This window comes from Zavarzinia marina, from assembly GCF_021568905.1.
GTDB lineage: Bacteria > Pseudomonadota > Alphaproteobacteria > Zavarziniales > Zavarziniaceae > Zavarzinia > Zavarzinia marina.
Map to the genome: position 1 here is coordinate 1 of NZ_JAKGSB010000006.1, position 56,812 is coordinate 56,812.

At 68.7% G+C, this 56,812-nt stretch carries 51 protein-coding genes (1 of these 51 cut by a window edge); 13 read left to right on the top strand and 38 right to left on the bottom strand.

Going from position 1 to position 56,812, the window contains the following annotated elements; all coding sequences use genetic code 11:
- The first annotated feature begins 398 nt into the window (after positions 1-398).
- The 4 genes from L2U69_RS19295 to L2U69_RS15340 all read left to right on the top strand — a co-directional run bounded on the left by L2U69_RS19295 (position 399) and on the right by L2U69_RS15340 (position 4,746).
- Positions 399-1,928: a M23 family metallopeptidase gene (locus L2U69_RS19295; RefSeq protein WP_236108006.1), complete on the top strand. Its 1,530-nt coding sequence runs from the start codon at positions 399-401 to the stop codon at positions 1,926-1,928.
- Positions 1,929-2,021: 93 nt separating this feature from the next.
- The gene (locus L2U69_RS15330) at positions 2,022-2,711 is read left to right on the top strand and encodes an FkbM family methyltransferase (protein ID WP_236108007.1); all 690 of its coding nucleotides are present in this window, start codon (positions 2,022-2,024) and stop codon (positions 2,709-2,711) included.
- Positions 2,712-2,785: 74 nt separating this feature from the next.
- Entirely contained in the window at positions 2,786-3,349 is a 564-nt protein-coding gene (locus tag L2U69_RS15335; RefSeq protein WP_236108008.1) for a TetR/AcrR family transcriptional regulator, read from the top strand.
- 71 nt (positions 3,350-3,420) lie between these two features.
- Positions 3,421-4,746, top strand: coding sequence for an SCP2 sterol-binding domain-containing protein (locus tag L2U69_RS15340; RefSeq protein WP_236108009.1), 1,326 nt, complete (start codon positions 3,421-3,423; stop codon positions 4,744-4,746).
- A gap of 67 nt (positions 4,747-4,813) precedes the next feature.
- Here L2U69_RS15340 and clpB read toward each other — a convergent pair whose 3' ends face one another.
- A complete protein-coding gene (gene clpB / locus L2U69_RS15345) occupies positions 4,814-7,459 on the bottom strand; it encodes an ATP-dependent chaperone ClpB (RefSeq protein WP_236108010.1) in 2,646 nt (881 codons plus the stop codon).
- A 108-nt stretch (positions 7,460-7,567) separates the two neighbouring features.
- A complete protein-coding gene (locus tag L2U69_RS15350) occupies positions 7,568-8,806 on the bottom strand; it encodes a DUF2254 domain-containing protein (RefSeq protein WP_236108011.1) in 1,239 nt (412 codons plus the stop codon).
- A 142-nt stretch (positions 8,807-8,948) separates the two neighbouring features.
- Here L2U69_RS15350 and L2U69_RS15355 point away from each other — a divergent pair, with 142 nt between their 5' ends.
- Positions 8,949-9,830, top strand: coding sequence for a sulfotransferase family protein (locus L2U69_RS15355; protein WP_236108012.1), 882 nt, complete (start codon positions 8,949-8,951; stop codon positions 9,828-9,830).
- A 71-nt stretch (positions 9,831-9,901) separates the two neighbouring features.
- Here L2U69_RS15355 and L2U69_RS15360 read toward each other — a convergent pair whose 3' ends face one another.
- The 9 genes from L2U69_RS15360 to L2U69_RS15400 form a co-directional block, all read right to left on the bottom strand.
- Positions 9,902-10,330 carry a DUF4167 domain-containing protein gene (locus L2U69_RS15360; protein ID WP_236108013.1) on the bottom strand — a complete coding sequence of 143 codons (429 nt, stop codon included), beginning with the start codon at positions 10,328-10,330 and terminating at the stop codon, positions 9,902-9,904.
- 258 nt (positions 10,331-10,588) lie between these two features.
- Positions 10,589-11,443 (bottom strand): peptide chain release factor N(5)-glutamine methyltransferase, encoded by an 855-nt coding sequence (gene prmC, locus L2U69_RS15365; RefSeq protein WP_236108014.1) that lies wholly within the window; start codon positions 11,441-11,443, stop codon positions 10,589-10,591.
- A gap of 124 nt (positions 11,444-11,567) precedes the next feature.
- Complete coding sequence (prfA, locus tag L2U69_RS15370; RefSeq protein ID WP_236108015.1) at positions 11,568-12,650, bottom strand: peptide chain release factor 1; 1,083 nt, start codon at positions 12,648-12,650, stop codon at positions 11,568-11,570.
- 1 nt (position 12,651) lies between these two features.
- A complete protein-coding gene (gene hisS / locus L2U69_RS15375; RefSeq protein WP_236108016.1) occupies positions 12,652-13,896 on the bottom strand; it encodes a histidine--tRNA ligase in 1,245 nt (414 codons plus the stop codon).
- 79 nt (positions 13,897-13,975) lie between these two features.
- Entirely contained in the window at positions 13,976-15,100 is a 1,125-nt protein-coding gene (ispG, locus tag L2U69_RS15380; RefSeq protein ID WP_236108017.1) for a flavodoxin-dependent (E)-4-hydroxy-3-methylbut-2-enyl-diphosphate synthase, read from the bottom strand.
- A gap of 43 nt (positions 15,101-15,143) precedes the next feature.
- Entirely contained in the window at positions 15,144-16,169 is a 1,026-nt protein-coding gene (locus L2U69_RS15385) for a helix-turn-helix domain-containing protein (RefSeq protein WP_236108018.1), read from the bottom strand.
- Positions 16,170-16,418: 249 nt separating this feature from the next.
- A complete protein-coding gene (gene ptsP, locus L2U69_RS15390) occupies positions 16,419-18,683 on the bottom strand; it encodes a phosphoenolpyruvate--protein phosphotransferase (RefSeq protein WP_236108019.1) in 2,265 nt (754 codons plus the stop codon).
- Positions 18,683-19,750, bottom strand: coding sequence for an NAD(P)H-dependent flavin oxidoreductase (locus tag L2U69_RS15395; RefSeq protein WP_236108020.1), 1,068 nt, complete (start codon positions 19,748-19,750; stop codon positions 18,683-18,685). Before L2U69_RS15395 ends, ptsP begins: the two co-directional genes overlap by 1 nt.
- A gap of 36 nt (positions 19,751-19,786) precedes the next feature.
- Positions 19,787-21,010, bottom strand: a complete 1,224-nt coding sequence (locus L2U69_RS15400) for an aspartate kinase (protein WP_236108021.1) — start codon at positions 21,008-21,010, stop codon at positions 19,787-19,789.
- A gap of 147 nt (positions 21,011-21,157) precedes the next feature.
- Between L2U69_RS15400 and ubiG the strand changes: the two genes are divergently transcribed.
- Positions 21,158-21,910, top strand: a complete 753-nt coding sequence (gene ubiG / locus L2U69_RS15405; protein WP_236108022.1) for a bifunctional 2-polyprenyl-6-hydroxyphenol methylase/3-demethylubiquinol 3-O-methyltransferase UbiG — start codon at positions 21,158-21,160, stop codon at positions 21,908-21,910.
- Between the two features lie 10 nt (positions 21,911-21,920).
- Here ubiG and L2U69_RS15410 read toward each other — a convergent pair whose 3' ends face one another.
- From L2U69_RS15410 to L2U69_RS15430, 5 genes are all read right to left on the bottom strand, one after another.
- Positions 21,921-22,844 carry a glutathione S-transferase family protein gene (locus L2U69_RS15410; protein ID WP_236108023.1) on the bottom strand — a complete coding sequence of 308 codons (924 nt, stop codon included), beginning with the start codon at positions 22,842-22,844 and terminating at the stop codon, positions 21,921-21,923.
- 147 nt (positions 22,845-22,991) lie between these two features.
- Complete coding sequence (locus L2U69_RS15415) at positions 22,992-23,414, bottom strand: DUF1178 family protein (protein WP_236108024.1); 423 nt, start codon at positions 23,412-23,414, stop codon at positions 22,992-22,994.
- 56 nt (positions 23,415-23,470) lie between these two features.
- Entirely contained in the window at positions 23,471-24,292 is an 822-nt protein-coding gene (locus L2U69_RS15420; protein WP_236108025.1) for a carbon-nitrogen hydrolase family protein, read from the bottom strand.
- A gap of 20 nt (positions 24,293-24,312) precedes the next feature.
- Positions 24,313-24,573, bottom strand: a complete 261-nt coding sequence (gene grxC, locus L2U69_RS15425; RefSeq protein ID WP_236108026.1) for a glutaredoxin 3 — start codon at positions 24,571-24,573, stop codon at positions 24,313-24,315.
- Between the two features lie 74 nt (positions 24,574-24,647).
- On the bottom strand, positions 24,648-25,409 hold the full coding sequence (locus tag L2U69_RS15430; protein ID WP_236108027.1) for a ComF family protein: 762 nt from the start codon (positions 25,407-25,409) through the stop codon (positions 24,648-24,650).
- A gap of 48 nt (positions 25,410-25,457) precedes the next feature.
- Here L2U69_RS15430 and L2U69_RS15435 point away from each other — a divergent pair, with 48 nt between their 5' ends.
- The gene (locus tag L2U69_RS15435) at positions 25,458-26,387 is read left to right on the top strand and encodes a methyltransferase domain-containing protein (protein WP_236108028.1); all 930 of its coding nucleotides are present in this window, start codon (positions 25,458-25,460) and stop codon (positions 26,385-26,387) included.
- Here L2U69_RS15435 and L2U69_RS15440 read toward each other — a convergent pair.
- Complete coding sequence (locus tag L2U69_RS15440) at positions 26,384-27,076, bottom strand: hemerythrin domain-containing protein (RefSeq protein WP_236108029.1); 693 nt, start codon at positions 27,074-27,076, stop codon at positions 26,384-26,386. The two genes, L2U69_RS15435 and L2U69_RS15440, sit on opposite strands and share 4 nt — an antisense overlap.
- Positions 27,077-27,223: 147 nt before the next feature.
- Here L2U69_RS15440 and L2U69_RS15445 point away from each other — a divergent pair, with 147 nt between their 5' ends.
- Positions 27,224-27,688 carry a hypothetical protein gene (locus L2U69_RS15445; protein ID WP_236108030.1) on the top strand — a complete coding sequence of 155 codons (465 nt, stop codon included), beginning with the start codon at positions 27,224-27,226 and terminating at the stop codon, positions 27,686-27,688.
- Positions 27,688-29,025, top strand: coding sequence for a GAF domain-containing protein (locus tag L2U69_RS15450; protein WP_236108031.1), 1,338 nt, complete (start codon positions 27,688-27,690; stop codon positions 29,023-29,025). Before L2U69_RS15445 ends, L2U69_RS15450 begins: the two co-directional genes overlap by 1 nt.
- 36 nt (positions 29,026-29,061) lie before the next feature.
- Here L2U69_RS15450 and L2U69_RS15455 read toward each other — a convergent pair whose 3' ends face one another.
- The 4 genes from L2U69_RS15455 to L2U69_RS15470 all read right to left on the bottom strand — a co-directional run bounded on the left by L2U69_RS15455 (position 29,062) and on the right by L2U69_RS15470 (position 32,833).
- Positions 29,062-30,150 (bottom strand): GGDEF domain-containing protein, encoded by a 1,089-nt coding sequence (locus L2U69_RS15455; protein ID WP_236108032.1) that lies wholly within the window; start codon positions 30,148-30,150, stop codon positions 29,062-29,064.
- 106 nt (positions 30,151-30,256) lie between these two features.
- Entirely contained in the window at positions 30,257-30,658 is a 402-nt protein-coding gene (locus tag L2U69_RS15460; RefSeq protein WP_236108033.1) for a (deoxy)nucleoside triphosphate pyrophosphohydrolase, read from the bottom strand.
- 6 nt (positions 30,659-30,664) lie between these two features.
- Positions 30,665-31,912 carry a bifunctional glutamate N-acetyltransferase/amino-acid acetyltransferase ArgJ gene (gene argJ, locus L2U69_RS15465; RefSeq protein WP_236108034.1) on the bottom strand — a complete coding sequence of 416 codons (1,248 nt, stop codon included), beginning with the start codon at positions 31,910-31,912 and terminating at the stop codon, positions 30,665-30,667.
- A gap of 57 nt (positions 31,913-31,969) precedes the next feature.
- Complete coding sequence (locus L2U69_RS15470) at positions 31,970-32,833, bottom strand: peptidylprolyl isomerase (protein WP_236108035.1); 864 nt, start codon at positions 32,831-32,833, stop codon at positions 31,970-31,972.
- A 386-nt stretch (positions 32,834-33,219) separates the two neighbouring features.
- On the opposite strand from L2U69_RS15470, the gene secA reads away from it, so the two are divergent.
- Together secA and L2U69_RS15480 are read left to right on the top strand one after the other, a co-directional pair.
- On the top strand, positions 33,220-35,928 hold the full coding sequence (secA, locus tag L2U69_RS15475) for a preprotein translocase subunit SecA (RefSeq protein WP_236108036.1): 2,709 nt from the start codon (positions 33,220-33,222) through the stop codon (positions 35,926-35,928).
- Between the two features lie 99 nt (positions 35,929-36,027).
- Positions 36,028-36,507, top strand: coding sequence for a hypothetical protein (locus tag L2U69_RS15480; RefSeq protein ID WP_236108037.1), 480 nt, complete (start codon positions 36,028-36,030; stop codon positions 36,505-36,507).
- Between the two features lie 45 nt (positions 36,508-36,552).
- Here the strand turns inward: L2U69_RS15480 and L2U69_RS15485 are convergent, their stop codons facing one another.
- Together L2U69_RS15485 and L2U69_RS15490 are read right to left on the bottom strand one after the other, a co-directional pair.
- Positions 36,553-36,900 carry a DMT family transporter gene (locus L2U69_RS15485; protein ID WP_329605415.1) on the bottom strand — a complete coding sequence of 116 codons (348 nt, stop codon included), beginning with the start codon at positions 36,898-36,900 and terminating at the stop codon, positions 36,553-36,555.
- Complete coding sequence (locus L2U69_RS15490; RefSeq protein WP_236108038.1) at positions 36,897-37,130, bottom strand: hypothetical protein; 234 nt, start codon at positions 37,128-37,130, stop codon at positions 36,897-36,899. Before L2U69_RS15490 ends, L2U69_RS15485 begins: the two co-directional genes overlap by 4 nt.
- On the opposite strand from L2U69_RS15490, the gene L2U69_RS15495 reads away from it, so the two are divergent.
- Both L2U69_RS15495 and L2U69_RS15500 read left to right on the top strand, forming a co-directional pair.
- Positions 37,129-38,331, top strand: coding sequence for an FAD-dependent monooxygenase (locus L2U69_RS15495; protein WP_236108039.1), 1,203 nt, complete (start codon positions 37,129-37,131; stop codon positions 38,329-38,331). The genes L2U69_RS15490 and L2U69_RS15495 overlap by 2 nt on opposite strands.
- Before the next feature lie 105 nt (positions 38,332-38,436).
- Positions 38,437-38,817, top strand: a complete 381-nt coding sequence (locus tag L2U69_RS15500; protein WP_236108040.1) for an avidin/streptavidin family protein — start codon at positions 38,437-38,439, stop codon at positions 38,815-38,817.
- A gap of 2 nt (positions 38,818-38,819) precedes the next feature.
- On the opposite strand, the gene L2U69_RS15505 is transcribed toward L2U69_RS15500, so the two are convergent.
- From L2U69_RS15505 to mraY, 15 genes are all read right to left on the bottom strand, one after another.
- Positions 38,820-39,212, bottom strand: a complete 393-nt coding sequence (locus tag L2U69_RS15505) for a GFA family protein (protein WP_236108041.1) — start codon at positions 39,210-39,212, stop codon at positions 38,820-38,822.
- Positions 39,213-39,229: 17 nt separating this feature from the next.
- Entirely contained in the window at positions 39,230-41,308 is a 2,079-nt protein-coding gene (ligA, locus tag L2U69_RS15510) for an NAD-dependent DNA ligase LigA (protein WP_236108042.1), read from the bottom strand.
- Complete coding sequence (gene recN, locus L2U69_RS15515; RefSeq protein WP_236108043.1) at positions 41,305-42,972, bottom strand: DNA repair protein RecN; 1,668 nt, start codon at positions 42,970-42,972, stop codon at positions 41,305-41,307. Before recN ends, ligA begins: the two co-directional genes overlap by 4 nt.
- A gap of 40 nt (positions 42,973-43,012) precedes the next feature.
- Positions 43,013-43,804 carry an outer membrane protein assembly factor BamD gene (locus L2U69_RS15520; RefSeq protein ID WP_236108044.1) on the bottom strand — a complete coding sequence of 264 codons (792 nt, stop codon included), beginning with the start codon at positions 43,802-43,804 and terminating at the stop codon, positions 43,013-43,015.
- Between the two features lie 346 nt (positions 43,805-44,150).
- Positions 44,151-45,086, bottom strand: a complete 936-nt coding sequence (gene lpxC / locus L2U69_RS15525) for a UDP-3-O-acyl-N-acetylglucosamine deacetylase (RefSeq protein WP_236108045.1) — start codon at positions 45,084-45,086, stop codon at positions 44,151-44,153.
- A 186-nt stretch (positions 45,087-45,272) separates the two neighbouring features.
- Entirely contained in the window at positions 45,273-47,042 is a 1,770-nt protein-coding gene (gene ftsZ / locus L2U69_RS15530) for a cell division protein FtsZ (protein ID WP_236108046.1), read from the bottom strand.
- A 57-nt stretch (positions 47,043-47,099) separates the two neighbouring features.
- Positions 47,100-48,341: a cell division protein FtsA gene (gene ftsA, locus L2U69_RS15535; protein WP_236108047.1), complete on the bottom strand. Its 1,242-nt coding sequence runs from the start codon at positions 48,339-48,341 to the stop codon at positions 47,100-47,102.
- Between the two features lie 25 nt (positions 48,342-48,366).
- Complete coding sequence (locus tag L2U69_RS15540) at positions 48,367-49,278, bottom strand: cell division protein FtsQ/DivIB (protein WP_236108048.1); 912 nt, start codon at positions 49,276-49,278, stop codon at positions 48,367-48,369.
- Complete coding sequence (locus L2U69_RS15545; RefSeq protein WP_236108049.1) at positions 49,266-50,186, bottom strand: D-alanine--D-alanine ligase; 921 nt, start codon at positions 50,184-50,186, stop codon at positions 49,266-49,268. Before L2U69_RS15545 ends, L2U69_RS15540 begins: the two co-directional genes overlap by 13 nt.
- Complete coding sequence (murB, locus tag L2U69_RS15550) at positions 50,183-51,127, bottom strand: UDP-N-acetylmuramate dehydrogenase (RefSeq protein ID WP_236108050.1); 945 nt, start codon at positions 51,125-51,127, stop codon at positions 50,183-50,185. The genes L2U69_RS15545 and murB overlap by 4 nt, the downstream gene beginning before the upstream one ends.
- 2 nt (positions 51,128-51,129) lie before the next feature.
- A complete protein-coding gene (murC, locus tag L2U69_RS15555; RefSeq protein WP_236108051.1) occupies positions 51,130-52,569 on the bottom strand; it encodes a UDP-N-acetylmuramate--L-alanine ligase in 1,440 nt (479 codons plus the stop codon).
- Positions 52,566-53,726, bottom strand: a complete 1,161-nt coding sequence (gene murG, locus L2U69_RS15560; protein ID WP_236108052.1) for an undecaprenyldiphospho-muramoylpentapeptide beta-N-acetylglucosaminyltransferase — start codon at positions 53,724-53,726, stop codon at positions 52,566-52,568. The genes murC and murG overlap by 4 nt, the downstream gene beginning before the upstream one ends.
- Positions 53,723-54,862, bottom strand: coding sequence for a putative lipid II flippase FtsW (ftsW, locus tag L2U69_RS15565; protein ID WP_236108053.1), 1,140 nt, complete (start codon positions 54,860-54,862; stop codon positions 53,723-53,725). Before ftsW ends, murG begins: the two co-directional genes overlap by 4 nt.
- Positions 54,859-56,223 (bottom strand): UDP-N-acetylmuramoyl-L-alanine--D-glutamate ligase, encoded by a 1,365-nt coding sequence (gene murD / locus L2U69_RS15570; protein WP_236108054.1) that lies wholly within the window; start codon positions 56,221-56,223, stop codon positions 54,859-54,861. Before murD ends, ftsW begins: the two co-directional genes overlap by 4 nt.
- 4 nt (positions 56,224-56,227) lie before the next feature.
- Positions 56,228-56,812: the 3' portion of a phospho-N-acetylmuramoyl-pentapeptide-transferase gene (mraY, locus tag L2U69_RS15575; protein WP_236108055.1), read on the bottom strand. It continues 501 nt past the right edge of the window; only the last 585 of its 1,086 coding nucleotides appear in the window; the start codon falls outside the window, past its right edge; its stop codon occupies positions 56,228-56,230.

A 56,812-nucleotide genomic window follows, 5' to 3' on the forward strand; every position in this document is an offset into this window, starting at 1 on the left:
GTCAAGACGTTTTTTCCAGAAATCTTCCAGAACCAACACCCGGACTGTGACCCAGGACGTTACCGCCCCAAACCACAGGGCCGCAGCTTCTACAAGCCACAAACCCTACCGTCAACCCCAGTCCCTCTTCGCGCCTCAACAGCGGATCAAAACCAAGACCAACAGCCCGCCAGACAAATCCAACTCAAGGCCACCGCCCGGCGAGGCGCGGTTTGTAGGACGACTCATATGGGGTGCGCAAGAGCTTTTTTGAAGATCCGGTGACGATTTCCCGCGCGGCGCATTTACCATAGCGGCGCCCTTCGGGTTGACGCCGCGCGCCTTCGATATGAAGGTGCCTCGGGGCAGGTATTTTCGCCCTTATTCAAGTGATTCCCTTCCCTTAGAGGCCGCGCTCCGTGTCTGCCAAAAAGCCCCCGTTCGTAGGCGACAAGTTCAACCGGCGGACGGAAGCCGTACCCAATCCCCTGCTGCGCACCATCGTCAGCCATTCGCTGCCGCCGCGGGCGCGGACACCGGTCGGGCGCCTGGTGGCATCCGTGGCACTGGCCGCCGCGATCGGCCTCGGCGCCGGTTTCGCCGTCGGCGGCTTCTTCGGCAACGACGGTGACGACGATCTGGTCGCGGTGACGGAAGACCAATTGCCCGAGCGCCCCGCCCTCGCCCTGGTCGGTCCCGCGGACGAGGACGCGGTCGACAATGTCGTGCTGCCCGCCCCCATGGCCGACCCTGAGGTCGAGCCGCCGGAGCCCGAGGACATCGCCGGCAGCGAGATGGAGCAGGAACTGGTCTCCGTCACCCAGGGCGATACCTTGACCTCCATCCTGACCGGTGCCGGCCTGTCGCGCCGCGAAGCCTATGACACGGTCGAGGCGCTGCGGCCGCTGTTCAATCCGCGCGACCTGCGCGTCGGCCAGGAATTGAGCCTGTCGCTGATGCCGCCCGCAGAAGGTGAGGACTCGGAAGCGCCGCGCCTCGCCGAACTCGCCTTCGATACGGACGTCGACCGCCGCATCCGCCTGACCCGGGGCACCGACGGCGCCCTGAGCGCGGCCGAGGAGCGGACGGAACTGACCGCCGTGCCGACGCGGATCGCCGCCACCATCGACGACAGTCTCTTCGCCTCCGCCAGCCGGGCGGGCGTGCCGGCCTCGGTGACGACCGAACTGATCCGCATGTTCTCCTATGACATCGACTTCCAGCGCGACATCCACGCTGGCGACAGATTCGAACTGCTGGTGGAGCGCCTGCAGGATCCGGACGGCCGCACCCTGAAATGGGGCGAGATCCTCTATGCGAGGATGACGCTGCGCGACGACAACACGCCGATCTACCGCTATACGCCGAGCGACGACGGCATTCCCGATTATTTCAACGCCAAGGGCGAAAGCGTGCGCAAGGCGCTGCTGCGCACGCCGATCGACGGGGCGCGCATATCGTCGGGCTTCGGCATGCGCCGCCATCCCGTGCTCGGCTATTCGAAGATGCACAAGGGCATCGATTTCGCCGCCCCGCGCGGCACGCCGATCTATGCGGCGGGCGACGGCACCATCGCCAAGATCGGCCGTGCCGGCTCCTACGGCAATTACATCAGGGTGAAGCACAGCGGCAAATATGCGACCGCCTATGCCCATCTTTCGCGCTTCGCCAAGGGCCTGAAGCCGGGCAGCCGGGTGCGCCAGGGCCAGACCATCGGCTATGTCGGCACCACCGGACGCTCGACCGGGCCGCATCTGCATTACGAGATCCTGGCGGACGGCAAGCAGGTCAATCCGAAAGGTGTCCGCTTCCAGTCCGGCCGCACCCTCGGCGGCAAGGAACTGGCCGCCTTCAAGAGGCGCCGGACCGAGATCGACCGCCTGCTGGACAGCCTGCCGGTGCTGACCGCCTGGGTCGACCCCGTGGTCCAGGCGGACAACGAGCCCTGAACGACGGCGCCGCCGATCCGGCAAGAGGCTTCTGTCGGACGCCGGGCTGCGCTATAGGCTTCGCCACAGCCACGAAACGGAATTCAGACCCTCATGTTCACGCGGATCTATCTCTGGGGCCGGTCGCTCCGCATTCGCCATACCCGCCGCCGCCGGGGCGACCGCGAATATGATCTGCTGCCCATGCTGGTGAAGCCGGGGATGGTCGCCATCGACGTTGGCGCCAACCGGGGCGTCTACACGATCCCCCTCGCCGCCCGCGCCAGCCGCGTCATCGCCTATGAGCCGAGCCCCTGGATCGCCGACTATCTGGCGCGCGGCATGCCCGCCAATGTCGAGGTGCGCCAGGCCGCCGTCTCGGATGCGCCGGGCGAGGTGACCCTGCGGGTGCCCGTCCGCGCCGACGGCTCGCTGGCCCACAATCAGGGCTCGATCGAACGCTACGACGATGCCGGCACGAGGGCCGCGCAGGTGAAATGCGTGCGCCTGGACGACGAAGGCATCGGCCCCTGCGGCTTCATCAAGATCGATGCCGAGGATCACGAGATTCCGGTGGTGCGGGGCGCCCGCGAGATCATCCTGCGGGACCGGCCCAACATGCTGATCGAGGTTCTGGGCTTCGCCGACAACCCGCGCTGGGCACCGCTCCACGCCGAACTGAAGGCGCTCGGCTATGAAGCCTATGTGCTGCACAATGGCGCGCTCGAACTGGCCACCAAGGCCGCCGTGGCCAAGAGCGGCAACGTCGGCCTGAACCTGGTCTGCCTGCCCGTTTCGTCCTGATCCGGCTTCCCGTCTCATCGCTTGATCGCGGCCTCATTTTTATATTATAATCTTAATATAAAGATGAGGCCATCATGCGCTATGCCGCCGACCACAAGGACCGCTCGCGGGAGAAGATTCTGGATGCCGCCGCCCATCTGCTGCGGCAGAAGGGGATCGACGGTGTCGGCCTGTCAGCGATCATGGCGCGCGCCGGCCTGACCAACGGCGCCTTCTATGCCCATTTCCCGTCCCGCGACGCCCTGGTGGCCGACGCCCTCGATGCCGCCCTCGACTTCACCATCGGGCGCCTGCGCCGCCATGCCGAGGGCTTTCCGCCCGAGGCGCGGCTGCGTGCCGTGGTCGCAGCCTATCTGAGCCCGCAGCACTGCCGCGCGCCGGAAGACGGCTGTACCTTCGCCGCGCTCGGCAGCGACCTCGCCCGCCTGCCGCCCGAGACCCGGGCGCGGCTGCACCTGCAATACGACCGCATGCGCGCCCTGCTGGCGGAGGGATTGGCGGCCCTGGGCCGCCCGCCGGCCGATGCCGGCACCATGCTCGCCACCATGATCGGCACCCTCACCCTGGCCCGTCTGGCGCCGGACGAGACCGCCGCCCGCGCCCAGCTCGACAACGCCATCGAATACCTCCTGGCCTGACTCGCAGCGGCCGGACGGACGGCCTTTCGCCACGCCTTATTAAATTAAGATCATAATACAAAGGAGCCGCCATGAACCGCGACCATCCGACGATCCTGCGCATGGCCGGGCGCACGCCCCCCGCCCCCTCGCCGCCCCGGGACCAGGACTGGTTCCATGCCCTCGCCCTCGAGGCGGGCGCCGACGACGCGGCCGCCCTCTCGATCGACAATCCGGCCCTGGACGGGCAGCGCGCGGATATCCTGCGCTGCTTTCCAGGGACGCGCGTGGTGCTGTCGCTGGTCTGCCGCATGAACGAGGCGCCGGTGCGCTCCGCCGTCCGCTCCATCGCCAATGCCGAATTCCACGAAGGCTATGACGCGGTGAACGCGGCGGCGCGGCGGATCGTGCGCCGCCTCGGCGAGATCGGCATCGATGCCCTGAACACGGTCGCGGCCTTTCCGATGGAGGTGCAGGATTTCCCGGGCAAGACCTGGGCCGTCTCCCACAAGCCGATCGCCGAGGCGGCGGGTCTCGGCCGCATGGGCCTGCACCGCAACCTGATCCATCCGCGTTTCGGCAATTTCGTCCTGCTCGGCACCGTGCTGATCGACGCCGCCCTGACGGAGGAAGCCCGCCCCCTCGACTATAATCCCTGCCTGTCGTGCAATCTCTGCGTCGCGGCCTGCCCGGTCGGGGCGATCGGGCCCGACGGCGATTTCAATTTCACCGCCTGCTACACCCACAACTACCGGGACTTTCTCGGCGGCTTCAAGAGCTGGGTCGACGACATCGCCGACGCCCGCGACGCCGCCGATTACGAGCGGCGCGTCGCCCCGGCCGAGACCGTCTCCATGTGGCAGAGCCTCGCCTACAAGCCCGGCTACAAGGCGGCCTATTGCCTGTCGGTCTGCCCGGCAGGGGAAGAGGTCATCGGCCCCTATCTCGACGACCGGCGCGGCTTCATCGAGCGCGTCGCCCATCCGCTTCGCGATCGGGCGGAAACCGTCTATGTCACCGACCGGTCGGATGCCCAGGAATGGGTCGCCCGGCGGTTCCCGGCCAAGACCGCCAAGGTGGTGCGCGCCGGCGTGAAGCCCGGCTCCATCCGCGCATTCCTGTTCGGGCTGACCCTGGGGTTCCAGTGGCGAAAGGCCAAGGGCATCGACGCCTGCTGGCATTTCCGCTTCACGGGCCGCGAGGCGGCGGAAGCGACGGTGCGTATCGAAGGGGCGAAGCTGAAGGTCACCCCCGGCCTGCGCGGCACGCCCGGCCTGAGGATCGAGGCGGACAGCGACGCCTGGCTCGCCATCGTCGCGGGCAGGCTGAAGCCCTGGCGCGCGGTCGTCGGCGGCAAGCTGCGCCTGAAGGGCGACCGACGCCTGATGGCGACGTTCCGGCGCTGCTTCCCGCGCTGAAAAAAAGCGGGGCGCCCGCTGGGGGCGCCCCTTCTCGTCGGGTCCCTTCTCGTCGGGCCCAGTCTATTCAGGCATTGCCTTCGAGGCTGGACATGAAGGCTGCGGGCTTCGGCTTCAGGATGTCCGCGTCGATGTCGACCTCGCGGCCGTTGATCACCAGCTTGCCGGCTTCGGCCGAGACCTTCACCGTATCGCCCTCGGCGATCTCGCCTTCGAGGATCAGTTCGGCCAGCGGGTTCTGCAGATTGCGCTGGATCACCCGCTTCAGCGGACGGGCACCATAGACCGGGTCGTAACCCGCCTCGCCCAGCCATTCCTTGGCGGCCTGGTCCAGTTCCATGGCGATCTTGCGTTCCGCCAGCAGCTTCCGCAGGCGGCCGAGCTGGATCTCGACGATGCCCGTCATCTCGCCCCGGCCCAGCCGGTTGAAGAGGACGATTTCGTCCAGCCGGTTCAGGAATTCCGGCCGGAACGCGGCCCGGACCGCGCCCATCACCATGTCCCGCGTGCGGCCCGGATTGGCTTCCGCATCCTCGGACGCCAGGAATTCGCCGCCCAGGTTCGATGTCAGGATGATCACCGTGTTGCGGAAGTCGACCGTGCGGCCCTGACCGTCGGTGAGACGCCCGTCGTCCAGCACCTGAAGGAGCACGTTGAAGACATCCGGGTGCGCCTTCTCGACCTCGTCGAACAGGATCACCTGATAGGGCCGGCGGCGAACCGCCTCGGTCAGGACGCCGCCTTCCTCGTAGCCGACATAGCCCGGAGGCGCGCCGATCAGGCGGGAGACCGCATGCTTCTCCATGAATTCCGACATGTCGATGCGCACCATGGCGCTGTCGTCGTCGAACAGGAATTCCGCCAGCGCCTTGGTCAGCTCGGTCTTGCCGACACCGGTCGGGCCGAGGAACAGGAAGGAGCCGATGGGACGCGAGGCATCCTGCAGGCCGGCGCGCGCCCGGCGCACCGCGTTGGAGACGGCCGAGACCGCTTCCGGCTGGCCGACCACGCGGCTGGCCAGGAGCTGTTCCATGCGCAGCAGCTTCTCGCGCTCGCCCGACAGCATCTTGTCGACGGGAATGCCGGTCCAGCGCGAGACGACGGCGGCGATATCCTCTTCCGTCACCGCTTCGCGGGCATTGTCGGCCTCCGCCGCGCCTTGCGCTTCCTCGAGCTTCCGGGTCAGGTCCGGGATCACGCCATAGGCGAGTTCGCCGGCACGGGCCAGGTTACCCTTGCGCTGCGCCTGCTCCAGTTCCGAGCGCGCCGCGTCGAGCTGTTCGGTCAACTTCTGCTGTGACGACAGCTTGTCCTTCTCGGCCCGCCATTTCGCGGTCATCTCGGCCGATTCCTGCTCCAGTTCGGCCAGATCCTTCTCGAGCTTGACCAGGCGTTCCTTGGACGCCTTGTCGTCTTCCTTCTTCAGGGCTTCGCGCTCGATCTGCATCTGCATGATCTTGCGATCCAGCTCGTCCAGGGCCTCTGGCTTGGAATCGACTTCCATGCGCAGCCGGCTCGCCGCCTCGTCGACCAGATCGATCGCCTTGTCGGGCAGGAAGCGGTCGGTGATGTAGCGGTTCGACAGGCTGGCGGCCGCCACCAGGGCGACGTCGGAAATGCGCACACCGTGGTGGAGTTCGTATTTCTCCTTCAGGCCGCGCAGGATGGAGATCGTGTCCTCCACCGTCGGCTCGTCGACGAAGACGGGCTGGAAGCGCCGCGCCAGCGCCGCGTCCTTCTCGACGTGCTTACGATACTCATCGAGGGTGGTCGCGCCCACGCAATGCAGCTCGCCGCGCGCCAGCGCCGGCTTCAGCAGGTTGGAGGCATCCATCGCGCCGTCGGTCTTGCCGGCGCCGACCAGGGTGTGCATCTCGTCGATGAACATGATGACGTCGCCGGCCGCCGTGATCTCGTTCAGGACCGCCTTCAGGCGTTCCTCGAATTCACCGCGATATTTGGCACCCGCCACCATGGCCCCGAGGTCGAGGGACATGAGCTGCTTGTGCTTCAGGGATTCGGGCACGTCGCCGTTGACGATGCGAAGCGCCAGGCCCTCCGCGATCGCGGTCTTGCCGACGCCGGGCTCGCCGATCAGCACGGGATTGTTCTTGGTCCGGCGCGAGAGTACCTGGATGGTGCGGCGGATCTCCTCGTCGCGGCCGATCACCGGGTCGAGCTTGCCGTCGCGCGCCGCCGCCGTCAGGTCGCGGGCGTATTTCTTCAGGGCGTCATAGCTGTCCTCGGCGGACGCGCTGTCGGCCGTGCGGCCCTTGCGCAGGTCGTCGATCGCCTTGGAGAGCGCCTGGGGCGTGACGCCGGCCTTCTTGAACACCTCGGCCGCCGGCGTGCCCGCCGCCATGACGAGGGCAAGGAGGAGCCGTTCGGCGGTGACGAAACTGTCGCCCGCCTTCTTCGCCACCTGTTCGGCGGCATCGAAGAGGCGCGCCGTCTCCGGCGCCAGATAGAGCTGGCCGGCGCCCTGGCCTTCCACCTTGGGCATCTTGGCGAGTTCGGCCTCGATCCCGGCCAGCGCCGCCTCGGGCTTGCCGCCCGCCGCCTTGATCAGCGACGCGGCGAGACCCTGCTCGTCGTCGAGCAATACCTTGGCCAGATGTTCGGGCGTGAAGCGCTGATGCCCGCTGCGCAGCGCCAGACCCTGGGCCGACTGCACGAAGCCCCGCGCCCGTTCGGTGTATTTCTCGAAATCCATCCCGGATCCCCTTGCACATTCCAGGCGGATGTCGGGTCCGCCCTCCTTGGACACCCATATGGTGTTGCCATCGTGCAACACAAGAGGGTGGCGCGTCCTTGAGAAAGCTCAAGGTTCGGCGTAGATGCGTTCGGCCCGGAGACGGCGGCGGTCGCCCTGGAACGGCAGGGCCGCCAGCGCCCGCTCCATCGATTCCTCGGCCAGCCGGTTGGCGGCGGCGGCGAAATCCTCGTCCCCGATCGAGGCCAGCGCGCGGAGCGCCTTCTGCAGCTTGATCGCGACCTCGACCATGGCCGCGCCGTCGCGGGCGATGGGGCCGAAGGCATCGTCGAACATGTCCTCGGGCGTGATCAGGGGGACATGCAGGCGCGGCCTGGTGACTTCGGCGGGCTCTATCTTCGCGACGGTCCTCAGGACCCGGACCAGGGTACCGACGACGTCGATCGCCGTGCCCGGATCATTGACCGCCGGCGACAGCGCCCGGGACGCGATCTCGGTCAGCACGACGAGGCCGAAGCGCGGATCCTGGTCGAAGGAGCGCGAATCGCCGACGGTGAAGCAGCGCGCCACGCGCTGAGCCAGGGCATCCTCCACCTCGGGCGAGACGATATGGGCGACGGGCCGGCCCGGCACGCAGAAGGCGCCGGTGCGCGCGGCGACATGGATATGAACGCGGTGCTCCTCCGCGATGGCGGCGAGGGCGGCGAGGTCGATGTGCTGGACATGGCCGACGGCAAGGGCCGGTACGGCGCGGGCCGGCGCCTGCAGCCCCCGGTCGACATTGCAGCCGTAGAGGGGATCGGCGGCGTAATTGGCCATGGTGCGCGCCGCCACGGCCTCCACCCGGTCGATCACCTCGCCGAGACGGCCGAGGCGGGTGAGCTGATTGATCCACCGCAGCAGGGTGATGACGACGAGGCCGATCATCGACAGCGTGGCGATGAAGAGCACCAACTGCCCGCCGTCGCCATAGATGTCGGCATTGAGGCCGATCAGGCCGACGAGGCTGAACAGGAAGGCGCCCAGAAAGGTGGAGAGCGCCGACTGCGCCGCCGCGTCCTCCATCAGCAGGTTCGCCGCCCGGGGCGTCGCGCTGCCCGCCGCCGCCGATGTCGCCGAAACCATGATACCGAGGGAGAAGGTGGTCACCGCCAGCATGCTGGAGGCCATGATCGAGAGAATCGCCCCCACGGCCTCGGTGCCGACGTTGCGCGTCACCTCCTCCGGGATGAAGGGATCGGCCAGCAGCGCCATCAGCGCCGTCAGGATGCCGGCCAGGCCATAGAGAGAGGCCCTGAACCAGAGCCGCCGCGCGATTCGCGCCAGCAGCCACGACCATCGTTCCACGCCCAATGCCTCCCCGCCGCCTCTCGAAGCGACATTGTTCGCATTCCCGGGCGGCATCGACAATGGCCGCCGGGTTTTGCCGGTGGACGCGGCGGCCGTTGCTTGGCAGGTTGCAGGGCAGCAAATGGCAAGCGAGCAGGGAATGACGGCCGACCTCATCTGCATCGGCGCGCAGAAGGCGGGGACCACCTGGCTGCATCGGATGCTGCTCGGGCATCCGGCGGTATTCGCGCCGGTGTTCAAGGAAATCCATTATTTCGACAGTCTCCACGTGCCGAGCGAGGCGAGCTTCCACGCCCGCCGGGCGGCCAATGCCGCTCGGCGCCTCGAACAGGAGATCCGGCCCAGCCGGCTGCACGAATTCGGCCTGACCGTGGTGACGCGGGTCCTGCGCCACCGGACGGCGCGGCGCACGGTCGAGGAACTGGAATTCGCCGCCGCCATGAAGGGCGTCACGGTCGACGACGACTGGTATCGCGGCCTTTTCGCGGGGGCGCGGGCCGGCCAGCGGCGGATGGACTTCACCACCTCCTACGCCCCCCTGCCCGAGGCCGGCATCGAACATATACTGAGACTATGCCCCGACGCCCAGGTGCTCTATCTGCTGCGCCACCCGGTGGCGCGGGCGATCAGCCACGCCCGCATGCAGGTGATCCGCAACGGCCTGCCGCGGACGGCGGAGTCGGTCGGCCATTTCGTCGATCACGAGCGGGTGCGCCGCCACGAGGATTACCCGGGCATCATTCGGCGCTGGCAGGCGATATGGCCGGCCGGGCGTTTCCACCTGCTGTCCTACGAGGATATCGCGTCGCGCCCTCTCGGCCTGCTTGCCGACGTCTGCGGCATCGCCGGCATCGGTTTCGAGCCGCGCTGTTTCAAGGATTACCGCGACACGGTGTACCAGGGTCCCGGTATCCCGGTGGACGATGCCACGCGCCGGAAACTGGCGGCCCGCTATCGCCCCCTGATCCTCGAAATGAAACGGGATTTTCCGCAGGTCGCGTCCCACTGGGCGCCGGACTGAACCACGACGCCGGCCGAAAGGGGCGCCGGCCACAAGGGGCAGGCGGCGAGAGCCGCCCGCCGCCCCCGGGATCAGGACGACAGGCGTTCGGCCTCGGCCGAGAAGTCGTCGTTGTTCTCGTCCGCATCGTCGCCGGCGCTGGCCAGGCTCAGATCGAAGGGCGGCATGTCGGGCTGGGCGCCCTGGCCGGGAATGCCGCTGCCATTCTGCTGATTCTGCTGGCCGTTGCCGCGCGACGGCGTGACCAGATTGTTCGCCAGCATCAGGCGGTAGTAATGCTCGGCGTGCTGCAGGTAATTCTCGGCGGCGACGCGATCACCGGCCGACTGCGCATCGCGCGCCAACTGCTGATACTTCTCGTAGATATGATTGGCCGTACCCCGAACCTTCACGTCGGGACCGTTCGAATCGTAGGTCCGATTGGGGCCGTGGGACGTTTTGCGCCCGCCGTTGCTCTGGCGGCCGCCGCGCGGGCGCTTGCTGTGCTGTCCTGATCTCATGGACGATGGCTACTTTCGCTCAATTCCATCTGGAATGCGGGGCGAGCGTCTAGAGCGGCGCCATCTCGACAGAGTCGAAACGCGCGGCAGGCACGACGCCGGGATGATCGGAGAGATTGCCAGCCCATCCTCTCGCGGCATTTCCGCCGCACAATCTCTAGCCATGAAACTAGCGGCGCAGGCGCGGATTTCCAAGGTTTTTTTGGCGCTTGCGGCATTTGCGACCAAGGTCTTACGGGGGTATAGCGCCACCGCGGCCTAGGCGCGTCCGACGACGGCGCGCGCGATGCCGGCCAGATCAGCGCGCTGGGCGACGGGGCCGAAGCCCGCATCGGTCATCAGACGGGCGACAGCATCGGCCTGGCCGATGCCGACCTCGAAGGCGATCACGGCGCCGGGGGCCGCCACCGCCCCGACCGAAGCGACGATGGCGCGATAGGCGTCGAGCCCGTCACCCCCCGGGGTCAGGGCCATGCGCGGCTCGAACAGCCGGACCTCGGGCGCCAGGCGGGCGACGTCGGCCTCGGGAATATAGGGCGGGTTCGAGACGATGACGTCGAACGGCCCCGACAGCCCCGCCGTCCAGTCGCCCTCGACGATGCGCGCCCGGGGCGCGAGCCCCAGCGCCGCCATGTTCTCGCGGGCGACGGCGACGGCCGCCGCGGAACGGTCGACGCCGACACCGCTGGCCGCCGGGCACTCGCTGAGCAGGGCGGCCAGGATACAGCCCGTGCCGGTGCCGAGGTCGAGAATGCGGAGCGGCTTCCAGCGCCGCAGCCCGATGACGGCGAGAACCGCCTCCACCAGGGTTTCGGTGTCCGGGCGGGGGTCGAGCGTATCGGCCGTGACCTTGAATTCGAGGCTCCAGAATTCCCGCCGGCCGAGGATCTGGGCCATGGGCCGGCGCCCCGCCCGCTCCGCCGCCAGGGCCAGGATCGCCTCGGCCTTGCCCGGTTCGACCGGATCGTCGCCATGGGCGATCAGCCCCGCCCGATCGAGACCGAGACCATGGGCGACGATCAGTTCGGCATCGCGGCGCGGGCCTTCGACCCCCGCCATGCGCAACCGCGATGCCGCCTCGTTCACCAGGTCCTTGATCGTCGGGGCGGTCATGGTGTTTTCAGCCCGTCGTCCCGGCGCAGGCCGGGACCTTTGGCAGAAAAGGGCGCTCCTGCGGAGGAAGATCCCGGCCTTCGCCGGGATGACGAGAGGAGAAGGGAGCGCAGCGCCCCATGGCCTAGCCCTGCCCGTCCAGTTCCGCGAGGCGGGCCGCCTCGTCGGCGGCGATCAGAGGATCGATCACCTCGTCCAGCGCATCGCCGGCGATCACCTTGTCGATCTTGTAGAGGGTCAGGTTGATGCGGTGATCGGTCACGCGCCCCTGCGGAAAATTATAGGTGCGGATCCGCTCGGACCGGTCGCCGGAGCCGACCTGGCCCTTGCGATTGGCCGCGCGTTCCGCATCCGCCTTCTCGCGCTCCATTTCGAAGAGGCGGGCGCGCAGCACCTTCATGGCCTTGGCCTTGTTCTTGTGCTGGCTCTTCTCGTCCTGCTGCTGCACCACGATGCCGGTCGGCAGATGGGTGATGCGCACGGCCGAATCCGTCGTGTTCACCGACTGGCCGCCGGGCCCTGACGAACGGAAGACGTCGATGCGCAGGTCCTTCTCGTCGATGGCGACGTCCACCTCCTCCGCTTCGGGCAGCACGGCGACGGTCGCGGCGGAAGTATGGATGCGCCCCCCCGCCTCGGTCTCGGGCACGCGCTGGACCCGGTGCACGCCGGATTCGAACTTGAGGCGCGCGAAGACGCCGGCCCCGGCGATGGAGGCGATCACCTCCTTGTAGCCGCCGTGTTCGGCTTCCGATTCCGACATCAGCTCGACCCGCCAGCCGCGAAGGGCGGCATAGCGCGTGTACATGCCGAAGAGGTCGCGGGCGAAGAGCGCCGCCTCCTCGCCCCCGGTGCCGGCGCGGATCTCGAGAATGGCGGAGCGTTCGTCGGCGGCGTCCTTGGGCAGCAGCGCGATGGCGACGGCGCGTTCGAGTGCCGGCAGTTCTTCCGCCAGGTCGTCGCGCTCCGCCCGTGCCATCTCGCGCATCTCGGCATCGGCCGAGGCATCCCCGGCCAGGGCCTCGAGATCGGCGAATTCGGCGCGCTTCGCCCGGAAATCGCGGATCGCCGCGACCACGCCGTCCAGTTCCGCCAATTCGCGCGAAGCCTTGGTGAAGGCGCCAGCGGCAAGCTGGCCGGAGGCGAGTTCGGCCCCCAGCGCCTCATGGCGCAGCAGGATGCGGTCGAGTTGGTCGTCGCGGATCATGTCAGCGGTAGGCCGCCAGCGCCGTCTCCAGCGCATCCAACGCCACGGCGCTTTCCTCCCGCGTGTCGAGGTCGCGGCATTTCACCGTGCCCGCCGCCAGTTCGTCATCGCCCAGCATCAGGGCGACGCGGGCACCGGCCTTGGCGGCCCGTTCCAGGCGCTTGCCGACATTGCCGCGATAGCCCTGCTCGACCGTGAAGCCGGCCTTGCGCAGGCGATGCGCGATCGCCAGCGCCGGCACTTCCGCGGCCGGCCCGATCGGCACCACGGCGATGGCGCGGGCCGGCAGGGGCGGCGTGTCGATCATCATGGCCAGACGCTCGATACCGGCGGCGAAGCCGATGCCGGCGGTCTGCGGCCCGCCCATCAGGGCGATCAGCCCGTCATAGCGCCCGCCGCCCAGCACCGTGCCCTGGGCGCCGAGATCCGTCGTCACGAATTCCCAGGCGGTGTGGCTGTAGTAGTCGAGGCCGCGCACCAGCCGCTCGTCGATCGTATAGGCGATGCCGAGCGCGTCGAGGCCGGCACGGACCCTGGCGAAGAAATCGCGCGAGATCTCGTTCATATAGTCGTGCATGCGCGGCGCGCCGGCCACGATCTCGCGGTCGCCCGCATCCTTCGAATCCAGGATGCGCATCGGGTTGCGGTCGAGGCGCTTCACGCTGTCTTCCGAGAGGCGATCCTTGAAACCGGAGAAATAGTCGATCAGGGCCTGGCGATAGGCGCTTCGGCTCTCGGCGTCGCCCAGGGTGTTGAGATGCAGCTCGACCCGCTCGGCCAGGCCCAGTTCGGCCAGGAAATCGGCACCCAGCGCCAGCACCTCGATGTCGGCCTGGGGCTCGGGCACGCCCAGCACCTCGACGTCGACCTGGTGGAACTGGCGCATGCGGCCCTTCTGCGGGCGCTCGTAGCGGAACATCGGGCCGTGACCGCAGAGCTTCAGCGGCAGATCCTTGGCAAGCCCGCCCGAGATGAAGGCGCGCGCGATGCCGGCGGTCATTTCGGGACGCAGCGTCAGCGACTCGCCACCCCGGTCGGTGAAGGTATAGGTCTCCTTCGAGACGACGTCCGAGGTCTCGCCCAGGGTGCGGTGGAAGACTTCGGAGAATTCGAAGATCGGCGTCGAGATATCCTGAAAGCCATAGCGATAGGCCACCGACTTGAAGGTGGCGACGATATGGGCATGGCGCCGCGCGTCCTCGCCGAGAAGGTCGTGCGTTCCGCGAACGGGCTGCAGGGCTGCCATTTTCGTACCTCGATGATGCCACGTGAGAGGGCCACGGCAGGCTATGCCCCGCCATGGCGCATGAATCCAGAATGAATTGCTATTCGGCCGCTTCGGCGCCGGTCGTCTTCGCGGCCTCGATCTCGGCCGCGCGTTTCTCGACCAGTTCGACCACATGGTCGATCATGCGGCCGTCGTCGATCTTGTGGTCGGTCAGGCCGTTCACATAGACCATGTGGTTGCCGTTGCCGCCGCCGGTGACGCCGATCATGGTCTCCCGCGCCTCGCCTGGGCCGTTGACGACGCAGCCGATGATCGAGAGCGTGATCGGGGTCGAGATATGGGCGAGGCGCTGCTCCAGGATCTCCACGGTCTTGATGACCTGGAAGGCCTGGCGCGCGCAGGACGGGCAGGAGACGATGGAGACGCCCCGGTGCCGCAGCCCGAGGCCCTTCAGGATCTCGAAGCCGACCTTCACCTCCTCGACCGGCTCGGCCGAGAGGGAGACGCGGATCGTGTCGCCGATGCCGGCCCAGAGCAACGAGCCGATGCCGATCGAGGATTTGACGGTGCCGGTGATCATGCCGCCCGCCTCGGTCACGCCGAGGTGCAGGGGATAATCACAGGCTTCCGACAGGCCCTGATAGGCGGCGACCGCCAGGAAGACGTCGGATGCCTTCACGCTGATCTTGAATTCGGTGAAGTCATTGTCTTCGAGGATGCGGGCGTGATTGAGCGCGGATTCGACCATCGCCTCGGGACAGGGCTCGCCGTAGCGCTCCAGCAGTTCGCGCTCCAGGCTGCCGGCATTGACGCCGATCCGCATGGAGCAGCCGTGATCCTTGGCCGCCTTCACGACTTCCTTCACCCGCGCGGCCGAGCCGATGTTGCCCGGATTGATGCGCAGGCACGCCGCGCCCGCCTCCGCCGCCTCGATGGCGCGCTTGTAGTGGAAGTGGATGTCGGCGACGACCGGCACCTGCACGGCCTGGACGATGTGCTTCAGCGCCGCCGTCGCATCCTCGTCGGGGCAGGACACGCGGACGATGTCGACGCCCGCCGCCTCGGCGGCGCGGATCTGGGCGATGGTGCCCTCGATATCGGCCGTGACCGTATTGGTCATGGTCTGCACCGAGATCGGAGCATCGCCGCCGACGGGCACGGAGCCCACCATGATCTGCCGCGACTTGCGGCGCTGGATCTGGCGATAGGCGCGGAGCGTCATGATCTGATCCGATGTCGTCCGGTCGTCGGTCTTCCGGGCGGCGTCAGGCCGGAGGCCGCGCCGCGCCGTTCAGCAGCTTCTCGGGATCGAGGGGTACGTTCCGGCGCACCTGCCCGGCCTCGCCCAGGAAGCCCATGGACTGGCCGTCGACCAGGATCTCGACGGCGCCGGCATTGCCGGTCACCAGCACCGCATCCTCGCGCGCCGGCACGGTATAGGAATCGCCGGCCCGCAGGATCTTGGTGAAGATCACTTCCTGCCCGGCGCCCATGATCTGGACCCAGGCCGGCGCGGTGGCGCGGATGATCACCCGGCCCTCGCCCGAAACCGGCGGCGCGGTCGTCGGCTGCGTCGGATCCGCCGACGCGGTCACCTCGGGCGACGGGGCGGGTTCGGACGACGGCGTCACCACATCCGTCGGGGCGGGCGCGGGCGTCGCCCCCGGCGGCGCGGGCACGACGCGCGGCAGCGCCCCGGGCACCGCCGGCGCGCCGGGCTCGACCGTCAGGGCGGACGTCGGCAGTTCCGGTTCGTGCGGCGCCATTTCGCGCGGGGGCTGGGCGGCCTGGGCCGAGCGGGGATCGGGCACCGCCGGCGCGGGCGGCGGCGCGAAGGACGGTTCGGCCGCGCTCTGCTCGTCGAGTTCGGCGGGCACCGGCGGCACCACTTCCGCCGTCAGCGTGTCGGAACGCGAGAAATAGTAGTAGCCGCCGTAGATGACCACGGCGAGCACGACCGAGAGCGCCAGCACCCGGCCGGTCGGGAATTTGGCTTCCTGCACCGGCGCCGGAAAGACCAGCGGCCGTTCCTCGGGTTCGCGGTTCAGTTCGGCCTTGAAGGCGGCGACCACGGCGTCCGCATCCAGCCCCAGGTAATGGGCATAGGAGCGCAGATAGCCGAGGGCATAGGTCAGCCCGGCGGTACCGTCGGTACTGCCGCGCTCGAGCGTGTCGAGGTGTGACGCCTTGATGCGCAGCGCGGCGCCGACCTCGGCCGTGGTCCGGCCATAGGAAAGGCGCGCATCGCGCAGATAGGTGCCGACGCCGTCGTAAACCGTGTAGTCGTCCACCGCCGCCGCATAGTTTTGCGGTTCTTCGGGCGGAACTTCATGTGGCGATCGTTTGCCCAGTGCCATCGAAACTCTCGCAACGCCTCGGGTAGTACATCTCTACGGTCCGCCGCCTCGACGGATCCGAAAACAGCAAGCGGAGGCATCTACATTTCCGAGAAATGCTGTCGCCACCATAAGAAGGTCCGCCGGTCAACGCAACTCGGTTAATCCCCCGATTCCAGGGGCTTGGCGGGCCGTTCGCGCGGCTCAGACGCGAACACCATGATCGCGGGCAAAGCTTTCGATCTTGCCACGCAGGGTTCTGTCCGGCCCGTCGATCAGCCGCGCGATATAGGCCCGCAGTTCGCCGACGTCGAGCCCCCGCAGCATAGCCTTCACCGGCCCGATCGACACGGCATTCATCGAGATCGAGCGAAAACCGAGGCCGATCAAGGCCATGGCTTCCAGCGGCCGGCCCGCCATCTCGCCGCAGAGGGAGACCGGCACGCCCGCCGCCTCGCAGGCCGCGCAGATGTCGCGCAGCAGCTTCAGGGCGGCCGGTGCCAGCAGATCATAGCGCCCCGCGACCTTGGGATTGCCCCGATCGGCCGCGAAGAAGAACTGCAGCAGATCGTTGGAGCCGATCGAAATGAAGTCGACCAGCGGCAGCAGGGCCTGAAGCTGATAGGCGAGCGCCGGCACCTCCAGCATGGTGCCGACGCGGATCGCCTTCGGCAGGGCGCGGCCGAGTCGTTCCAGGCGCCGACACTCCTTTTCCAGGATCTGACGCGCCTGGCGGAATTCGGCGACGTCCGCGACCATGGGGAACATGATGTAGAGCGTGCGCCCGGCGCCCGCCATGAGCAGCGCGCGAAGCTGATAGCGCAGCAGGGCCGGGCGATCGAGCACGAGGCGGATCGCCCGCCAGCCGAGCGCCGGATTCTCCTCGCGGTGGGCGCCCAGATAGGGCAGCACCTTGTCGCCCCCGACGTCGAGGGTGCGGAAGATCACCGGCAGGTCCCCCGCCGCGTCGAGGACGTTGCCATAGAGTTCGATCTGTTGCTGCAGCCGCGGCATGGTCGAGGCGACCATGAACTGCAGTTCGGTGCGGAACAGGCCGATGCCGTCCGCCCCGGTCTCGTCCAGATGGGGCAGGTCGACCGTCAGGCCCGCGTTCATGTAGAGCTTCACCGCGACGCCGTCCTTCGAGACGGCGGGCATGTTGCGGTACTGGGCATATTCCGCGCGCTGCTCGGTCCGGATGCGCAGGTTCTCGAGGAAGGCGGCGGCGACCTCGGGCGTCGGGCGGAAGATCACCTGGCCGGTGTCGCCGTCGGCGACCACCATGTCGCCCGGCTCCACGCGCTCCAGCACGCGGTCGCAGCCGCCGACGACAGGGATGCCGAGGCCCCGCGCGACGATCGCGACATGGCTGGTGGGCGAGCCTTCCTCCAGCACCACCGCCTTCACCCGCGAACGGTCGTAGTCCAGGAGTTCGGCGGGGCCCATGGTGCGGGCGACCAGGATCGCCTCTTCCGGCAGTTCGTCACCGGCGGCTGTCTCGGTCTTGCCGGCCAGATGGCGCAGCAGGCGGTTGGCCAGATCTTCCAGATCCGACAGGCGTTCGCGCAGATAGGGATCGGTGATCGTGCCCATGCGGGCGCGGGTTTCCATCTGCACCCGTTCGACGCCCGCCTCGGCGGTCAGGCCCGATTTGATCGCCTCCTCGATCTTGTCGCGCCAGCCCCGGTCGTGGGCGAACATGCGATAGGCTTCGAGGATGTCGCGGTGCTCGCCCGCCAGCACGTCCTGTTCGTCCAGCATGGCGTCGATGCGCCGCCGCAGGCTCGACATGGCGAGATTCAGGCGGTTCAGCTCGGCCTGGGGATCCTCCGCGATCAGGCGCTCGATGGCGACGCGGGGCTCGTGCAGCACGGCTTCGCCGAGCGCCAGACCTTCCGCGAGACCGACGCCGTCATAGGTATAGGGTTCGCGCCGGCGCGCCTCGCTCTCGGAAAATTCGGCGGGATCGACCAGATCGCCCTGCCCCACCAGCTCGGCGAGGACCATGGCGATGGTCTGCATCGCGTCGATCTCGTCCTCGTCGTATTCGCGCATGGTGCGGTTCTGCACCACGAGGACGCCGGCGACGCGGCCGAGGCGGATGATCGGCACGCCCATCAGGGAGTGATAGATCTCTTCGCCGGTCTCCGGCAGATAGGCGAATTTGGGATGGGCCTGGGCGTCGGGCAGGCTGAGGGGCGTCGCCGTGTCGGCGATGGTGCCGACCAGGCCCTCCCCCACCTTCAGGGTCGCCTTGTGCACCGCCTCGGGATTCAGGCCCTCGGTGGCGAAGAGTTCCAGCCGCCGCCCGGCGCGCACCAGATAGATGGAGCACACGTCCGCGACCATATTGGCCGCGATGTTGCGAACGATGCGGTCGAGGCGGTCCTGGGCCGTCCCCGGCCCCGCCATGACTTCACGCAGGCGCCGAAGGAGGACACGGGGGCCGCCGACAGCGCCCGGCATCATCACACCCTCGAAACCATGGGTTCGGCCACGGCCTGAGGGGCGTAGCGATGTTCGAGGGCCGCCGCCGCCTGATCCAGCAGTTCGGCGAAGATTTCCGCCATCGGCTGCTCGCGCGTGACCATGCCGACGGACTGCCCCGCCATCAGCGAGCCGTTCTCCACGTCGCCATCGATCACGGCACGGCGCAGCGCGCCGGCCCAGAAGTGCTCGATCTCCAGCATCGCCGCATCCTTGTCGATCTCGCCCGCATTGAAACGGGCGACGACTTCCGCCTGGGTCTCCATGAAGCGGCGCGTGCCCTGATTCTGCAAGGCGCGAACCGGGATCACGGGGAATCTCGGGTCGAGCTGGACCGAGGGAATGGCGTCCCGCGCCGCACCTCGGATGAAGGCCTTCTTGAAATTGGCATGCGCGATCGATTCGGTCGCGCAGACGAAGCGGGTGCCGAGCTGGACGCCCGAGGCGCCGAGCTCGAGATACATGGCGATCGCCTCGCCCCGGCCGATGCCGCCGGCGACGAAGACCGGGACCTCGCGGATCACCGGCAGGATCTCCTGGGCCAGCACGGCGGTGGAAACCGGGCCGATGTGGCCGCCCGCCTCCATGCCCTCGATCACCAGGGCGTCGACGCCCGAGCGGACGAACTTCTTGGCCAGCGCCAGCGCCGGCGCGAAGCAGACGACCTTGGCGCCCGAGGCCTTCACCTTGTCGATGGCCCCCTTGGGCGGCAGGCCGCCCGCCAGCACGACGTGGCCGACCCTGGCCGCGATGCAGACGTCGATCAGCTCGTCGAGTTGGGGATGCATGGTGATCAGATTGACGCCGAAGGGCTTGGCGGTCAGGCCCTGGGTGCCCGCGATCTCGGCTTCCAGCAGGGCCGGCGTCATGGCGCCGCAGGCGAGAACGCCGAAGCCGCCGGCATTGGACAGCGCCGCCACCAGATGGCGTTCCGAAACCCAGGACATGGCGCCGCCCATGATGGCGGTCTCCGTGCCGAGGAAGTCGCGGCCCCGCTGCCACAGAAGATCCAGAACCTCGCGGCCCCTGGCCGTCACGCTGCCGGTCATCGAGCTCTACCTTTCGAAATTGCCGAGCGCCGCCGCTCAGGCCGCGCTGTCGAGCCCGTAGGCGGTGTGCAGGGCGCGGACCGCCAGTTCCGTATATTCGGCGGCGACCAGCACGCTGATCTTGATCTCCGAGGTCGAGATGACCTGGATGTTGATGCCCTTCTGGGCCAGGGTCTCGAACATCAGGCGCGCGATGCCCGCGTGGCTGCGCATGCCGACGCCGATGACCGAGATCTTGGCGACATTGCCGTCGGCATGGATGCTCTCGAAACCGATGGCGGCGCGATGGTCGTCCAGCACCTTCTGGGCGAGCGCGAGGTCGCTCTTGCCGACGGTGAAGGTGACGTCGGTGGTGGAACCGTCGTCCGAGACGTTCTGCACGATCATGTCGACGTTGACGTTGGCATCGGCCAGCGGCCCGAAGACGGCGGCGGCGACGCCCGGCCGGTCCGAGACCTTGACCACGGTCACCTTGGCCTCGTCGCGGCTGTAGGCGATGCCCGAGATGAGTTCCTGTTCCACGATTTCGTCCTCGTCAACAACCAGGGTGCCGGGCTTGTCCTCGAAGCTGGAGAGGACCTGGACCCGGACGCGATGCTTCATCGCCATCTCGACGGACCGGATCTGCAGCACCTTGGCGCCGACCGACGCCATCTCCAGCATTTCCTCGTAGGTGATCCTATCGAGCTTGCGCGCCCGTTCAACAATGCGGGGATCGGTCGTATAGACGCCGTCCACATCGGTATAGATGTCGCAGCGATCCGCCTTCATGGCGGCGGCGAGCGCCACCGCCGAGGTGTCGGAGCCGCCACGGCCCAGCGTCGCGATGCGCCGGTCGGGGCCGATGCCCTGGAAACCGGCGACCACCGCCACCTGGCCTTCCTTCATCCGGCGTTCGATCTCGGCGGTGTCGATGCCCATGATCCGCGCCGCGCCATGGGCCCCGTCGGTTTCGAGCGGAATCTGCCAGCCGAGCCACGACCGCGCCGAAACGCCGAGTTCCTGCAGCGCCATCGACAGCAGGCCGGCGGTCACCTGTTCGCCCGACGCGACCACGGCGTCATATTCGCGGGCGTCGTGCAGGGGCGCGATCTCGCGGCAGAAGCCGACCAGCTTGTTGGTCTCGCCCGACATGGCAGAGACGACGACGGCGACTTCATTGCCGGCGTCGACGACGGCTTTCACACGGCGCGCGACGTTCTGAATGCGCTCGACGGTGCCGACGGACGTGCCGCCGAATTTCAGGACCAGGCGGGCCATGCGCGTGGTACTCCAGATGATTCCAGGCAAATTCCCGGCCTGAGGCACTGGCCGGGCGTAAAAGGCGCGTATACATATCCCCGGTGCCAACGACTGGCAAGGCGGCGCTCCGGCGCGGGCCTCGAGTCGCCAAGAGAGGATAACGTCATGGCAGGCGAAAATGCGGCGCGCACCACCATCGACCCGGGCGAAGTGGCTCAATTCGCGGCGATCGCGGCGGAATGGTGGGATCCGAACGGCAAGTTCAAGCCCCTGCACAAGTTCAATCCGACGCGCCTGACCTTCCTGCGCGAGCGTCTCGGCGCCCATTTCGGCCTGCCCGAGTCGGCGGCGAAACCCTTTGCCGGCCTTCGCTTCCTCGACATCGGCTGCGGCGGCGGCCTGCTGTCGGAACCCATGGCCCGCCTCGGCGCCACGGTCGTCGGGGCCGACGCGGCGGAAGAGAACGTGAAGACCGCCGCCGTCCATGCCGAGCAATCGGGCCTCGACATCGACTATCGCCACACCAGCGCCGAAGCCCTGGCCCAGGCAGGCGAGCGGTTCGACGTGGTTCTGAACATGGAAGTGGTCGAGCATGTCGCCGACCTGAACCTCTTCATGGCCGCCTGTGCCGCCATGGTGAAGCCGGGCGGCATGATGGTCACCGCCACCCTGAACCGCACCATGAAGGCTTTCGCGCTCGCCATCGTCGGCGCCGAATATGTCCTCGGCTGGCTGCCGCGCGGGACCCACAAATTCCAGAAATTCGTCAAGCCCAGCGAACTCGCCGCCACCATCCGCCCGACCGGCCTCGAGATCCGGGAGGTCGCCGGCGTCACCTATAACCCCCTGGCGGACCAGTGGCGCGTCGGCGGGGACGTCGACGTCAACTACATGATGGTCTCGACCCGACCGGCCTGACGCCCCGGCTTCACCCCGGCATCAGGCTGTAGCCCTCTTTCGGGAAATGTACGTGCAGGACGCCCAGGGACTTGTGTTCGCGGCGGATGATCCAGCGTGTCGCCGTCGAGCCGGCCAGGGTGCCCTTGGTGGCGTCGCGGGCATAGTCGGTCGGGGCGATCGCGACCGTCTTGCCGGCCCGGGCATCCTCGGCCGCGCCTTCGGGCAGCGGGCGGGGCGTCGCCGATCCGGCGATCGCGCGGGCACGGGCGGGGTCGATGTCATGGCGCTCGCCATCGCCCAGGGCCTTGATGCGGTTCATCCAGGCGGTGACCTTCGGGAATTGTCGGACCAGTCTGGAGCCGCCCAGATCGCGCATGAACCAGAGGCTGTGATAGGCGGCGAAATCGGCGTGGCTCGCCTCTTCACCGAATAGATAGGGCCCACCTTCGCCCAGCCGCGTCTCGGCATCGGCGAGATGGGCCTCGATCCGTGCGCGGGCCGCCTTCGGCCCCGGCATGGGCTGGTTCGAGGTCCGGGCGATATTGACCCGGTCCAGGATCAGCCGTCCGGCATCGAAGGGCGTCACCAGGGAAAGCCCGTTGACCAGCAGCCGCCAGCCGCCGGCCATCACCATGCAGGCGATGAAGACGTCCGAATCGACCGTCCGGCAATAGGCGGCGATCTCGTCGCCGCAGGCTTCGACGGCCAGCCGGGGCCTGCCCGACGCCTCGGCGATCTCGGCGGCGATCACCCTGGTATCGCAGAAGACGTCGGCGCCGGTCTGGGCGATCGGCACCCGGCGATAGCCGCCCGCCAGATCCGCCAGCAGCGGCCGGGGCGGCACCGGCCGCGTCTTCGCCGAAGCCCAGGGCATGCCGGCATAGCCGAGCATGGCCCGGATCTTCTCCGAGAAGGGCGACATGGCGTAGTGGTGCAGGATGAGATCGGTCATGGGCGTCCACTCGGTACCGGGGGTCTGGGTCGGCCGACACGTTCCCCCGATGCGCGCGCGAAAAGCAATGCCGGCGCGCACCGCTTCCAGCCGGAGTCCGCTAAATTGGGATGATCTTGAACGTGACCGGTCGTCTGGCCGCCGCCCTCAGGCGTCGTCGCGCTCGATCCAGGGCAGGCGGGCGACGGGGACACCCTCCTCGTCCAGGGCCTTGGCTTCCTCGGCCGTGGTCTCGCCATAGATGGCGCGGGCTTCGGTCTCGCCGTAATGGATCTTGCGGGCTTCCTCGGCGAATCTGTCGCCGACGTTCTCGCAATTGCTCTCCACCGCCTTCCGCAGGTCGCGCAGCGCCTGGCGCATTTCGGCCCGTTGCTCGGCCGCCTTCACCGCCTTGTCGCGGCTGACCCCGGTCGCCACCCGCGTCGCCTGGGGCCCGCGCGTGACCTCGGTCGCGCCGCAGGTGGGGCACGCGACCTTGCCCTGGCGGGCCTGTTTCTCGAAGGTGGCGCTGTCCTTGAACCACGCCTCGAAGACATGGCCGGCCGAACAGCCGAGGTCATAGACGATCATGATGAATGATCATGTGACGTTTGCGCGACACTTTGGCAAGGGCAATCGGCCCCGCCTCAAGGTCCGGCGAAGACGCGGTCGTGCTGGAGGGCCGGGATGCGGCCGCGGGCGGCCTTGACGGCGTCGAGGTCGAGGTCGGCGGTGATGATGCCCACGTCCGTGCCGCCGTCGGCCAGGACATGGCCCCAGGGATCGACGATCAGGGAATGGCCATAGGTCTGGCGGCCGTCCTCATGGGTGCCGGTCTGGCCCGGCGCGATGACGAAACAGGCGGTTTCGATCGCCCGGGCGCGCAGCAGGATGTGCCAATGCGCCTCCCCCGTGACGCGGGTGAAGGCGGCGGGCACCGCCAGGATCTCCGCCCCGGCCTGGGCGAGACGGCGGTAGAGGGCGGCGAAGCGAAGATCGTAGCAGATGGAGAGGCCGAGCATCGCACCCTCGACCGGCACCACCACCGCACTCTCGCCGGGGCGATAGGCGTTGCTTTCGCGAAAGCTCTCGCCCTGGGGCAGGTCGACGTCGAACATGTGGATCTTGTCGTAGCGCGCCTCGATCGCGCCGTCCGGGCCGATCAGGAACCCCCGGTTGGCGAGGCGCGCGTCCCCGATGTCGATCGGCAGCGAGCCGATCAGCAGATGCGCGCCCAGTTCGGCCGCCAGGGCGCGAAAGGCGGCGAGCGCGATATCCTCGTCCTCGGTCCGGACCTTGGGGCGCATCTCGCGCCGGTTGCGCTCCATCAGCGAGGTCATCTCGGGCGTCGCGATCAGGCGCGCGCCCTTGGCCGCCGCTTCGCGGATCAGGGCCGAGGCGACGGCGATATTGGCGGGCACGTCGCGCCCGGCCGTGATCTGCACACAGGCGACGCGAAGAGACGACATGGCAGGCTCCGGCCGAAGGATCAGGATGCGGTCAGCAGACTATCCAGCTTGCCCGCCCGATCAAGGGCATAGAGATCGTCGCAGCCGCCGACATGGGTGTCGCCGATGAAGATCTGCGGCACGGTGCGGCGCCCGCCGGCCATGGCCGTCATCTCTTTGCGCTTGGCATTGTCCATGGTGACGTCGATCTCGGTGAAGCCGACGCCCTTCTCCTGGAGGAGATATTTCGCCCGGTGGCAATAGGGGCAGAATTGGGTGGTGAAGATGGTGACGTCGGCCACGGTCTGGTTTCTCCGGCTTGATCTCGTCCCTATAACGTGGTGCAGCGCAGCAAGAAGCTCAAGCCCCATCGCCGTCATGACCCGTCCGCGTCCCGCACGACCCGGGCCACGGTCAGCACGTCGACACGGGCGGCGCCCGCGGCCAGCAGGGCGCGGCAGCAGGCATCCGCCGTCGCCCCGGTGGTGAAGACGTCGTCGATCAGCACCAGATGGCGCCCGGCGATCCGGCCGCGCGCCCGTTCCGGCACGACGAAGGCCCGGGCCACGTTGCGCATCCGCGCCAGCCGTCCGAGGCGCCCCTGGGCCGGCGTCGCCCGCGCGCGGGAAAGCGCGCCGTGCAGCACCGGCACATCCGCCAGCCCGCCCAGATGACGGGCCAATTCGGCCGACTGATTGTAGCGTCGGCGCAACCTTCGCCGCCAGTGAAGCGGCACGGGCACCAGGAAATCCGCCCCCGCCAGACAGTCCCCGCCCGCCTGGGCCAGCAGCCGCGCCAGGCTGGGGGCGAGGTCCAGCCGGTCGGCATGCTTGAAGCGCAACAGAAGATCGCGGATCGACCCGCCATAGCGCGCCACCGCCCGCGCCCGGGTGAAGCGCGGCGGATGGGCGATGCAGGCACCACAGCGCGTGCCCGGCGGTACCGGCAGTTCGAACGGCAGGCCGCAGCAATCGCAGCAGGGCGCCGAGATGAACCCCACCTCGGGCCAGCACGACGGACAGAGCCGGCCCGGCGCATCGACCGGCGCATCACAGGCGAGACAGGACGCGGGCAGCAGGAAATCCAGCACCCGGCCCCCGCCCCGTCGCCACAAGGACGAAAGTCCCCGTCCGGCCATGAGATCTCCCCCTCGCGATCCGGGTCTCATCATGCCATATGAGGGATCATGAGCGCAGCCATCCCCCAACAGCCCGACGACATGCTGGTGTTCGACCGCCGCGCCGTCGCCCGCCACCGCGCGCGCGCCGCCGGCACGCTGGACGCCCATGGCTTCCTCTTCGCCGAGATCGCGGCGCGCATGATCGACCGGATCGAGGATGTGGCGCGCGGCTATCCCCTCGCCCTCGATCTCGGCTGTCATGACGGCGTGCTGGGTCGCCTGTTGCGGGCGACGGGTCGGGTGGAGCACATCGTTTCCGCCGATCTCTCGCCCGCCATGGCCGGGCGTGCCGGCCTGCCCGCCGTCGCGGCGGACGAGGAATGGCTGCCCTTTGCCGACCGCAGCTTCGATCTCGTCGCCTCGGCCGGCTCGCTCCACTGGGTGAACGATCTGCCCGGCACGCTGATCCAGATCCGCGACGTGCTGAAGCCAGACGGCTTCTTCGTCGCCTCCCTCATCGGCGGCGGCAGCCTGATCGAATTGCGCCAGAGTTTCCTGGCGGCTGAGGCGCGGGTGGAGGGGGCGGCATCGCTCCACGTCTCGCCCTTCGTCGATCTTCGCGACGCCGCCGGCCTGATGCAGCGCGCGGGATTCGCCATGCCTGTCGTCGATCTCGAAACCATCACCGTCACCTATGGCGACGTGCTGGGCCTGATGCGCGACCTGCGCGGCATGGGGGAACAGAACGCCCTGGCGGCCCGGCGCCGAAAGCCGCTGCGGCGCGAGACCTTCGCCGCCCTGGCGGAGGATTATCACACCCGCTTCGCCCTGCCCGACGGCCGCATCCCCGCGACCTTCGAGATCGTCACCCTGGCCGGCTTCGCGCCGGGCCCGGATCAGCCGGTGCCGAAGCGCCGGGGCTCCGCCAACGCGCGGCTGGCGGAAGCCCTCGGCACCACGGAAATCCCGACCGGGGCGAAGCCGGAAGAGCGTTAGGCGGCGAGGCCGAGGCCGAGACCCCGGACCAGGGCGGCGAAATCGTGGGCGGCCAGCATCGGCCTGGCCGCCAGCTCGATCACCGCCGAAAACGCCTCTGCCGGGGCACCGGCCTTCATGCCGGCCAGCAGCGCCAGACGTTCCGCCGGGGTCATGGCCGGCAGCATCAGGCGCATATAGGCGATGTTCTCCTCCGGCGTCAGGCTGGAGATGATGCCGAATTCGATCGCCTGCAGGTCGGCATCGGTGAAATGGGCCTGCAGCAGGGGGCCGGTCACCGTCTCTTCCTCGTGCATATGGGCGAAATCCTCGGCGACGAAGAGCGAGAAGGCGAGATAGAGCGCATGGCCGATGGCGGGCCGGGCGCCGGGCTGCGCGACCTCCAGGCGGGCGATCAGATCGGCCAGTTCCTCGAAACGGACCTCGTGGTGGCGATGCTGGTGTTCCAGGCGCTGGCCGGCGCCCGGCGCGCGGCTTTCGAGGGCGGGGTGGATATGGGCTTCCTCATGCGCGAGGTGGGCACGGCTGAGCGCCAGCTGCGCCCGAAGGTCGGCCAGCAGTTCGGCCGTCGCGCGGAGATCGGCGAAATCGGCGCTGCCGATCCGCAGCAGCAGATGCGCGAGGGCGAGGCGCAGACCCTTGTGGATGCCGCCATAGATGTCGTAACGCGGTGCGGTGTCGATGGGCATTGAAACCTCCTTGGTCATCGATGCCCATCCAGATATTCCGGTGCAGGCGCCGGTTCTTCCTAAATGCTTCCTAAGCGCTGTTCGCTTTTCCTAAAACTCGCCTATCCGCTAGTATTCGGCGGGGTTGGACCTTTTCGGGGGGCGTCATTGGTCGACACGGCGATCGCCAGCTTCGTCGAGGGGGCGGTGATGACCATCCTGGCGTCCCGCGACGGCACCTTCCAGCCAGCCATCGGGCGCGGCGTCGGCACCCGCTGTTCCACCGACCGCTCCCTGTTCGACACCATGGTCTCGCGCGCGCAATGGCCGCGCCTGCTGGCCAATCTCGGCCCCGGGGCGCCGCTGGCCGTCACTTTCGTGAAGCCCGACGACTATCGGACCTATCAGGTCAAGGGCATCGTCGAGGCCCTGGTGCCGGCCGATGCCGCCGACCGCGACGTCACCCATGCCTATCACGGTCGCATCCGCCCGGTTCTCGCCGCCCTCGGGGTGACGGCGGGGCAGATTTCCTTCTGGCTGACCGACGCCGATCTCCACCGCCTGCGCTATCGCCCGACCGACGTCTACGTCCAGACGCCGGGCCCGCGCGCCGGCACAAGGCTGGAGGCGTGATGGAATCCCCGCGCCTCCGCGATCTCGCCGCCTGTTTCGAAGGGGTGATCCCCTCGATCATCGCCACCGTCGATGCCGACGGCATGCCCAATATCTCCTATCTGTCCCATGTCCATTTCGTCGACGACGATCATGTCGCGCTGTCGAACCAATATTTCGCCAAGACGGCGGCCAATGTCCGCAGCCGGGGCACCGCCACGGTGCTCGTGGTCGACGGGCGCAGCGGCGCCCAGTTCCTGCTCGACCTCGCCTTCGTCCGGAGCTTCGCCGAGGGTGACCTGTTCGACCGCATGTCGGACCATCTGGACGCCATGTCGGCCCAGCAGGGCATGAGCGGCATGATGGCGCTGCGCGGTGCCGACCTCTACCGCGTCCGCCATTGCGAGGCGGTGCCGGCCCTGAACCCGCCCGAGGCGGAACCCGTGCACGAAGGCCCCGACGCCGCCGGCCGGCTGTCGGCGGCGGCACGCCTCGCCCTGGCGATCGGCGCCCAGGGCGATGCCGATACCGCCATCGACCTCGCCCTCGACGGCATCGCCGAGGGGATGGGCTTTCGCCACCTGATGGTGCTGATCCCCGATCCGGGCGGCCGGCGCCTGTCGGTGCTGACCAGCCGGGGCTACGAGACCCTGGGCATCGGCTCGGAGGTGACCATGGGCGACGGCGTGATCGGCATCGCCGCCGCGAGGCGCCGCCCGCTCCGCCTCAGCGACTTGAGCCGGGGCCGGCGCTATGCCGCCGCGGTCAAGGAAGGTACGGCGATACCCGGCGCCGGCGTGCCCTATCCGGGCCTGGACGCCCCGCTCAGCCAGATCGCCATTCCGATGATCAGCCGGGGCCAGCTCGTCGGCGTCCTCTTCGCCGAGGCGCCGCTACGCTTCGCCTTCACCCGCGAGGACGAGGATGCGCTGGTCCTGATCGCGGGCCAACTGGCCGCCTGCATCGCTCTCGACGAACTGGCGGCGCCGGATGCCCCGGCGCCGGCCCCGCCCCCGGCCGAGGCCGGCGCGGGCCCGCGTATCCGTGTGCGTTACTTCCCCTTCGACGACAGTATCTTCATCGACGACGATTACCTGATCCGGGGCGTCGCCGGGCGTCTGCTGCATCATTTCCTGCGCGCCCATCTCGCGACCGGCCAGCGCGACTTCACCAATCGCGAAATCCGTCTCGCCCCCGACCTCCGCCTGCCGGACGTCAAGGACAATCTTGAAACGAGACTGATCCTGCTGCGCCGCCGCCTCGACGAGCGGAACGCCCCGATCCGCCTGCAGCGGCCGGAACGCGGCCGCCTTCGCCTCGACCTGACGGGCCGCCCCGAGATCGAAGTGGTGACCTGAGGCGTATCGAAGGCAGAGGTATCGAGGGCAGGCACATCAGGGGCGCGCGTCGCCTTCGTCGGCGGATGCCCTGGACCGGCGGCCGATCTTGTCGATGTACATGCGCTGGTCGGCCGCCGCCAGATGGTCGTCCAGGCAGGCCGACGAACCGGCGGCGCAGAGAACCGCGCCGAGGCTGGCCCCCATCTTCGGGCCGAACGCGCCGGTGGCGTTGAACTCGTCGAGGCGGCGCTGAAGCGATTGCCGGAGGCCGGCCTCGTCCGTCGCCGGCTCGGGCAGGACGGCGCAGAATTCGTCGCCGCCCATCCGCGCCAGGGCGTCGGCGTGGCGGAAACAATGGCGCAGGATGCCGGCGAACTGGCGCAGCAATTCGTCGCCCGCGGCATGGCCGTGGGCGTCGTTCACGCGCTTCAGTCCGTCGACGTCGATGAAGGCCAGGGCGCAGGGCCCCTTCTTCATCGCCGCCTCCGCCGCCATGTAGAAGCCGCGCCGGTTGAGGAGCCCGGTCATCGGATCCGTGACGGACAGGGTTTCGATCTCGGCCTTGGCGCGGGCCAGGGCGTCGGTCCGCTCCCGGACGCGCTGCTCCAGTTCCTCGTAGAGCTGGACGTTCTCCATGGCCATGGAGGTGGAATCGGCCAGGGCCTGCAGGAGGCGCACGTCGTCCTCGTCCGGCATGTGCGGCTCGGCCCAGTAGTTGCCGATGGCGCCGATCGGATCGATGGTCCGGATCGGCACCATGGCGAGGCTGCGCACGAAGGTGGGGCGATAGGCATCCTGGGGGATGCGTTCATCGACATAGATGTCGGGAATGATGACGGGCCTGCGCTGCCGCATCACCCAGCCGCTGATGCAGGTCTCCTGCAGGAAGCGGCGTCCCTTCCACAGGGGTTCGATCGCATCCTCGTCGGCATAGTGACAATAGGGCCCGTCGCGCAGCACGAAGGTCGCGCCGTCGCAGCCGGTCAATTCCCGCGCGACGGTCCGGACGATGCGCTGGACCGTGCCGAGGGAACGCGCCATGGAGAGTTCCTGGACCGCCAGCAGCAGGCGTTCCATGGCGGCGACATATCGCTCGGCCGGCTCGCCCGCCTTGAGGCCGGGACGCCCACCAAAATCACGCAACGACCCCATCGCACACCCGGCCCAAAGCCCCGACCCATGGAAGGCCATTCTAGGGCCGGGCGGCGGCGGCCGCGATTCCTACTTTGCGGAAATTTGGACGATCGTCTCAGATATGGTCCTGAATCGCGGGAATCAGGGGCAGATCGGCCGGCGGCATCGGATAGTCGCCGAGTCGCATGCGCGGCACCCACGCAAGTTCGGCGTGTTCCCTGGCCTCCGGCATGCCCTCCCAGCGCCTGCACACGAAGACCGGCATCAGGAGATGGAACTGCTCGTAGGCATGGCTGGCGAAGGTCAGCGGCGCCAGACAGGGTTCGCGCACATTGATGCCCAATTCCTCGTCCAACTCGCGGATCACGGCCGCCTCCGGGCTTTCGCCCGGCTCGACCTTGCCGCCGGGAAATTCCCAGAGCCCCGCCAGCGATTTGCCGACGGGACGCTTGGCCAGCAGGATGCGCCGGTCGGGATCGACCAGGACGGCGGCGGCGACGAGGACGATCCGGGTCAATTGGCCTCAGCTCCGGTAGTCGGCGTTGATGTCGATGTAGCCGTGGGTCAGGTCGCAGGTCCAGACCGTGGCCGTGCCCTTGCCGACGCCGACGTCGACCTCGATCAGGATGTCGGTGCCCTTGAAATGCTCGGTCGCCGCCGCCTCGTCGTGCTGGGGATGAACGGCGCCCTTCTCGGCCACCAGGCGGCCGCCCATGCGGATCGCGATCTTGTCGCGGTCGGCCTTTTCGCCCGCCTTGCCGACGGCCATGACGATGCGGCCCCAATTGGCGTCGCCACCCGCGATCGCGGTCTTCACCAGGGGCGAATTGGCGATGGTCAGGGCGATCTTGCGCGCCGTCCGGGCATTCTGGGATCCGGTGACCGTGATGGTCACGAATTTGCTCGCGCCCTCGCCGTCCTTGACGACGAGCTGGGCCAGTTCGACCAGAAGATCCTCGAAGGCGGTCCGGAAGTTGCGGAAATGACCGTCCGTCAGCTTGACCACCGGCTTGTGGGTGACGCCCTTGCCGGTGGCGAAGGCCATCAGCGTGTCGGAGGTCGAGGTGTCGCCATCGACCGTGATCGAGTTGAACGACCGGTCGGCCGCCCGCGACAGCAAGGCCTGCAGCACGTCGGCCGGGATGGTGGCGTCGGTCGCGACGAAGGACAGCATGGTCGCCATGTCGGGCGCGATCATGCCCGAACCCTTGGCGATGCCGACGATGGTGACGGGCTTGCCGTCGATGTCGGTCCTGCGCACCGCCGCCTTCGGAAAGGTGTCGGTGGTCATGATGGCGCGCGCCGCCTCGTCCCAGCGCTCGGGCTTCAGGGTGGTGGCGAGGCGCGGCAGGGCGGCGGTCACCTTCTCCGCCGGCAGGACCTCGCCGATCACGCCGGTCGAGGCCATGAAGACCGCATCCGCCTTGCAGCCGACCAGCTTGGCGGCGGCGACCGCCACGGTCTTGGCGGCGGCGGCCCCGGCCTTGCCGGTGAAGGCATTGGCGTTGCCGGCATTGACCACCAGCGCCCGGGCGTTCGGGCTCTTCTCCAGCATCGCCCGGCACCAGTCGACCGGCGCCGAGGCGCATTTCGAATTGGTGAAGACGCCGGCGGCCACGGTGCCCGGCTGGAAGCGCATCATCATCAGGTCGACACGCCCCTTGTAGCGCACCCCGGCCTCGACGGCGCCGAGTTCGACACCGGCGACGGGCGGCAGTTCGGGCATCCCCTCGGGGGCGAGCGGCGAGACGGGATGGGCTTTCCCGGCCATGGACATTCTCCTCGGGCTTTACGGTCTTGGTCGGCTCTTGCCGCCGGTCGGAACGGCTTATTCGGCGGGTGCCGGCGCGATGGTCGGGCGCGGCGTGGAGCCGTCGGGGTTCAGGATCTCCACGGTCACGCCGGACTTCAGCTTCTCGATCCGGTCGGCGGTCCTCTCCTGCACCATCAGCTGGCGAAGCTGCGGCTTGACGTCCTCGAACGGCGGCGGCTCCTGCTTGCGCCGCCCCTCGACCAGGATCAGATGCCAGCCGAACTGGGACTTCACGGGGCCGGCGACCTTGCCCTCCTCGGCGGCGAAGGCGGCTTCGGCGAATTCGGGCACCATGCGCTCGCGCGTGAACCAGCCGAGGTCGCCGCCGGAGCCGTCGCGCGCGTCCTTCGAATGCTCGTTGGCGAGGGCGGCGAAATCCGCGCCCTTCTCGACCTCCGCCTTCAGCGCCTTCGCCTCGTCCTCGCTGTCGACCAGGATGTGGCGGGCACGGATCTCTTCCTCGGGCGGGTTGTCGGCCAGGATCTTGTCGTAGCGCGCCTTCATCATGGCGTCGGTCACTTCCGGATCGATCACCTTGTCGACATAGACTTCCTCGAGCACCTGATCCTTCACCTGGGCGAGGCGGCGCGCGAAATCGGGGTCCTTTTCCAGCCCGGCATCGGCCGCGGCCAGCGCCAGCACCTTGCGGTCGACGAGCTGCTGCACCAATTCGCCGAAGATGGTTTCCATCGGGATCTGGGCGAACTGCTCCGGCAGGGCGCGATAGGCCTCGACCACTTCGGAGCGGTGAATCTCGGCACCGCCGACGCGCGCGACCACCGGATCGGCGGCGACCGCCGGGCTCGCCTCCTCGGCGAAGGCGGGCGGCACCAGGGCCAGCCCCAGAGCGAGAAGGCACGAATAGGCGAGACGTTGCATGAAGAACCCCGGGGTGGGAAGACGGCCCGAGGGCCGAAGTGGCGCAGTTGCCGAAGTGGCGCGGATGATGGCGCTTCGCGCGACGCTCCGCAAGTGTCGGCAGGCCGCGGCGCGCGATGCAGGATGCCGCCTGTAGCGGAAAGAAAAGGCAGGAATAGGGCAGCCCGGCCGCGCCGGCGGCAGGGCGGCGCGGCGCCTTTCGCGCCGGGTGTCCAAGTTGACATGGAGGGGCGGCGGTCTTATCTGTCCGGTACCGTAACGGGTGCCCGATCGGGGCCCGGTATCGCCTATTCGCGGGCTCGCCCCCGTCTTCGCGGGTTCGACTCGCCTCACGCATGCGCCGGTCAGGCCAATTTCCGGCTGACGCGGCAGGAAAAGGTCGCTTCATGCTCCGCTTCGGCTCGCTCGCCAAACGGCTGTTCGGCAGCGCCAATGACCGTACCGTCAAGCAGCTCCGCAGTCAGGTCGCGGCCATCAACGCCCTGGAAACGCAGATCGCGGCACTGTCCGACGACGAGTTGAAGCGTCAGACCGACACGTTCAAGGCCCGCCTCGCCTCGGGCGAGACCCTCGACGACATCATGGTCGAAGCCTTCGCCACGGTGCGCGAGGCGGCGAAGCGCACCCTCGGCCAGCGCCACTTCGACGTCCAGCTGATCGGCGGCATGGTGCTGCATGCGGGCAAGATCGCCGAGATGCGCACCGGCGAGGGCAAGACCCTGGTGGCGACGCTCGCCGCCTATCTGAACGCGCTCGAGGGCAAGGGCGTCCACGTCATCACCGTGAACGATTATCTGGCCACGCGCGACGCCGGCTGGATGAGCCGGGTCTACGGGTTCCTGGGCCTCACCACCGGCGTCATCGTCCACGACCTGACGGACGAGGAACGGCGCGAGGCCTATGCCGCCGATATCACCTATGGCACCAACAACGAATTCGGCTTCGACTATCTGCGCGACAATATGAAGTACCGGCTGGATCAGCTCGTCCAGCGGCCCTTCCACTACGCCGTGGTCGACGAGGTCGACTCGATCCTGATCGACGAGGCGCGCACGCCGCTGATCATTTCGGGCCCGACCGAGGACAATTCCGACCTGTACCGCAGGATCGACGAGCTGATGCCCCAGCTCGACGAAGCCGACTACGAGAAGGACGAGAAGCAGCGCTCCGTCTCCCTGTCCGAGGAGGGCCAGGAGAAGTTCGAGCAGCTCCTGCTCCAGGCCGGCCTCCTCAAGACCGACAATCTCTACGACGCCGAAAACGTCACCATCGTCCATCACCTGCAGCAGGCGGTGCGGGCGCACACCCTGTTCCGGCGCGACCGCGACTATGTGGTGAAGGACGACAAGGTCGTCATCATCGACGAATTCACCGGCCGCATGATGACCGGCCGGCGCTTCTCGGAGGGCCTGCATCAGGCGCTCGAGGCGAAGGAACGGGTGACGGTCCAGAACGAGAACCAGACCCTCGCCTCCATCACCTTCCAGAACTACTTCCGGCTCTATCCCAAGCTTTCGGGCATGACCGGCACGGCGGCGACCGAAGCGGCCGAATTCGCCGAGATCTATTCGCTGGACGTCCTCGAAATCCCGACCAACGTACCGGTGCGGCGGAAAGACCTCGACGACGAGGTCTATCTGTCGATGAACGACAAGTTCAACGCCATCGTCGCCCTGATCGAGGAATGCCGGCAGAACCAGCAGCCGGTGCTGGTCGGCACGGTCTCGATCGAGAAATCCGAATTGCTGTCGGCCCATCTGACCAAGAAGAAGGTGCCGCACCGCGTCCTCAACGCCCGCTTCCACGAGCAGGAAGCCGGCATCGTCGCCCAGGCCGGCCGCCCCGGCGCCGTCACCATCGCCACCAACATGGCGGGCCGCGGCACCGACATCCAGCTGGGCGGCAATCTCTCGATGCTGATCGACGAGGTGCCGGAAGGTCCGGGCCGCGACGACGACATCGCCCGCATCAAGGAGCGCCACGCCACCGACAAAGAGACCGTGCTGGCGGCCGGCGGTCTCTACATCATCGGCACCGAACGCCACGAGAGCCGGCGCATCGACAATCAGCTGCGCGGCCGCGCCGGCCGCCAGGGCGATCCCGGCGCCTCGAAATTCTTCCTCAGCCTCGAAGACGACCTGATGCGCATCTTCGGCTCCGAGGGCCTGACCAAGATGCTTCAGCGCCTGGGCCTGAAGGAAGGCGAGGCGATCATCCACCCCTGGGTCAACAAGGCGCTGGAAAAGGCGCAGCAGAAGGTCGAGGCGCGCAACTTCGACATCCGCAAGAACCTGCTGCGCTATGACGACGTGATGAACGAGCAGCGCAAGTCGATCTACGGCCAGCGCCGCGACTTCATGCAGGCGGACGACGTCTCGGACATCACCGGCTCCATGCGCGACCATGTGATCAACGATCTCGTCGCCAGCCACATCCCCGCCGGCTCCTATGCCGAGGCGTGGAACGCCACGGGCCTGAAGGAAGAGGTGGAACGCATCTTCACCCTGGACCTGCCCGTGCCCGATTGGGCGGCCGAGGAAGGCATCGCCGAGGACGAGATCCAGCACCGCCTGGTCGCCGCGGTCGAGACCTTCTTCGAACAGAAGGCGGAGCGTTTCGGCCCCGAGATCATGCGCATGATCGAGAAGAGCATGCTCTTGCAGATTCTCGATCAGTCCTGGAAGGAGCATCTGCTCCAGCTCGACTATCTGCGCCAGGCGATCGGGCTTCGGGTCTATGGCCAGCGCGATCCCTTGCGCGAATATCAGCAGGAAGCCTTCGGCCTCTACGAGGCCATGCTCGACAAGATCAATCAGGAGGTTACCCGCGTCCTCGCCCATGTCGAGGTGCGGATCGAGCAGCCGGTCGTGTCGGAGCCGCCGCCGGCGAGGCCGATGGAAACGATCCATGCCGACCCGCGGACGGGCGAGAACGAGATGGCGCCGCCGCCCCTCCCCATGCCCAATCCGGGCCCCCGCGTCGCCGATCCGCGCAACCCGCCGGCGGCCAATTGGGGCAAGGTGGCACGCAATGCGCCGTGTCCCTGCGGCTCGGGCAAGAAGTTCAAGCATTGCCACGGGGCCCTGAACAGCTGAGACCGGGGCGCCGTTGCGGCGGGGGGTAGGCAGGGCGGCCCTCAGGGGCCACTATGCGGGCCGCAGACCTTGCCGTTCCCGCGAGTCCCGGAGATGCACATGCGCGCCGTGATGTTCAGCCTCGCCCTTCTTGCCGCCGGCGCCGCCGTCGTCCCGAACGTGGCGGCCCAGCAGGCCGGGGACGAGGAACCGTTCTACCCGCTGCCGCCCACCACCACCTATCCGAACGCCAGGCCCGCGCCGAGCCAGAGCGTGGTGCCCGAGCGGCCCTGCGACTGCGGCATTCCCCAGGGCGCCTGCACGGCGCGCGTCCAGCTCACCGACGTCGGGCGCCGGCGCGACAATGTCGGCGCCGACATCGCCTATATCATCGAGATCACCTCGACCGACCGGCGCTGCTCCAACGTCAACTACCGCCTGCGCCTGATCGGGCCGGACGGGCGGACGTCCGAACAGGCCTATGAGGCGATCTTCGACGACGGCGCCTATCAGGCCGGCGGCCTGATCCGCTCCGACATCGGCCCCGACGCCCGGGTTTCCCCGAGCGGCGTCACCTGCTTCGTCTGCTCGCCGAACTGAACCGAAAAACCGTCGTCCCGGCGAAGGCCGGGATGATGCTTGGATTCAGGGATGGCCGACGGTGGACGAAAAGCCGTTCACCACGATAACCCCCGCCACGATCAGCGCGATACCGACAACCGCCGGCCAGTCCAGCGACTGGCCGAAGACGGTATAGCCGATGATCGCGATCAGCACGATGCCGAGGCCGCTCCAGGTCGCATAGGCGATGCTGACCGGGATCACCTTGAGGGCGAGGGAAAGCACATAGAAGGAAGCGATGTAGCACACCGCCATGACCACCGTCGGAAGCGGCCGGGTGAACTGCTGCGAGGCCTGAAGGAAACTGGTGCCGGCGAGTTCGAGCAGGATGGCGACGAAGAGCGCCGCATAGGCCTGGGTCATCATGCTCATCGAAACGCCTCCTCGCACCGCCGGGGAAGATAACGATCCCGCCCCACCCCCGCCACGTCCGCCAGCGCATGGCCGCCCCGCGCCGCCGAACCCAGCACCGCCGAGCCCTGCGCCGCCGAGCCCTGCGCCGCCGAACAATGATCCAGCGCATCGACTTGGGCGGTGGCCGATGCTCGAATGCCCGGACAGCGAATCGGCATCACGCGCGCCACGAACGGGAAGTCCGCCATGAACGACCAGACCCGCCGCATCCTGATCGCCGGCGCCGGGCTCGGCGGTCTCTGCGCCGCGCTCTGTCTCAGGCGCCTCGGCTTCGAGGTCGAGGTGCTGGAGCGGGCGCCCGAACTGGCGGAAGTGGGCGCGGGCATCCAGGTCGCCGCCAACGGCTCCCGCGTGCTTGCCGACCTCGAGCTGCTCGACGACGTCCGGCGCCTCGGCTTCGAGCCCGAGGCGGCCGAGATCCGCGACGGCGTCAGCGGCTTCACCTGCTACCGCAGCCCGCTGCGCGGTGCCCATGAACGGCGCTATGGCCGGCCCTATGTCCAGATCCATCGCGCCGACCTGCACGGCATCCTGCTTGGCGCCTGCATGCGCGCCGGCGTCGGCGTCACGACCGACGCCCCGGTCGAAGGCTACGAGCGCCTGGAGGACGGTGTCGCGCTCCGCCTCGCCTCCGGCCGCGAGATCGAGGGGGACGTGCTGATCGGCGCCGACGGCATTCATTCCGCCGTCCGCGCCGCCATGCTGGGCAGGGAACAGCCGCGCTTCACCGGTCAGGTCGCCTGGCGCGGCACCGTGCCGGCCGAAAGGCTCCGGCCCGGTGTCGTGCCGGAAACCGCGGGCATCTGGGTCGGGCCGGGGCGGCATTTCGTCCACTACTACCTGCGCGGCGGCCGGCTGGTGAATTTCGTCGCCGTGCAGGAACGCGCCGCGTGGCGCGAGGAATCCTGGACCACGGCGGGCGACGTCGGCGAACTGCGCGCCGCCTTCGCCGGCTGGCACGACGCGGTCGGCGCGATCCTGGAACAGGTGGAGAGCACCTTCCTGTGGGGCCTGTTCGGGCGCGACCGCCTGCCGCGCTGGACCGACGGCCCCGTGGCATTGCTGGGCGACGCCTGCCACCCCATGCTGCCCTTCATGGCCCAGGGCGCCTGCATGGCCTTCGAGGATGCCGCCGTCCTCGCCCGCTGCCTCGCGGGCGGCGGCGACGCGGCCGGTGCCCTGAAACGCTACGAACGGCTTCGCATCGATCGCGCCACGCGGGTACAGCGCCAGGCCGAGGCGAACGCGCGCCTGTTCCATGTCCGCAACCGGGCGGCGCAGGTCTTGCGCCTCGGCGCCATCTGGGCCGGCACCCACCTGCTTCCGCCGCTCGCCGCCGCCCGTTTCGACTGGCTCTATGGCCATGACGCCGCCGGTGACGCGCTATAGGCGTGAATCGATTTTCACAACCTGTGGTCAATATTCCGGTATCGAAAACCCTCTCATTCGATAGAATGGTTGCGCGGATGTTGTCCGCAACCAGGGAGGGAGAACATGCAACAGGAGAAAGCTCTGCTTCGCGCGGCGACGGGCGCCGCCGATGCCTTCGATTTTTCCGGTCAGTGGATCAACGAATTGGGGTCGATCGCGTTCATCAGCCAGAATGTCACCATGCTGGCGGGCACCTATCAGAGTGCGGTGAGCGAGGGCGGCGGCACGACGCTGGGGGATCTCACTGGCTTCGCGTCCGGCAATCTGATCGCCTTCACGGTCCGCTGGCGGGATTTCCAGGCCATCACCGCCTGGGTCGGCCAATTGGTGCCGAACGCCCCGCAGTACACCATCAAGACCCTGTGGCAGATGACCAATCAGGTCACGCCGGGCGACGAATGGGCCTCGATCAACGCCGGCGCCGACATCTTCACCCGCCGCTGACGTCAATCCTCGAAACGGCCTGCCGGGTCCCGGTCGCGGGCGTAGCGGTGCGGCGTCGAAAAGGGCGGCAGCCAGGACTCGCGGCGAATGATCCAGCTTTCATAGGTCGGCACGAACTGGTCGGGGGCGTCCAGGGCCCCGAGGTGCACTTCCACTTCATCCCCGCTGCGCGCGAAGACGGAGGAGCCGCAGCGGGGACAGAAATGCCGCCCGCGATAGTCGCCGGTCTCCCCCTCGATCGTCACCGCATTCTCGGGAAAGACGGCGGAGGCGTGGAACAATGCGCCATGATGTTTGCGGCAGTCGAGGCAATGACAGAGACCGACCCGATAGGGCCGCCCCGCCGCCACGATCCGGACCTCGCCGCATTGGCAGCCGCCGGTGAATCGGTCCATGGGGCCCTCCTTCGATTTCAGGCGCCGATCAGGGCCAGCCATTCCTCCTCGGTCATCACCCGGACGCCGAGTTCCGCCGCCTTGGCGAGTTTGGAGCCCGCACCCGGGCCGGCGACGACGATATCCGTCTTCTTCGAAACCGAGCCCGACACCTTGGCCCCCAGCCGTTCGGCGCCGGCCTTGGCCTCGTCCCGCGTCATGCGTTCCAGGGTACCGGTGAAGACCACGGTCTTGCCGGAAACCGGGCTGTCGGCGGCGCGGGCCTCGGGCGGCAGGATGTCGAGTTCGGCGATCAGGTCGCGCAGCACCGTCTCGTTGTGGGGTTCCGCCAGGAATTGCCCGAAAGCCTCGACCACGATGGGGCCGAGACCATCGACGTCCTGAAGTTCCGCCAGGGCCTGGGCGCGCTTCTCCTCGTCGCCGAGGCAAGTCTCCGCCAGGGCCTCGATCGAGCCGAAGTGGCGGGCGATGAGGTCGGCGTTGCGCTGCCCGACATGACGAATGCCCAGCGCGAAGAGCAGGCGCGACAACGGGATGCGGCGCTTCTCCTCGATCGCGGCGAAGAGATTGCGTACCGACTGCGAGCCCCAGCCGTCGCGATTGCGCAGCGGCGTCAGGGATTCCGCATCGGTCTTGGCCAGGCGGAAGATGTCGCCCGGGCCCTTGATCAGGCCCCAGTCCCAGAGCGCCTTCACCTGTTTTTCCCCCAGACCTTCGATGTCGAAGGCCTGTCGGCTGACGAAATGGCGGAGCCGCTCCACCACCTGGGCCTCGCAGGTCAGGCCGCCGGTGCAGCGGCGCACCACCTCCCCCTCTTCCCGTGTCGCGGTGGCGCCGCAGATCGGGCAATGGTCGGGGAAGACGAAGGGCTGGCTGCCGGCCGGGCGCGCTTCCGTGATCACGCGGACGATCTGGGGGATGACGTCGCCGGCGCGCTGCACCACGACCGTATCGCCCACGCGGATGTCCTTCCGCGCGATCTCGTCCTCGTTGTGCAGGGTGGCGTTGGAGACGACGACGCCGCCGACCGTGACCGGGACCAGGCGGGCGACCGGGGTCAGGGCGCCGGTGCGCCCGACCTGGATGTCGATCCCTTCGAGAAGGGTCTGGGCCTGTTCGGCCGGGAACTTATGGGCGACGGCCCAGCGCGGCGCGCGCGAGACCATGCCCAGGCGGGCCTGCCAGTCCAGGCGGTCGACCTTGTAGACCACGCCGTCGATGTCGTAGTCGATCAGGGCGCGCTGCGCCTCCAACGCGCCGAAGACGCGCATCACGGCATCGAGATCGGGCGCCAGTGCCGCCAGGGGATTGAGCGGCAGGCCCAGATCCTCGCCCAGCCAGCGCATGGTCGCTTCCTGGGTCGGCGGCAGAGGGCCCGAAACCTCGCCCCAGCCGTGCAGGAAGAAGCGCAGCGGCCGCGCCGCCGTGATCGCGGGATCGAGCTGGCGGAGCGAGCCCGCGGCGGCATTGCGCGGGTTGGCGAAGCTCTTTTCGCCCGCCGCCGCCTGCCGTTCGTTGAGGGCCAGAAAATCGGCCCGGCCCATATAGACCTCGCCCCGCACCTCGAGAAGGTCCGGCGCCCCCGTCAGGCGCCGGGGGATGCAGGCGATGGTGCGGACATTGGCGGTGACATTCTCCCCCACCCTGCCGTCGCCGCGCGTGGCCGCCTGCACGAGGTCACCGCCCTCGTAGCGGAGTGCCAGGGAGAGGCCGTCGATCTTGGGTTCGGCATAGAGGGCGACCGCCTCTTCCTCGGGCAGATTGAGGAAACGGCGCACGCTGGTAACGAAGGCGCGCACGTCATCCTCGGTGAAGACTTTCTCGAGGCTCAGCATGGGCCGCGCATGGGCGACCTTTTCGAATTTCGACGACGCCTTGCCGCCCACCGCCTGGGTCGGGCTTTCGGCCTTCAGGTTCGGGAAGCGTGCCTCGATCGCTTCGAGGCGGGCGACCAAGGCATCGAATTCGGCATCCGAGACGACGGGCGCATCTTCCTCGTAATAGCGGCGCTCGTGCTCGCGGACGGCGGCGGCCAGGGTCTCGTGTTCCGCCGTGGCGGCGGCGAGATCCAGATCCTCGATCGGGATATCGCTCATCTGGCCCCCCGCAGCAGGGCGTCGGCGGCGGCGCGGGCGGCCGGCGTGATCTCGGCGCCGGAGAGCATGCGCGCGATCTCTTCCTGACGTTCCGTCGGATCGAGCGGCGCGACGGAGGTACGGGTCGCCTCCCCCACCGTGTCCTTGGCGATGCGCAGGTGATGGCCGCCCCGCGCCGCCACCTGGGGGCTGTGGGTGACGACCAGAACCTGCGCCCCTTCGGCGAGGCGGGCCAGGCGATCGCCCACGGCATCGGCGACGGCGCCGCCGATGCCCCGGTCGACCTCGTCGAAGACCATGGTGGGCGCGGTGCCGGCCCCGGCCAGCACCACCTTCAGCGCCAGGATGAAACGCGCCAATTCACCGCCGGAGGCGATCTTGACCAGGGCGCCGAAGGGCGCGCCGGGGTTGGTCGCCACTTCGAAGGTGACCCGGTCCGCCCCCTCGCCGCCCCATTGGCCGTCGCCGAGGGCGTCGATCCGGGTGCGGAACTTCGCCTTGCCCAGCTTCAGGGCTTCCAGTTCCGCATTGACGCCGGCGTCGAGCCTGACGGCGGCGGCACGGCGGGCGGCGCTCAGCGCGGCGCAGGCCCCGGCGAGCGCATCGCGTGCCGCGTCACGGGCGGCGGCGCGTTCCGTCACCCGGCTTTCGCCCGCGTCGAGTGCCGCGATCCGCGCCTCCATCTGGCCGGCCAGGGTCGCGAGGTCGTCGGGCCTCACCTGGTGCTTGCGACCGGCGGCGCGGAGCGCGAACAGGCGTTCCTCCACGATTTCCAGGCGGCGTTCGTCATAGGCGATGGCGCCGCGGGCCCGGGCCAGGGCGTCGATCGCCTCCTCCGCCTCGATGGCGGCGCGGTCGAGGGCGTTCAGCACCGGCTCCAGCACGGCGCCCAGGCGGCCGGCGGCGCGTTCCAGCTTGCGCTGGGCGCCGCGCAGGCGGGCCTCGACGCCGCCGTCGACGGCCAGCATGGCCGACACTTCGTCCAGATCGCCGGCCGCGCGTTCGCCCTCCTGCATGGCGTGGCGTTCCTCGGCCAGGCGCTGTTCCTCGCCCGGCTCCGGCGCCAGCGCGCGCAATTCGCCGACGACATGGCGCAGGTATTCCTCGTCGCGACGGGCGGCTTCGAGATCGGCAAGCGCCGCTTCCCAATCGGCGGTGGCGCGGTTGTAGGCGCCATGGGCGGCCCGGACCGTGGCCAGCAGGGCACCGTTTCCGGCGAAGGCATCGAGCAGGGCACGGTGACCGGCGGGGTTCAGCAGGCCGCGATCGTCGTGCTGGCCGTGGGCTTCGATCAGCAGGGCGCCGATCTGGCCGAGCAGGCCGGCGCTGGCCGGCTGATCGTCGATGAAGGCGCGGCTGCGCCCTTCCTTGTTCACGGTCCGGCGCAGCACCAGGGTGTCGCCCACGCTCCAGCCCTGGTCCGCCAGCAGGGCGGCGACGGCATGATCGTCCGGCAGGGCGAATTCGGCGGTGACGACGGATTGATCGGCCCCCGCGCGCACCAGCCCCGAATCGGCGCGGGCGCCGAGGGCGAGGCCCAGACTGTCGAGCAGGATCGACTTGCCGGCACCGGTCTCGCCGGTCAGCACGGTCAGGCCGGATGCGAAATCGAGGTCCAGACGCTCGATCAGCACCACGTCGCGAATGGCCAGTCGAAGCAGCATGTGACCGCCGAAGCGGGCCCCCGGCCCGCCCCCCAGGAGATCAGAACCAGTTGAAGGCGCGCGAGATCCAGGACCCCGGATCCTTCAGCGGCCGAAGGTCGGCATCGGTCAGCAGGGCATAGGAATCCTCGTACCACTCGCTGCCCGGATAATTGTAGCCGAGAACCGCGCCCGCCGCCTGCGCCTCGCGCGTGATGCCGAGGGCGAGATAGGTCTCGACCAGCCGGTGCAGCGCCTCGGGGACATGGGTGGTGGTCTGGAATTTCTCGACCACCGTGCGGTAGCGGTTGATGGCCGCCAGATACTGCTTGCGGCCCTGATAGTAGCGCCCGACCTCCATCTCCTTGCCGGCGAGGTGGTCGCGGGTCAGGTCCAGCTTCAGGCGGGCGTCGCGGGCATAGTCGCTGTCGGGGAAGCGGCGCACCACTTCCGACAGCGAGGCCAGCGCCAGTTCCGTGTTCTTCTGGTCGCGGCCGACGTCGACGATCTGCTCGTAATAGCAGATGGCGACGAGGTAATAGGCGTAGGCCGCATCCTTGTTGCCGGGGTGGAGCGCGATGAAGCGCTGCGCGGCATCGATCGAGTCCGGATATTTCTCGGCCTGGTAATAGGAATAGGCCGCCATGAGCTGGGCCTTGGTGGCCCAGATCGAATAGGGGTGCTGGCGCTCCACCTCGAGGAAGAGGTCGGCCGCCTGATTGTAGTTTTCGCGGGACAGGGCGTCCGCCGCCTCGTTGTAGAGGGGTTCGACCGGCCGCTCCACATAGGGTTCCGGCTCGCTGCTCGAAGAGCAACCGGCAAGGGTGGCGACGGCGACGACGAGCGCGGCCAAGCGCAGCCGCGCGATAGAACCAATGGGCGACACGAGCGTCACGGCCTCCGGCAAACCAAAGCAAGAATCGGACGGAAGGCGCCGGGCCCCCGGCCATCAGGTGGGCGACACGCTACACCAGCGATGCCGACACGCCAACCTCGATACGAAGTACCGTCCGGGCGTCGCGATCGATAGCGCGTTCTCGGCGAAAGATCCCGGCCTGCGACGGGATGGCGCGCGTTTTCCCGTGGCCGCACCATCCCGGCGCGGGCCGGATTTTTCCGACGGACGCGCCCGAACGCAAAACGCCGCCCCGACGAAGGCCGGGGCGGCGAATCACGAAACGGAAGAAAATGTGCGCCGCTCAGCGCTCGGCGGCGGCGACCCCGGCTTCGGCCCAGGTGGCACCGGACTGGGCCGGCACGTCCTCGACGGCCGCGACATAGGTCCAGGCGCTGCGATCGGCGAACAGCACGTGCAACAGGCGGTTGTTCAGCCCGTGGCCCGACTTGTAGCCGACGAAGCGGCCGATGATCGGCGCGCCCGCGAGATAGAGGTCGCCCAGGGCATCCAGCGCCTTGTGACGGACGAATTCGTCGTCGAAGCGCAGCCCCTCCGGGTTCATGATCTCGTCGCCGTCGACCACCACCGCGTTGTCGAGGCTGCCGCCGAGGGCAAGGCCGCGCTCGCGCAGGAATTCCACCTCGTGGCGGAAGCCGAAGGTGCGCGCGCCCGAAAGCAGGTCGCCGAAGCTGTCCGGCGTGATCTCGTAGGAACCGACCCGGCGTTCGATCGCCCGGGATTCGAAGTCGATCTCGAAATCGATGGCGAAGCCGTCGCCCGGCTCCAGCGCCGCGACCTTGTCGCCGTCGCGATATTCGACCCGCTTCAGGATCTTGATGGCGCGGCGCGGCGGGCGCTGGTCGCGGGTGCCGACACGTTCGATCATGCGCGCGAAGGGTTCCGCCGAACCATCCAGGATCGGCAGTTCGGGCCCGTCGACGTCGACCAGCACATTGTCGATGTGAAAGCCCGCGAAGGCCGCCATCAGATGCTCCACCGTGCGCACGGCGACGCCCGCGCCGTTCACCAGGACGGTGCACAGCGTGGTGTCCTTCACATGCTCGTAGAGCGCCGGGATCAGATTGTCGCCTTCCGTGACGTCGGAGCGGCGGAAGACGATGCCGTGGTCGCTCGGCGCCGGCAGCAGGGTGACGCGCACGGGCTTGCCCGTATGCAGACCGACGCCGTCGATATGCACTGCCGCACCAACCGTCTTCTGTGCCTCGAGAACGATCACGGAAACCTCGATCAAATTCGGCGCGGCGGACTCGAATCGACCGCACTGCACCATCAGTGAAAACCGGTGCCAGATTTAAGATCTGGCACCGGCTTTCTCAAATCACTCTTTGTTACGGAAGGTTACACGGACAAGCCATTGATCTCATTGGCTTATCCGTGTCTCGACCGGGCTTTGCGACAGGCCTCAGTTGGCCTGCCGGCGCAGGAACGCCGGGATCTCCAGCTGGTCGTCGGCACCGCGCGGCTGCGCCGGACGATCCGCCCCTTCCATCCGGCCCAGAAGAGACGGATTGGGCTGGGGCGCCGCCTGCTGGTGCACCGGCTGCTGGGGCACCGGCGGCTGGGTCACCTGCTGCAGCATCGGCTGCGGGGCCGGCGGCGCCATGGAAACCGCGGCCGAACCCTGAGCCTGGGGCGCCTGATGATGGGGCGCCACATGCTGCGGGGCCACATGCTGCGGGACCTGGGCCTGGGTCGGTCGCTGGGCATATTGCGCCTGCGGGGCCTGGGCATAGGCCTGAACCGGCGGCTGGGCCTGGGCGGCCGGGCGCGGCGCGGCGCCGGTCACCCGGTCGAGCAGCGAACGAAAGCCGCTGCGCTTGGCGGGGGCCGGTTCCGGCTCGCGGATCGGCTGGGCACCGCCCAGATTCACCCGCGCCGCCGTCTGCTGGTACTGCGGCTGATACTGGGGCGCCGGCGCGGGTTCGACCGGGGCCGGCGCTTCGGCCACGGCCGGCATCATCTCCTGCTGCGGCTGGGGCGCGGGCGCCGGACTGGCCTGCATCGGGGCCGGGGCCGGCTGGACCGGAGCCGGGCTCGGCGCGGGCGCCGCCTGATGGCCGCCATTGGTCGCCGCCTGGGTCGCCGCCGCGACGGCGGCCGGGCGCAGCACCGGCGAGCTGGTGGCCGGCGCCGGAGCGCCATGGCTCTGCGCCGGACGGGTCATGGTGGTCAGGGCCGGCTGGGCCGGACGGGTCTGGGCCACCGATTCCGCCTCGATCCCGGTCGCGACGACCGAGACGCGCATGCGCCCTTCCATCTCGATGTCGAAGGTGGAGCCGACGATGATGTTGGCTTCCGGATCGACCTCGGAACGGATGCGGTTGGCCGCCTCGTCGACCTCGAACAGGGTCATGTCCATGCCGCCGGTGATGTTGATCAGGACGCCGCGCGCGCCCTTCATCGAGACGTCGTCGAGCAGCGGGTTGGAGATCGCAGCCTCCGCCGCCTCGATGGCGCGCTTCTCGCCCGAAGCCTCGCCCGTGCCCATCATGGCCTTGCCCATCTCGCTCATCACCGTGCGCACGTCGGCGAAGTCGAGATTGATCAGGCCCGGCATGATCATGAGGTCGGTGACGCCGCGCACGCCCGAATGCAGCACGTTGTCGGCCATGGCGAAGGCCTGCGCGAAGGTGGTCTTCTCGTTGGCCAGGCGAAACAGGTTCTGGTTCGGGATGATGATCAGCGTATCGACGTACTGCTGCAGTTCCTCGATGCCCGATTCGGCCGTCCGCATGCGGTGGCTGCCCTCGAACTGGAACGGCTTGGTGACGACGCCGACGGTCAGGATGCCCTGCTCGCGCGCGGCGCGCGCCACCACGGGGGCCGCGCCGGTGCCGGTGCCGCCGCCCATGCCGCAGGTGATGAAGACCATGTTGGAGCCGGTGAGCGCGTCGAGGATCTGGTCCCGCGTCTCCTCGGCCGCCATGCGCCCGACGTCGGGCTTCGAGCCCGCGCCGAGACCCTGCGTGACCTCGTTGCCGAGCTGGATCTTGCGCGGCGCCTGGTTGTTGGTCAGGGCCTGGGCATCGGTATTGGCGACGACGAATTCGACGCCTTCCAGCTTCGCCTCGATCATGTTGTTGACCGCGTTGCCACCGGCGCCGCCAACACCGAACACGGTGATCCGCGGCTTGAGCTCGGTCGGTTCCGGCACACCCAGCGAAATCGTCATGTTACACTCCTTATCCTGAGGCCCTCGGGCCGGTGGAATTCTTGTGGTTACCGTTCGTCAAAAATTCTGCTTCAGCCAGCGGCCGATGCGGCGCAAACGCCCCGGCCCCGCTTCCTCGCCCGACCCGAGGACGGCCTCGATCGGGGCGCGCGCGGCATAGGACAGCAGCCCCGCCGCGGTGGAATAGGAAGGACCGCCCGTCGACTCCGCCAGCCCCTGGAGCCGAATGGGGCGTCCCATGCGCACCTGTTTGTCGAGAACCCCGCCCGCGAGCTCCCGAACGCCCTGCAACTGCGATGCCCCCCCCGTGAGCACCACCTTCCGACCACCCACCTTGTCGAAACCCGTGTCACGCAAGTGGTTCCGCACCAGCTCGAAGGTCTCCTCGATCCGGGGACGGATGATGCCGTTCAGCACCGAACGCGGCACGTGATTGGCGGCACCATGGTCGCTTTCGCCCATCTGCGGCACGTCGATCACCTCGCGATCGTCGTTGGCGCCGGGCACGGCGCTGCCGTAGAGGGTCTTCATGCGTTCCGCATGCGCGGTCGGCGTCAGCAGGCCGCGCGCGATGTCGTTGGTGACATGGGCGCCGCCGATCGGCAGCACCGCCGTATGCACCAGGCTGCCGTCGTAGCAGACGGCGATCGAGGTCGTGCCGCCGCCCATGTCGATGAGCGTGATGCCGAGATCCATCTCGTCCTCGACCAGCGACGCCAGGGCCGAGGCATAGGGCGAGATGACGACGCCGGCGACGCCGAGATGGGCGCGGCTGATGCAGACCGAAAGATTGCGCAAGGGACCCGACTGGGCCGTGACGACATGGATGTTCACGCCGAGGCGTTCGCCGAACATGCCGCGCGGATCCTTGATGCCGCGCGAGCCGTCGATGGTATAGCCGACCGGAATGGCGTGGATCAGCTCGCGGTCCGGCGCCTCGGCGCGCACCCGGTTGCCCTGGTCCAGCACCTTGCGGATGTCGGGGTCCGCCACCTCGTGGCCGGCGATCGAAACCTCGACGCCGATGGTGTGGGATTGCGGCAGGCCGCCGGTGCAGGAGACGAAGACGTCGCGGATGGTCTCGCCCGCCATTTTCTCGGCGCTGTCGACGGCGGCGCGGATGGCATGTTCCGTCGCCTCCATGTCGGTCACCGTGCCGGCGCGCATGCCCTTGCTGGCGTGATGGCCGATGCCGACCACGCGCACCTGACCGGTCGCATCGATGCGGCCGATGAAGCAGGCCACCTTGGTCGTTCCGACGTCCAGGGCGGCGATCAGGGCGTTGCGGGGGCCGGCCATGTCTCCTCTTTCTCCTCTTCGACCGTCAGGTGTTCTTCGCCGGCGGCACGTTCATGCGCTCGACCGCGCCGTCCGAGAGCCGGACCAGCAGACGGTCCGGCTGGCGCAGGTCGACGACGACGATGTCGCGCGACAGCAGGCGTTCCGTCCGCTCGAGCCGGGCCAGGCGGTCGAAGGCCGCCTCCATGCCTTCCTCGGGCAGGCGGATCTCGACGCCATTGTCCAGTTTCAGGTTCCAGCGCCGGCGCGAGACGCGGATCGCCGCCTCGACCCGCGAGCCGATCGACGGTTCGCGGCCCAGGATGTCGATCAGTTCCGCCGCGTGTTTCGGCGCGTCGTCGCCGACGATGAGGGGCAGGTTGCCGTAGCTGGCCAGCTGCCGTTCCTCGCCCTCGATGGCGATGCCATTCTGATCGACCAGATGCATCTTGCCGTTGGTCTGCCACAGCGCCATGGGCCGGCGTTCCACGAGGACGACGTGAATGGCATCCGGCAGATGGCGCTCGACCGAGGCCGACTGCACCCAGGAGAGTTCCATCAGGCGTTCCCGCGCCGCCGCCAGATCGACGCCCAGAATGTCGTCCCCGCGCGAAACGCCGAGGGCGGCGAGAATGTCCTCGCCCTTGACGACGCCACGGCCCGAAACCGTCACGCTTTCGACGACGAAGCCCTGGGCACGGGTGAAGCGCGACAGCTCGTCCGCCGCCGCCGCCCGCAGCGCGCCGAGGCCGCCGGTGACATAGAGGAAGCCCGTCGCCACCAGCAGGACGCCACCGACGCCGAGCATGGTCTTGCCCTTCCAGCCGAGGTTGCCGAGCGCGGGCAGACCGCGCGCCATGGCCTCGCCCAGCGGCCGGGGTTTCGCCGCCATGACGCGGCGGCGCTTGGGGGCGGCGCCCTTGCCTGCGCCGAAGATGCCGCCGATCAGCGATCGCATGACGCGTCCTCCACCATCCAGGTCACCAGATCCTCGAAGCTCATGCCGACATGGGCCGCCTGCTCCGGCACCAGCGAGGTCGCGGTCATGCCGGGCTGGGTGTTCACTTCGAGGACGATCAGGCCGGCGCCGCCTGCCGCGTCGTCGTAGCGGAAATCGGTCCGGCTGACGCCGCGGCAGCCGAGCGCGCCATGAGCGCGGACCGCGAGGTCCTTCGCCCGTTCCGCGACATCGGCCGGTATCTCGGCCGGCACCACGTGGCGCGAGCCGCCGGCGGCGTATTTCGCTTCGTAATCGTAGAATTCGGTCGCCGGCAGGATCTCGGTCACCGCCAGCGCCCGGTCGCCCATCACGGCGACGGTCAGTTCGCGCCCGGGCACGAAGGTCTCGATCAGCACCGGCTTCTCCGGCCCCCAGGTCTCGGTGAGACCCATGGGATAACGGTTGTCGTTGGGGCGGACGATATGGACCCCGACCGAGGATCCCTCATTGGTCGGCTTCACCACATAGGGCGGCGCCATCATATGGCGTTCCGCCGCCTCCCCCGCCGTCGTCGCGATACCGGCGGCGAGCGGCAGGCCGGCGGCGGCGAAGACCAGCTTCGCCGCCGGCTTGTCCATGGCGACGGCGGAGGCGCGCACCCCCGAATGGGTATAGGGAATGCGCATCAGCTCGAGCACGCCCTGGACGCAGCCGTCCTCGCCATAGCGCCCGTGCAGGGCGTTGAATACGACGTCCGGCCCGATTTCGGCGAGACGCTGGGCGACGTCGGCACCGGCATCCACTTCGGTCACGGCGAAACCGGCATTGCGCAGCGCCTTGGCGCAGGCGGCACCCGAATTCAGGCTGACCTCCCGTTCGGTCGAAAGGCCGCCCAGCAGAACGGCGACGTGGCGCGCGGCGCTCATGGCGTCACCTCCCGCGCCGGGGCCTGGCCATGACGGCCGAGACGCATGATTTCCCACTCCAGTTCGATGCCCGAGGATTCGAAGACGCGGCGGCGCACATCCTCGCCCAGGCCCTCGATGTCGGCGGCGCTGGCGCCGCCCTCGTTGATCAGGAAATTGCAATGGCGTTCGGAGACGACGGCGGCCCCCCGGCGCAGGCCCCGGCAGCCGGCCGCATCCACCAGTTCCCAGGCCCGGGCGCCGGGCGGGTTCTTGAAGGTCGAACCGCCGGTCCGGCTCCGCACCGGCTGCGACGCCTCGCGCGCGGCGGCGATCTCGTCCATGCGCGCCGCGATCTCGGCCACGACGCCGGGACGGCCTTGCAAGACCGCCTCGGTCACGATCCAGTCGGCCGGGAAATCGCTGTGGCGATAGGCGAAATGGAAGGCATCGGGGGTCAGGGTCATGACCTTGCCCGTGCCGTCGACCACCGTCGCCTCGACCAGCACGTCGGCCAGTTCCGCACCATAGGCACCGGCATTGGTGCGGAAGGCGCCGCCGATGGTGCCTGGAATGCCGCGCAGAAATTCGAGGCCGGCGATGCCGGCGTCGCGCGCCGCAAGGGACACGTTGAGATCGAGCGCGGCGGCGCCGACCCGCAGGCGGTGGCCATCCTCGACCGCGATGCCGGCGAAGCCGCGCCCGAGGCGCAGCACGATACCGTCGAGCCCGCCGTCGCGGACCAGCAGGTTGGAGCCGACGCCGAGCACGAGGAGCGGCACATCCGTCGGCCGGCCGCGCAACAGGGCGGTGAGATCCTCGAGATCCCGGGGCCGCACCATGACCTCGGCCGGGCCGCCGACCTGGAACCAGGTGACGGCGGACAGCAGCGCGCCTTCGCTGACCCTTCCCTTCAGGGCGGGCAGACGGTCGATCAGGCGGGGGGTTTCAGTCGCGGCCATCGTCATCGTCCCTGCTCCGCCGGGCGGGCGTGGGCCGCGATCAAGTCCTGCAATTCGCCGGGCAGCGCCGCCGCCCATTGGGTGATGTTGCCGGCGCCGAGACAGACCACGAGATCGCCGGGATGGGCAATGCCGGCAATCAGGCTGGCGAGCGCGCCGGGCCCCGACAGGGCCATGACGTGGCGATGGCCGTGGGCGCGCAGCCCCTCGACCAGATGGTCGCGGTCGATGCCTTCGATCGGCTGTTCGCCGGCGGCATAGACATCCGTAACCACCACCGTGTCGGCATCGTTGAAACAGGTGCAGAATTCGAGGAACAAGCTCTGCAGCCGGCTGTAGCGGTGGGGCTGGACGACCGCGATCACCCGCCCGGCATAGGCGGTGCGCGCGGCCTTGAGCACCGCCGCGATCTCGACCGGGTGGTGGCCGTAATCGTCAATCACGGTGATGCCGGCGACTTCGCCGACCTTGGTAAAGCGCCGCTTCACGCCGGCGAAGGTGGCCAGCGCCTTGGCCACCACGTCGTCGGCAAAGCCCATCTCGCGGGCGATGGCGATGGTGGTCAGGCTGTTCAGCACGTTGTGGGCGCCGGGCATGGGCAGGCGCAGGTCGCGCAGCACCCGGCGCGTTCCGGTGGCGCGGTCGTTGATCTGCACGTCGAAACTGGCGCCACCGGCGGCGAAGCGCACGTTGATGGCGCGAATGTCGGCCTGGGGGCTGAGGCCATAGGTGACGATGCGCCGGTCCTGCATGTGGGAGATCAGCGCCTGCACCTCCGGATGGTCGATGCAGAGGACGGCGCAGCCATAGAAGGGCACATTGTCGACGAATTGATGGAAGGCGCGCTTGATGCCGTCGAAATCGCCGTAGAAGTCCAGATGCTCGGGATCGATGTTGGTGACGACGCCGATGGTCGCCGGCAGGCGCGTGAAGGTGCCGTCGCTCTCGTCCGCCTCGACCACCATCCAGTCGCCGGCGCCGAGGCGGGCATTGGTGCCATAGGCATTGATGATGCCGCCGTTGATCACGGTCGGGTCCAGCCCGGCGGCATCCAGCAGGGCCGCGATCATCGAGGTCGTGGTGGTCTTGCCGTGGGTCCCGGCGACGGCGATGCACCAGCGAAGGCGCATCAGTTCCGCCAGGATCTCGGCCCGGCGCACCACGGGCAGGAAGCGGGCGCGCGCCGCATCCAGTTCCGGATTGCCGGCCTTCACGGCGGACGAAATCACCACCACCTGGGCCGAACCCAGGTTCTCGGGGGCATGGCCGACGGCGACGGGAATGCCGGCATCGCGCAGGCGCTTCACATTGGCGCTGTCGGCCATGTCCGAACCCTGGACCCGATAGCCGAGGTTGTGCATGACCTCGGCGATGCCGGACATGCCGATGCCGCCGATGCCGACGAAATGAATGGGCCCGATGTCGAGCGGAAGCGCCCTCATGCCGCGACCCTTTCCGAATTGTGCTTCATCATTCTCTTGGGGCGCAGCCCCTCCACCAGGTCCGCGAGACGCGCAGCGGCATCGACCCTGGCCTGGGCACGGGCGGCGCGCGCCGCCTCCACCAGTTTCTCGGGCGAGAGCGCCAGACGCTGCACCAGCTTGGCCAGTTCCTTGGGCGTGAAGTCGGGCTGCGCCATGGCGAAGGCGGCGCCGGCCTCGACCAGGGCGGCGGCATTCACCGTCTGATGGTCGTCGGCGGCATTGGGCAGCGGCACCAGGATCGAGGGCCGGCCCGCCGCCGCCAGTTCGGCCACGGTCGAGGCGCCGGCGCGCGCGATCACCAGATGGGCGAAGTCGAGGCGCTCCGGCACGTCCGGGAAGAAGGGCGCCAGTTCGGCCGCGATGCCTTCGCGGGCATAGAGGGCGGCGACCGTCACCGCCTCGTCCTCGCGCGCCTGCTGGGTCACCTGAAGCCGGCTCTTCAGCGCGGGCGGCAGCATGGCGAGGGCGGCGGGCACCACCTCGGACATCACCTTGGCGCCCAGGCTGCCGCCCAGCACCAGCAGGCGGAACAGACCGTCGTCGCCCGGCGGCGTATAGGGTTTGGCCGCGATGGCGACGATCTCGGGCCGGACCGGATTGCCGGTGAAAACGGCACGCGCGCGATCGCCCTTCGGCACCCAGCGGGTGGCGGGGAAGGACAGCGCTAGCGCCGACAGGCGCGGCGCCAGCACCCGGTTCACCCGGCCGAGCACGGCATTCTGTTCATGAAGGCAGGTCGGCACCCGCCGGCTCAGCGCCGCCAGCAGGGGCGGCAGCGAGGGATAGCCGCCGAAGCCGACCACGGCGACGGCGCCCCAGGTCTTCAGCAGGCGCCGGGCCTGCCAGGTGCCGCGCAGGATGTCACGCACGGCGCGCACGCGCGCCATGGGCCCGCGCCCGGCGAAGGTGCCGGCCGGCAGCACGGCGAAGGGCACGTCGCCGAAGCCGGCGCGGAACCTCTCGCCCCGGACGTCGGTCATCACCGCGACCTTGCGGCCGCGCCGGCGCAGTTCGGCCGCCAGCGCCTGGGCCGGCATGACATGGCCGCCCGTGCCGCCCGCCGCCAGCACCACGGTGCCCGCGTCCACCGCGCCGATCGCCGCCGCCGCGCTCATCGGTACACCCCGTAGGAACCGGCGCCGGGCCGCTGGCGCGACAGGGCCAGCAGCATGCCCATGCCGAAGGCGAGCGCCATCATCGACGAGCCGCCGTAGGAGATGAACGGCAGCGTCATGCCCTTGGCGGGCAGGATGTGCAGGTTGACGCCCATGTTGATGAAGGACTGCAGGCCGAATTGGGCGACCAGGCCGGTGCCGGCATAGAGCACGAAGGGATCGCTCTCCTGCAGCATGCGGGCCAGAAGCCGCAGCACGATGAAGGCGAAGAGCGCCACCAGGGCAATGCAGGCGATGGTGCCGAATTCCTCCCCCGCGACGGCGAAGATGAAATCGGTATGGGCGTCGGGCAGGATGCGCTTCACCGTGCCCTCGCCCGGGCCCCGGCCCCAGAGCCCGCCGGACATGAAGGCTTCCATGGCGCGGTCGATCTGGTAGTTGTCGCCCGCTTCCGGGTTCAGGAAGCGGTCGATGCGCGACGCCACGTGCGGCAGCATGTAGTACGCGCCGAAGACGCCGACCGTCCCGACCGCCAGGAGCACGAGGACGACGATCATGGGCAGGCCGGCGACGAAGAGCTGAATGCCCCACATGGCGCTGATCAGCATGGTCTGGCCGAAATCGGGCTGCAGCAGAAGGATCGCCACGGTCGACAGGAAGGCCGCGAGCGACAGCATGCCGCCCGGAAAGCCCTGGTGGCGCTGGCGTTCGGCCAGCAGCCAGCCCGAGACCACGATGAAGGCGGGCTTCACGAATTCCGACGGCTGCACCGAGAAGGAACCGATGCCGATCCAGCGCCGCGAGCCCTTGATTTCGGCGCCCATCACCAGGGTCGCCGCCAGGGCGACCAGGGCGCCGACGAAGGCGAGACAGGCGAGACGGCGGACCTGTTCCGGCGACATCAGGGAAATGACGAACATCGCCGCGACGGAGGGCACCAGGAAGGCGATCTGTCGGCGGACGAAATGGAAGGGCTCGACGCCGATCCGCTCCGCCACCGCCGGGCTCGCCGCCAGCGTCAGCACGAGCCCCATGGTGATCAGCAGGCCGAGGGCCAGCATCGCCCAGCGGTCCACCGTCCACCACCAGCGGCCGACGACCGAATTATCCGTCCGGGCGAAGGAGAAGGTGCTCATGCCGCGACCTCCCCCAGTGCCGCCACCAGATCGCGGAAGCGATCGCCGCGCGCCTCGAAGCTGGTGAACTGATCGAAGGAGGCACAGGCCGGCGACAGCAGCACCACGGGCGCGGCGCCGGTATCATTGGCGGCATCGCGCGCCGCCGCCTTCACCGCCGCATCCAGGGTGCCCACGACACTGGCCGGGACATGGCCCGAGAGCGTCGCCGCGAATTCCTCCGCCGCCTCGCCGATCAGATAGGCCCGCGCGATGCGCGGCCAATAGGCGTCGAGACTGGCGATACCGCCGGCCTTGGGCTTGCCGCCCGCGATCCAGTAGATGCGGTCATAGGCGGCCAGCGCCTTGGCCGCCGCATCGGCATTGGTCGCCTTGCTGTCGTTGACGAAGCGGATGCCGCCCTTCTCCGCGACCAGTTCCATGCGATGCGCGAGACCGGGGAAGGACGAAAGCCCCGCCACCGCCGCGTCAAGCGACAGGCCGAGGGCGCGGAGCACGGCAAAGGCAGCCCCGATATTCTGCCAGTTGTGAGCGCCCGGCAGACGCGGCAGGGCGTTCAGATCGAAGACCGGATCGCCATTCTCGAACAGCGTGCCGTCGATGGCCGAGACCCCGGACTCGAGCCGCTGCCCGACCGAAAGCCGGACCGGCGCGGCGATCCGGCCGGCGATGACGGCGCAATGGGGATCGTCGATGCCGACGATGGCCGCCTGCCCCGGCGCCTGATCGCGGAACAGGCGTTCCTTCACCGCGACATAGCCGTCCATGCCGCCGTGGCGGTCCAGATGATCGGGCGTGATGTTGAGGAGCACGCCGACGTCCGGCACCAGCGTGTCGAGAAGGTCGATCTGATAGGACGAAACCTCGAAGACATAGACGCCGCCCGGCGGCAGCGGTTCGAGATCGAGAACGGCGGTGCCCAGATTGCCGCCCACGGCAACCGGCACGCCCGCCGCCGCCAGCAGATGGGCTGTCAGGGCCGTGGTCGTCGACTTGCCGTTGGTCCCCGTGATCATGACGACACGAGTGCCGGGCAGGCGCGCGCTGGAGCGGGCGAAGAGTTCCATGTCGCCGATCACCGGCACGCCGGCGGCCCGGGCCAGTTTCACCACGTCGTGCGGTTCGGGATGGGTGAGCGGCACGCCCGGTGCCAGCACCAGGGCCGCGATCGCCGACCAGTCCGCCGTCCGCAGGTCCGCCATGGTCACGCCTTCGGCCGCCGCCGTGCGCGAGGCCGGCTTGTCGTCGTCGGCGAGCACGACGGCGCCGCCCGCGAGCAGCGCCTTGGCGGCGGAAATGCCGGTGCGCGCCAGTCCGAAGACGGCGACGCGGCGATTGGCGAAACTGTCGGCGACGATCATGGCCTCACCTCAGCTTCAGGGTGGAAAGGCCGATCAGTGCCAGCACGACGGCGATGATCCAGAAGCGGATCACCACGGTCGGCTCGGACCAGCCCTTCTGTTCGAAGTGATGGTGCAGCGGCGCCATGCGGAAGACCCGCTTGCCCGTCAGCTTGAAGGACGCGACCTGCACGACGACCGAGACCGTCTCCAGGACGAAGAGGCCGCCGATGATCGCCAGCACGAGTTCATGTTTCACCGCGACCGCGATGGCGCCCAGCGCGCCACCGAGGGCCAGGGAGCCGGTATCGCCCATGAAGACCATGGCCGGCGGCGCGTTGAACCACAGGAAGCCGAGGCCGGCGCCGAGCAGGGCGCCGCAGAAGACGGCGAGTTCGCCCGAGCCGGCGACATGGTGGATCTGCAGATAGTCGGCGAAGCGGACGTTGCCGACGATATAGACGATCAGGCCGAAGGCGGCGGCGGCGATCATCACCGGCACGATGGCGAGCCCGTCGAGGCCATCGGTCAGATTGACAGCATTGCCCGCGCCGACGATGACGAAGACCGCGACCGGCACGAAGAACCAGCCGAGCTGGATCAGCAGGTT

Coding starts and splice junctions, on each gene's coding strand:
- L2U69_RS15330 (WP_236108007.1), top strand. CDS start 2,022: ATGTTCACGCGGATCTATCTCTGGGGCCGGTCGCTCCGCATTCGCCAT.
- L2U69_RS15335 (WP_236108008.1), top strand. CDS start 2,786: ATGCGCTATGCCGCCGACCACAAGGACCGCTCGCGGGAGAAGATTCTG.
- L2U69_RS15340 (WP_236108009.1), top strand. CDS start 3,421: ATGAACCGCGACCATCCGACGATCCTGCGCATGGCCGGGCGCACGCCC.
- clpB (WP_236108010.1), bottom strand. CDS start 7,459: ATGGATTTCGAGAAATACACCGAACGGGCGCGGGGCTTCGTGCAGTCG.
- L2U69_RS15355 (WP_236108012.1), top strand. CDS start 8,949: ATGACGGCCGACCTCATCTGCATCGGCGCGCAGAAGGCGGGGACCACC.
- L2U69_RS15360 (WP_236108013.1), bottom strand. CDS start 10,330: ATGAGATCAGGACAGCACAGCAAGCGCCCGCGCGGCGGCCGCCAGAGC.
- prmC (WP_236108014.1), bottom strand. CDS start 11,443: ATGACCGCCCCGACGATCAAGGACCTGGTGAACGAGGCGGCATCGCGG.
- prfA (WP_236108015.1), bottom strand. CDS start 12,650: ATGATCCGCGACGACCAACTCGACCGCATCCTGCTGCGCCATGAGGCG.
- hisS (WP_236108016.1), bottom strand. CDS start 13,896: ATGGCAGCCCTGCAGCCCGTTCGCGGAACGCACGACCTTCTCGGCGAG.
- ispG (WP_236108017.1), bottom strand. CDS start 15,100: ATGACGCTCCGCGCCTATCGCCAGATCCAGCGCCGCAAGTCGCGGCAG.
- ptsP (WP_236108019.1), bottom strand. CDS start 18,683: ATGATGCCGGGCGCTGTCGGCGGCCCCCGTGTCCTCCTTCGGCGCCTG.
- L2U69_RS15395 (WP_236108020.1), bottom strand. CDS start 19,750: ATGACCGGCAGCGTGACGGCCAGGGGCCGCGAGGTTCTGGATCTTCTG.
- L2U69_RS15400 (WP_236108021.1), bottom strand. CDS start 21,010: ATGGCCCGCCTGGTCCTGAAATTCGGCGGCACGTCCGTCGGCACCGTC.
- ubiG (WP_236108022.1), top strand. CDS start 21,158: ATGGCAGGCGAAAATGCGGCGCGCACCACCATCGACCCGGGCGAAGTG.
- L2U69_RS15410 (WP_236108023.1), bottom strand. CDS start 22,844: ATGACCGATCTCATCCTGCACCACTACGCCATGTCGCCCTTCTCGGAG.
- L2U69_RS15415 (WP_236108024.1), bottom strand. CDS start 23,414: ATGATCGTCTATGACCTCGGCTGTTCGGCCGGCCATGTCTTCGAGGCG.
- L2U69_RS15420 (WP_236108025.1), bottom strand. CDS start 24,292: ATGTCGTCTCTTCGCGTCGCCTGTGTGCAGATCACGGCCGGGCGCGAC.
- L2U69_RS15430 (WP_236108027.1), bottom strand. CDS start 25,409: ATGGCCGGACGGGGACTTTCGTCCTTGTGGCGACGGGGCGGGGGCCGG.
- L2U69_RS15435 (WP_236108028.1), top strand. CDS start 25,458: ATGAGCGCAGCCATCCCCCAACAGCCCGACGACATGCTGGTGTTCGAC.
- L2U69_RS15440 (WP_236108029.1), bottom strand. CDS start 27,076: ATGCCCATCGACACCGCACCGCGTTACGACATCTATGGCGGCATCCAC.
- L2U69_RS15450 (WP_236108031.1), top strand. CDS start 27,688: ATGGAATCCCCGCGCCTCCGCGATCTCGCCGCCTGTTTCGAAGGGGTG.
- argJ (WP_236108034.1), bottom strand. CDS start 31,912: ATGGCCGGGAAAGCCCATCCCGTCTCGCCGCTCGCCCCCGAGGGGATG.
- L2U69_RS15470 (WP_236108035.1), bottom strand. CDS start 32,833: ATGCAACGTCTCGCCTATTCGTGCCTTCTCGCTCTGGGGCTGGCCCTG.
- secA (WP_236108036.1), top strand. CDS start 33,220: ATGCTCCGCTTCGGCTCGCTCGCCAAACGGCTGTTCGGCAGCGCCAAT.
- L2U69_RS15480 (WP_236108037.1), top strand. CDS start 36,028: ATGCGCGCCGTGATGTTCAGCCTCGCCCTTCTTGCCGCCGGCGCCGCC.
- L2U69_RS15485 (WP_329605415.1), bottom strand. CDS start 36,900: ATGAGCATGATGACCCAGGCCTATGCGGCGCTCTTCGTCGCCATCCTG.
- L2U69_RS15495 (WP_236108039.1), top strand. CDS start 37,129: ATGAACGACCAGACCCGCCGCATCCTGATCGCCGGCGCCGGGCTCGGC.
- L2U69_RS15490 (WP_236108038.1), bottom strand. CDS start 37,130: ATGGCGGACTTCCCGTTCGTGGCGCGCGTGATGCCGATTCGCTGTCCG.
- L2U69_RS15500 (WP_236108040.1), top strand. CDS start 38,437: ATGCAACAGGAGAAAGCTCTGCTTCGCGCGGCGACGGGCGCCGCCGAT.
- L2U69_RS15505 (WP_236108041.1), bottom strand. CDS start 39,212: ATGGACCGATTCACCGGCGGCTGCCAATGCGGCGAGGTCCGGATCGTG.
- ligA (WP_236108042.1), bottom strand. CDS start 41,308: ATGAGCGATATCCCGATCGAGGATCTGGATCTCGCCGCCGCCACGGCG.
- recN (WP_236108043.1), bottom strand. CDS start 42,972: ATGCTGCTTCGACTGGCCATTCGCGACGTGGTGCTGATCGAGCGTCTG.
- ftsZ (WP_236108046.1), bottom strand. CDS start 47,042: ATGACGATTTCGCTGGGTGTGCCGGAACCGACCGAGCTCAAGCCGCGG.
- ftsA (WP_236108047.1), bottom strand. CDS start 48,341: ATGGCCGGCCCCCGCAACGCCCTGATCGCCGCCCTGGACGTCGGAACG.
- L2U69_RS15540 (WP_236108048.1), bottom strand. CDS start 49,278: ATGCGATCGCTGATCGGCGGCATCTTCGGCGCAGGCAAGGGCGCCGCC.
- L2U69_RS15545 (WP_236108049.1), bottom strand. CDS start 50,186: ATGAGCGCCGCGCGCCACGTCGCCGTTCTGCTGGGCGGCCTTTCGACC.
- murB (WP_236108050.1), bottom strand. CDS start 51,127: ATGGCCGCGACTGAAACCCCCCGCCTGATCGACCGTCTGCCCGCCCTG.
- murC (WP_236108051.1), bottom strand. CDS start 52,569: ATGAGGGCGCTTCCGCTCGACATCGGGCCCATTCATTTCGTCGGCATC.
- murG (WP_236108052.1), bottom strand. CDS start 53,726: ATGAGCGCGGCGGCGGCGATCGGCGCGGTGGACGCGGGCACCGTGGTG.
- ftsW (WP_236108053.1), bottom strand. CDS start 54,862: ATGAGCACCTTCTCCTTCGCCCGGACGGATAATTCGGTCGTCGGCCGC.
- murD (WP_236108054.1), bottom strand. CDS start 56,223: ATGATCGTCGCCGACAGTTTCGCCAATCGCCGCGTCGCCGTCTTCGGA.